The following is a 55,496-nucleotide window of genomic DNA, read 5'->3' on the forward strand; positions in this document are numbered from 1 at the left end:
CCGCCGTGGACCCCCACCCCCGACCCCTCCCCGCAAGGGGGAGGGGAGAGGAGGGCGCTTCGCTTCGGTGCTACATGGTCGCTTGGAGGGGCTGCGGCATGTCTCGCGTAAAGCTCCTCGCCTTGCAGCTCCTCGTCGCGATTGTCGTGCTGGCGGTGTGGCAGTTCTTCACCACAGTGCCGATCGCCGGCAAGCTGCTGCTGCCGCCGTTCTTCTTCTCGACACCGGTGGATGTCGCCAAGCAGGTGATCGCCTGGTTCGCCTCCGGCGTGATCTGGAAGCATCTGTGGATCACGCTGCAGGAGTCGCTGCTCGCCTTCGTGATCGGCTCGCTCGCCGGCGTGCTGGTCGGCTTTTGGTTCGCCCGGCAGCCGCGGGTGGCGGCGGTGTTCGATCCCTATGTGAAGATGGTCAACGCGCTGCCGCGCGTGGTGCTGGCGCCGATCTTCACGCTGTGGCTGGGGCTTGGAATCTGGTCCAAGGTCGCGCTCGGCGTGACGCTGGTGTTCTTCGTGGTGTTCTTCAACGTCTATCAGGGCGTCAAGGAAACCAGCGCGACGCTGGTCGACAACGCGCGGATGCTGGGGATGAGCGAACGGCAGATGATGCGCCACGTGTTCTGGCCGTCGGCGCTGTCCTGGATGTTTTCCTCGCTGCACACTGCGATCGGTTTTGCGGTGGTCGGTGCAGTCGTCGGTGAATATCTCGGCGCCGCCGCCGGGCTCGGCTATCTGATCCAGCAGGCCGAGGGCGCATTCGACGTCGCCGGCGTGTTCGCCGGGATGTTCGTGCTGTCGGTGTTCGTCATCGTCATCGATCTTGCCGTCAGTCTGGTGGAGCGCCGCCTGCTGGTGTGGCGGCCGCAGCCGAGCGGGCAGCCGGCGGACTAGAGCCCGGCGTGGCTTTGGCATATTGTCCTGACCGTTTCGTCCGGGGAGAACAGACGCCATGAAGGCCGGTTTCAAGTCCATTGCCGCTGCGCTCGCCGCGGTCCTGCTCACCGCGGGCGCCGCGTCGGCGCAGAGCAAGGTGACGATCGCGATCGGCGGCGGCGCCTGCCTGTGCTATCTGCCGACGGTGCTGGCCAAGCAACTCGGCGAATACGACAAGGCCGGGCTGAGCGTCGAGCTGGTCGATCTCAAGGGCGGCTCGGATGCGCTCAAGGCCGTGCTCGGCGGCAGCGCCGACGTCGTCTCCGGCTATTTCGACCACACCGTCAATCTCGCCGCCAAGAAGCAGGAGATGCAGAGCTTCGTGGTGTACGACCGCTATCCCGGTCTGGTGCTGGCGGTGTCTCCGGCCCACACCGCGGAGATCAAGTCGATCAAGGATCTCGCCGGCAAGAAGGTCGGCGTCAGCGCCCCAGGCTCGTCGACCGATTTCTTCCTGAAGTATCAGCTGAAGAAGAACGGCATCGATCCGAACAACGTCTCGGTGGTCGGTGTCGGCCTCGGCGCCACGGCGGTGGCGGCGATGCAGCAGGGCCAGATCGACGCTGCGGTGATGCTCGATCCGGCGGTGACGATCCTGCAGGCAGCGCATGCCGACCTGCGCATCCTCAGCGACACCCGCACCGAACACGACACCCGCGAGGTGTTCGGCGGCGACTATCCGGGCGGCGCGCTATACGCCACTACGGCCTGGATCAAGGCGCATCCGAACGAGGCGCTTGCATTGACCAAGGCAATCCTCGGCACGCTGAGCTGGATCCACGCGCATTCGGCCGAGGAGATCGCCGACAAGATGCCGGCCAACATCGTCGGCAAGGACAAGGCGCAGTACGTCGCGGCGCTGAAAAACACGATCCCGATGTACTCGACCACCGGGCTGATGGACCCGAAGGGGGCGGACGCCGTGCTGGCGGTGTTCAGCGTTGGTTCGCCGGACGTGGCGAAGGCCAATATCGACGTCACCAAGACTTACACCAACGCTTTCGTCGAACAGGCGAAGGCGGCCGGCCCCGCAAAATAACGCTGCAATGAGCTCATCGCCGCCCGTTACCATCCACCGCGTCGGCCAGCTCGACCTCTGGGTCAGCGACTACGCGTGGCCGTTCGCACAGGCGCGCCGCGCCGACATCGATGCGCATTTCACACAGCGGCAGGCCGCTCAACCGGAGTTGTGGAACGGTCGCGTGCTGCTGGCGCGACGGCCGCAATTTGATGGCCCGTATTTCAGTGCAGAGTATTTTGAGGTCGACTACGCCAGCTTTCTGTCCTGGCGGGATTGGGAGTTTCCAGACCCCTCCGTGTTCAACGGCTTTGGCATGGGTGTGCTCCGCGCCAGCGACGGCGCGATCCTGCTCGGCGAGATGGGGGCGCACACCGCAAACGCCGGCCGGGTGTACTTTCCCGGCGGCACGCCGGATCCTTCCGACGTCCGCAACCGCCGGCTGGAGATGGCCTCCAGTGTGGCGCGCGAGGTGAAGGAAGAGACCGGGCTGACGCGGTTCGATTACCACGCCGCCGATCACTGGCACTGCGTCGAGGCCGGCGCCTTCGTGGCGATGCTGCGGATTCTGGATGTGGATCAGCCGGGCGAGGCGCTGAAGGCCCGGGTCGAAAAGCACCTGGCAAAAGAGGAACTGCCGGAGTTCAGCCGGATGTACCTGGTGCGTTCGAAGGACGATTTCCTGCCCTCGATGCCGCGCTTCGTCACCGCCTTCCTGACGATGCTGCTGCGCGGCGAGGACTAATGACTTTCCCAACCGTCATGGCCGGGACCGGCCACGACGGTCTTTGGGGTCGCGTCTCAGCTGTGCGCGTGGACGCCGAGGTCGTCGCGCGGGGTGATGCCGAGGCGGTTGAACAGCGCGCGGTCCTTGCTGTCGCCCGGGTTCGGGGTGGTCAGCAGGGTGTCGCCGATGAAGATCGAGTTGGCGCCGGCGAGGAAGCACAGCGCCTGCATCTCGTCGCTCATCGCGGTGCGGCCGGCAGCGAGGCGGACATCCGACTTCGGCATCATGATGCGCGCCAGCGCGATGGTGCGGACGAATTCGAACGGATCGACCGGCGTCGCGGTCTGGGCGATCGGGGTGCCCTCGATCGGGATCAGCATGTTGATCGGCACGCTCTCCGGATGCTGCGGCAGGTTGGCGAGCGTGCGGAGCATTTCGACACGGTCGGTCGGCTTCTCACCGAGGCCGAGAATGCCACCGCAGCACACCTTGATGCCGGCGTCCTGCACCTTCTCCAGCGTGTCGAGGCGGTCGCCGAAGCTGCGGGTCTTCACCACCGAGGCGTAAAACTCTTCGGAGGTGTCGATGTTGTGGTTGTAGTAGTCGAGGCCGGCATCGGCGAGTTGCTTGGCCTGATCGTCGGTCAGCATGCCGAGCGTCATGCAGGCTTCCATGCCGAGCGCCTTGACGCCCTTCACCATCTCGATCACCGGCGCCATGTCGCGCTCCTTCGGTGAACGCCAGGCCGCGCCCATGCAATAGCGCGTCGCACCGGCGTCGCGGGCCGCCTTGGCGGCCTCGATCACCTTGGCCGGCTCCATCAGCTTGGAGGCGGGCAGGGCGGTGTCGTGGTGGGCGGACTGGCTGCAATAGCCGCAATCCTCGGCGCAGCCGCCGGTCTTGACGTTGAGCAGCTGATTGCACTGGACCTGGTTCGGATCGAACGTCTGGCGGTGAATCGTCTGCGCCCGGAACATCAGGTCGGCGAACGGCGCATGATAGATCGCCGCGGCTTCCTCGCGGGTCCAGTCGTGGCGGATGGTGGGGCTGGCGGCGGCAAGCGTGGAATGGGCGATCGAGTTCAACGTCGGTGCTCCGGTCGGGTCGTTCGGCTGGTGCACAGCCATAAGCGGTTTCGGCGGGTGAAGAAACCCACGGCGACGCATCGCCAGCCCGACCATGGTTTAGGTCAGGGTTTCTGACGCTTTATCAGGGCTTTTGCCCACGATTTGGCGTTGCGAAACAGTGGCGAGGTCGTTTACAAGACTATCCGTTCGGTCCATCGGACTCTTGCGTCAACCTAACGCTCTTTTAGCGGTTGTCGCCGACGATAGGACCCTGAAGGTGTCGGGAATGACGATTGGCAGCGGCAGCATTGGAATGGAAGGAACGGCGATCACCGCCGCTTCCGCGATTCCGGCTGTGCTGATTCCGACCGCCGCTTTCGAAGCGCTCGAGACCCTCGCGCTTGGCGGGCTGCTGCTTCTTAGCCGCCCCTGAGGGCCGTCTGGGCAGTTTTGCCTGGGCACTCAGGGGATCGCACGACAGCCAGCCCCTCATGCGCCCGCGCGGCGCCCCGACCAAAGGACATTTTTCATGACCACCACCACCCAGTCCGAACAGGACCGCGTCATCATTTTCGACACCACCTTGCGCGACGGCGAGCAGTGCCCCGGCGCTACCATGACGTTCGAGGAGAAGCTGAACGTCGCCCGGATGCTCGACGACATGGGCGTCGACGTGATCGAGGCCGGCTACCCGTTCGCCTCCGATGGTGACTTCGAGGCGGTGCATGAGATCGCCAAGCGCTCGAAGAACTCGGTGATCTGCGGCTTGTCGCGTGCCGCCCACAAGGACATCGACCGCTGCGCCGAGGCGATCAAGCCGGCCGAGCGCGGCCGTATTCATACCTTCCTGTCCACCTCGCCGGTGCACATGAAGTACAAGCTGCAGATGGAGGCAGCGCAGGTCTACGAGATGGTGATCTCGTCGGTGACCCGCGCCCGCAACCACACAGACGACGTCGAGTGGTCGGCGGAAGATGCCACCCGCACCGAGTTCGACTTCCTGTGCCGCTGCATCGAGGCGGCGATCAAGGCCGGCGCCACCACCATCAACTTGCCGGACACCGTCGGCTACGCGGTGCCTGAGGAATATCGCGAACTGTTCCGCAAGGTGCGCGAGACGGTGCCGAATTCCGACAAGGCGCGGTTCTCGGTCCACTGCCATAACGACCTGGGCATGGCGGTCGCCAATTCGATGGCCGGCGTCGCTGGCGGCGCACGCCAGATCGAATGCACCATCAACGGCATCGGCGAACGCGCCGGTAATGCCGCGTTGGAAGAGGTGGTGATGGCGATGCGGGTGCGGCAGGACAAGTTGCCGTACTGGAACCGGATCGAGTCGACGATGCTGACGCACGCCTCTAAGACGGTGTCGGCCGCGACCTCGTTCCCGGTGCAGTACAACAAGGCGATCGTCGGCCGGAACGCGTTCGCGCACGAGAGCGGCATCCATCAGGATGGCATGATCAAGAACGCCCAGACCTATGAGATCATGACGCCCGAAACGGTGGGCGTGAAGGGCACATCGCTGGTGATGGGCAAGCACTCCGGCCGCGCCGGCTTGATCCACAAGCTGGAAGAGCTGGGCTACAAGCTGTCCCGCAACCAGATCGAGGACGTGTTCGTGCGGTTCAAGGCGTTGGCCGACCGCAAGAAGGACGTCTACGACGAGGACATCGAGGCCTTGGTCGACGAGCAGCTGCTGCACGGCCAGGACCAGATCAAGCTGATGTCGCTGACGGTGATCGCCGGCACCCATGGTCCGCAGCGCGCCACCATGAAGCTGGACGTCGACGGCCAGATCCGGATCGAAGAAGCCGAAGGCAACGGCCCGGTGGACGCGGTGTTCAACTGCATCAAGGCGCTGGTGCCGCACGATGCCAAGTTGGAACTGTATCAGGTGCATGCCGTCACCGAGGGCACCGATGCGCAGGCGGAAGTGTCGGTCCGGCTGAGCCATGAAGGCCGCTCGATGACCGCGCGCGCAGCCGATCCCGACACCTTGGTGGCCTCAGCGAAGGCTTACCTGGGCGCGCTCAACAAGATCGTCGCCAAGCGTCAGCGCAGCGTGCGTGAAGACGCGCCGACGGTGGCGGTCGCCGGCTGATGCGTGAATAAGTCGCACAACCGCGGCTGACAGCTACAACTTCTGGAACGGTTCGAAAGGGCGATGCCGCTGTGCATCGCCCTTTTTCCGCGTTGCAGCAGTTGTTGACGGCGCCCCTGCGAAGGGGCAATAGCCTTTCGTAGTGCTTCTCTGTATTGGTGCGGCTGGTAATCGAACGGGGCGGGGACGCGGGTGCGTTCCTCATAAGGAATCGGGAGAAAACATGCGGAAATCCATTCTAGCACTCGCATCGATCGCCGTGCTCGGGCTCGTCGGCCCGGCCGCCGCGCAGTCGCCGATCGTCATCAAGTTCAGCCATGTGGTGGCGCCCAACACGCCGAAGGGCATGGCCGCCGATAAGTTCAAAGAGCTCGCCGAGAAGTACACCGACGGCAAGGTCAAGGTCGAAGTCTATCCGAACTCGCAGCTGTTCAAGGACAAGGAAGAGCTCGACGCGCTGAAGCTCGGCGCTGTGCAGATGCTCGCGCCCTCGATCTCCAAGTTCGGCCCGGCCGGCGTCAAGGAATTCGAAGTCTTCGATCTACCCTACATCCTGCCGGACATCGCTGCGCTGCGGAAGGTCACCAACGGTCCGGTCGGCGCCAAACTGTTCAAGCTGCTCGACTCCAAGGGCATGACCGGTCTCGCTTACTGGGACAACGGCTTCAAGATCATGAGCGCGAACAAGAAGCTGATCGCGCCGGAAGACTACAAGGGCCTGAAGTTCCGCATCCAGTCTTCGAAGGTGCTCGACGCGCAATTCCGCGCACTCGGCGCGATCCCGCAGGTGCTGGCGTTCTCCGAAGTGTATCAGGCGCTCCAGACCGGCGTCGTCGACGGCCAGGAGAACACGCCGTCGAACATGTACACCCAGAAGATGCACGAAGTGCAGAAGTACACCACCGTCACCAACCACGGCTACATCGGCTACGCGGTGATCGTGAACAAGCAGTTCTGGGACGGCATCCCGGCCGACGTCCGCGCGCAGCTCGACAAGGCGATGAAGGAAGCCACCGAGTTCGGCAACAGCCAGTCGCAGAAGGAAAACGCGGAAGCCCTCGAGGAGATGAAGAAGTCGGGTAAGACCGAGATCATCACTCTGACGCCGGAGCAGAACCTCGCGATGCGCAAGGCGATGGCGCCGGTGTACGACGACGTCGGCGGCCGCGTCGGCAAGGCTCTGATCGAAGAGTTCATCAAGGAAAGCGGCGGCGGCCCGACCAAGTAACATTTGCGAACGGGCGCCCGCGTTTCGACGCGGGCGCCCTCTGCTTTTGCCGGACCGCAGGGGCTGCGGCACTGGAATCAAGCGACGGCCGTCTTCTCGTCCTCACCGCAGCGACCGGCCGATCCACAGGGGGAATCTATGGTCCTGCGCATCCTGGACAGGCTCGAGGAAATTCTGATCGCCACGATGATCGGCGGCGCCACGCTGCTGATCTTCATCGCGGTGATGCATCGCTATTTGGTCGGCATCCCATTCCTCTATCCGATCTTGTTTCCGATCGACCTGTCGTGGGCACAGGAACTGTGCATCTACATGTTCGTGTGGATGGCGAAGTTCGGTGCCGCCTACGGTGTGCGCACCGGCATCCATGTCGGCGTCGACGTGCTGGTCAACGTGATGAGGCCGAACCTGCGCAAGGTGACGATCCTGTTCGGGTTGTTCTGGGGCGCGTTCTTCACCTTCATCATCGGCACGATGGGCGCCAAGTTCGTCTACGGCCTGATCGACACCAACCAGACCTCGCCGGATCTCGAGATCCCGAGCTGGCTCGTCTACCTCTGCATTCCGCTCGGTTCCTATCTGATGTGCTTCCGCTTCCTCCAGGTCGCCTACCACTTCTGGCGCCATGATCATCTGCCGCATCACGACCACGGTCAGGTCGAGGGGATCGACGAACCACATATGCCCGGGTCCGCGGCTGCAGCGGCGGAGGCGGTGCGATGAACACCGCAATCATCTTCGGGCTGCTGATCGCCCTGATGCTGACCGGCATGCCCATTTCGATCGCACTCGGTCTCACGGTGCTGTCGTTCGTCGTGCTGATGACCAACGTGCCGATGGAAGCGGTGTCGTTGAAGCTGTTCACCGGCATCGAGAACTTCGAGATCATGGCGATCCCGTTCTTCATCCTGGCCGGCAATTTCCTGACCCACGGCGGCGTCGCCCGCCGCATGATCAACTTCGCCACCACGATGGTCGGGCACTGGTACGGTGGCCTCGGTTTGGCGGGCGTGATGGCCTGTGCACTGTTCGCGGCCGTCTCCGGTTCCTCGCCCGCAACCGTGATCGCGATCGGCTCGATCATGCTGCCGGCGATGGTGAAGCAGGGCTTCCCGAAGCGGTTCGGCGCCGGCGTCATCACCACTTCGGGCGCGCTCGGCATCCTGATCCCGCCGTCGATCGTGATGGTCGTCTATGCGGTGGCGACCGGTGGCTCGATCGCGCTCGATCCGGACGGCAACCGCGTGTCGTCGGCCTCGGTCGGTCAGCTGTTCATGGCCGGCGTCATTCCCGGCATCATGCTGGCGTCGTTGCTCGGTTTCACGACCTTCTACCGCGCCTGGAAGCACGATTATCCGCGGCTGCCGAAGGCGAGCTGGGGGGAGAGGTTCGACGCCTTCCGCAAATGCATCTGGGGCCTCTTGCTGATCGTGATCGTGCTCGGCGGCATCTATGCCGGCATGTTTACGCCGACCGAAGCGGCGGCGATCAGCGCGGTGTACGCCTTCATCATCGCAGTGTTCGTCTATCGTGACATGCGCCTGCGCGACGTGCCGCGGGTGCTGCTCGGCTCGGCGAATATGAGCGCGATGATCCTCTACATCATCACCAACGCCGTGCTGTTCTCGTTCCTGATGGCCAACGAAAACATCCCGCAACAGATCGCGAGCTGGATGTCGACCGCGGGCGTCAACTGGATCTGGTTCCTGCTGGTCGTCAACATCCTGCTGCTGCTCGCCGGCAACGTGATGGAAGCGACCTCGATCGTGCTGATCATGGCGCCGATCCTGTTCCCGGTAGCAGTGAAGCTCGGCATTCACCCGGTCCATCTCGGTATCCTGATGGTGGTGAACATGGAGGTCGGCATGTGCCACCCGCCGGTCGGCCTCAACCTCTACGTCGCCTCCGGCATCGCCAAAATGGGGATCACCGAACTGACGGTGGCGGTGATGCCGTGGCTGCTCACCATGCTGGCGTTCCTGGGGCTCGTGACTTACGTGCCGGAGATCTCGCTGTGGCTGCCGCGCATGCTCGGCATGTTGTAGTTGGTGTCCGTTCGTTTCGGTCTGCTAACAGCACATTACATCTTGGTAAGACGGCCTCGTCTGTCCAATCGTTAAGTTGAAGCCGCCGGGCAGGGCGCTCATCTTCATGGCTACCTTTTGAAGGAGGTTGCCATGAAGAAGGTTCTGCTCGCCGGCGTCGCCGCGCTGGTGTTCGCCGGTTCGACGGCGGCTTACGCCGAGCATCGCGGCTGGTTCGATCATGGCCGGCACGCATTCAGCGCTCAGGATCGCAGCGCGTTCGCCGATGCCAAGATCGCGGCCGTGAAGGCCGGGCTGCAGCTCACCCCCGATCAGGAAAAGCTGTGGCCGCCGGTCGAGGCCGCGGTGAAGGATCTGGTCAAGCTGCGGATCGACCGCGCCCAGGCGCGGATGAAGGCACGCGACGACGACCGCGAGCCGCGTGATGCCGATCCGGTGGCACGGCTGCGCGACCGCGCCGATTCGATGGCCGCGACCGCGGCTGTGATGAAGAAGATCGCCGACGCCGCCGACCCGCTCTACAAATCGCTCGACGATAGCCAGAAGCGCCGCCTGCGGGTGCTGACCCGGATGGAGGGCGGCGGTTTCGGTTGGCGCCATCATCACGGCTTCATGCACCGCGACCGGGACCGGGACGGCGACGACGATCGCGGCCCGCGCTGGGAGCGCGGCGGCCGCGGCCCGATGATGGACCGCCACGGCCCGATGGACGATGGCGACGGCCCGAGCCGGCTTTGACACGAGCTTCCACAGGACTTCGGCGGGCTGCAGTGCCCGCCGAAGTCCCAGATTCCCGGTCGACATTGCCTTCGACAGCCGCCATGCGTCCTGGGAGGAGCACGAGCCGGCCGTTTGGCGGCTCTCGCCGCAGCGTGCATTCGATCCGACGGGAAGATTGCGCGTCGGTGCGACCGCGCGGCCATCTTAGCCCGCTTCAAACCAGCTGAAACTGCTGCCGTTTTCCCGCCCCGAAGTTTCTCCCCCGCAGACGTGAAAAAAGTCGTCCGCATTGCTGGACATCCCCGGTGGGCTTTGCTAAACGACGCCGTCCCCGCAAGGGACCCAGCCGAAACGGCTGCGGGCGCATAGCTCAGTTGGTAGAGCAGCTGACTCTTAATCAGCGGGTCCTAGGTTCGAGCCCTAGTGCGCCCACCACTCCTAAGCCGCTGATACTCCTCACAAATTCAAAGTCTCCAAAAGAGAACAAACGAGAACATCTGACACCCATCTGACACCGTGCGACATGGTGATCTGACAGGGTTGATTTTGTTCGCGACTTGTTCACGGTGCGGGCATGAAGATATCCATGCTCGAAGCGCAGGGCTACGGCCATATCGAATGCTGGTGCGAAACCTGCCGGGTGACCGTGTGGGTGCCGTTCGCGAAGATCCGCCGGGAGCGCCCGCGGCTCGATCTCGGCGAGATGACGATCGCGGAGCTTGGGAAACGGATGCGCTGCAGCAGGTGCGGGGGACGTCCGGAGAACTGCCGGGAGGTGCGCCAGAGCGACGCGCCGGGATTTCAGCGGAGCTACAACTATCCGAAGTGGTGATGCTGTCTGGTCATCCTGTGATCTCAAGCACCGATTTTGCTCGGAGTCTGGCCGAGTTGGCTTGCTGTGTCAGGCGCAATTGAGACTTTAGTGTCGGAGCCATCGTGTCGACGACCTCTTCCAGGGCTTCTCTCAGAGCAATGATCTCCGCTTTAAGCCCGTCGATCATCATGGCTGCGTCGTCGGCGTGGTTTCGGCACCACATCGGATCGGTACTCATCCTGTCATCCCCTCTTTCCTAACCTGCAGCACCAGCCGGTCGATGCCCTCGTCGGCGCGGGCGGCGTTGCGGGCGCGGTAGTGCTTCACGATGGTCTGCGCCGACTTGTAGCTGTGGCCGGTGATGTCGCAGATCGTCAGCAGATCGCAGCCGGCGCGATCGAGCAACATGACGCAGGTGTCGCGCAGGTCCTGGTCGTGTTTGGCGTCGAGCTCGCCGCGGCGGTTGATGAAGTGCAGCGAAGGGCAGGGCGCGAGCTTCCATGCCGACCGATCGCCGTTGCTGTCGCGGACGGCGATCTGTTCGAACCAGTCCTGCAGCGCGCGGCCGCGGGCCGCAATCGCACGGTTCTTCGCCGTCTCGTCGTCGTCCGGCAGCGGGTGTTTGGCTTCGAGCTTCGCCGCTGTCTGCCGCAGCTCCGCTGCGAGCTGCTGCGCGCGGTTGATCGCCTGCTGCCGGTCCATCCTTGCCAGCCAGCCGAACACCGCGACGTCGCGCGCGGTCGACACCCAATGACGATAGGTGCTGTCGTCGTAGGGCTCGCCGGTTTCCTCGTTGATGACGATCTCCGGCGGCATCTCGCGCAGGCCTAGTTTCAGCTTCAGCTCGGCGACGCGCTTGCGGGCGGCATCGAGTCGCGCGGCGAGCTGCGGCGCCTCCTTGATGTCGACGAGTTCGCCGGTCTTGCTCTGGCGGAAGGCGTGGCGCCCGGTCGGTTCGCTCTCGTCGCGCATCGCCAGCCGGTCGGTCTGCCGCTGGCCGGTGAACAGCGCGAGATACAGGCTGTCGCCGATCGAGGCTTTGCCGATCGCGTCGCCGGCGGCGACCCATGCCATGATCTCGGACATCTCGACCAGCACCACGCGGCCTTCGGGCCGGGCGAAGTCCATCCCGTCGCGCGGATTGGCCGGCAGCCGCCAGTGGGTGCTTTCCTGCCCCCAGGACCACGCGGCCGACAGCGTCGCGATGGTGGCGATCGCCATATGCTGGCCGCGCTCCGTGACCAGATAGTTGAAGAAGGCGCGTAGCTCCGGCTTTCCGATCGACGTCGGCGTCACCTTCGCGATCGTCTCCATATCGCGCGCCGGCGGCGTCTGGCCGAGCAGCGCGGCGGCCTTGATCTTCGCCCGCATCGCTGCCGCATCGGCGCGGCTCTGCGGCTTGTAGAGGATCGCGCTGATGCATTTGAGGTAGGACCGGCGCGACGCCGGCCGGAGTTTCTTGAACTCGTCGCTGCGCTGCCAATCCTCGAGCAAATCGGCCACGGTCTGGCGCGCCCGGGCGGCCGGCTTCGCCTTCGGCTTTTTGCCGGCGCGCGCTTTCAGGATATCGCCATAGGTGCCGCTTTTGCCGTCCGCGCCGTACAGCCAGGTCCGCACCTCCTCGAAGGTGAACCATCGGCCGTCATCGTGTTTCAGGTCGCAGCTCGGAAAGCCAAGCCGGACTTCGCGGACCGACGGCGCAAAGCGCGGCCGGCAGCTCCGGTCCGGCTGCTCGCGCCACTGAATAAACGGCATCTTCTGTAAGGCCATGGCCTAGGCTCCGGTGCGGACGGAGTGAAATCAGACGCGGCGAGGCTCGGACGCTTCGCCGGATGCTGTCAAGGGCGGGTACTCGTCACCGTGGGTGCGTGGCCTGCTCGCAATCCCATTCTCGCTGGATGGCGCTCTCGGCCTCTTCGCGAGTTGCGCCTTGGCAGATCGTCTTGTCGGGATCGTCAACGCTGTAGACGGTAAATCGTCCGGAATCCTCCGTGATGTGGTGCCCCGTGTCCGGCGTCAAATTACACCGCGCGCCGAATGCTCCATTTCTCCGAAGGTAGATGGTTGCCTTGCTCATTTAGCCATCCTCTGCTGTTGAAGGTTAGCCGGGTCTCGTTGCAGCTAAAAGATCCCGCGCCGGGGCGTAGGCGGCGTGCAGGCGTGCCTGATGCTCGGTGTCGACGGTCGGGTCGGGCGGCAGCAGGACGTCGTTGGCGACCGCCTGAGCGGCGCGGGCAGGGTGGTGGCGCGTCAGCCACGCCATCATGCCGGAGCGCTCGTAATTGAGCTTCCCCTTGGTGATCGGGGCGGGCATCCCGTCCCGCTGCCGGTAGGTTTCGTGCCGCTTGTAGAAAGTGGCGAGGGCGACGCCCATGGCGCCGGCGACTTCCTTGGCGGTCATCGGACCTTGTTTCATCATGCGCCTCCGAAAAGCGAGCTGCACCAATCCGCGAAATCGACCAGCTGCGGCCAGACGATCCAAATCCACGTTGCTATCAGGCCCAGCGTGATCAGCCGTTCCCGCCACGTCATTGCCGAAGCTTCGACGACAGCAGCGAGCCGTCGGCGATCCATGCGCGCTTGTGCTGGTAGATCAGCAGGCCGGGAACGGCGTGCGCCTCGGCGATGACGTAGGGCTGGCCGGCGAGCATCACCACCACGGGCCATTCGCCGGGCTGCATCGGCAGCGTGCCGGCGGCGACGGTGTCGCCGGCGGCGTCGATCAGCCGGATCGGCTGGGCGACGATCTTCGGAGAGGTCGTCATCGCCTCTGGCGGATCAAGAACGTTCGGAAGTATCGGCAGCATCGGGGCACCTCCCTGAGAAATCAGCGAGGCGCATGATAGCAGTCATTTACTGATGTGCAAGAAGTCACATGATAGATCGGATCGTTTCACATGAAACCCGACCTCGGGGCATTCCTAGGCGGCTCTGTCCACAGGCCGCAGGCGGTGTCCTAGCACCACGCCTTTGATCTTCACATCCTTTTCGTTGACCAGGACCGGCCCGGCATAGTTCGGATCGAACGAGGCGGCCGCGAGGATCTGGATCGGCCCGGTGATGGAGATGCGGCGCCAGGCGTCGTCGAATTTCTGGCGCTCGAAGTCCCATATTTGAGCCAGCACGGCGTCGCCGTCTCGCGGCTTGGCGAACGGGTCGACCAGCACGACGTCGCCCGGCAGGATGCCGACCGCTTCGAGCGCGCGGCTACGCACTTCCCATGCTTCGCTGCCCGGCTGCGCCGAGCGCAGCGCGTCCAGCGCCGTCATCAGGGCGCTATTCGCATTCTTGGGCTTGTAGGGTTCGGCCTCGGTGGCGAAGCCGCGGATCTCGGTGGCGCCGGAGATCGACGGATCGAGCGGAAATTGCCAGCGCTCGGCGAGCTGCTGCAGCGTCAGCACCGACAGCGTCCGGCTTTGGGCCGACTTGAACCGCGTCAGCGTCGAGGGGTCGATCTGCGCCCCGCGCGCGAGGTTCGTTGCGTCCTTGTCGGTGTGGTCTTCGAGCCGTTCGAGCCATGCGAGCTGGGCCTCGCGGAGGTCCTGACGCTTCTGGCTCTTGGGTTGCTTCGCCACGTGGTTCGTCCTTTCGGGCGGCGGAAATCGTCCCCGAAAGTGGACCTGTGAATTCCCTAATGCGACGTGATGATTTTCCACTTGCGCGTACGCCGCAAATCAGATCGTCATGTGACAGCAGTCACATGAACAGACGGGCCACGGCATGGCAACAGACAAATCCATCCTTGATCGGGCGAAATTGGTCGGTTTTAGCCAGGCGGCGCTGGCGCGGGCGGCCAATGTCCATGAGCAGACGGTGTCTGCTCTCAGTCAGGCGCGCTCGCGCGGCCCGGTGGCGGCGTCGCTGGAAAAGATCGAGGGCGTCGTGGTGGCGCGCGAGATCGAGACGCTGGGCCGCCTGCTCGATCTGCATTTCGACGCGGTGATGCCGAAGATCGAAACGCTGCTGCAGCGCCGCGGCATCGTGGTGAGCCGGAGCGAGCGTCATGCGGCTTGATCGCTCCAACATCTCCGACGGCGTGCGCCTCGCTGGCGCAGACACGGCCCGCGCCAGCGAGGCGCTGATTGCGACCTGCGGCTGGCTGTTCGCCGCGGGTTACGACACCCGCGATATGTCGCTCCTGCTGTTCGTGCCAGAGGCCAATTGCTGTGCTGCCTTGCAGGCGGCGCGCGCGCGGTCGAGATCACGCGCGGCCAATGGCGGCTCCAGCGCGATGTACCGAAGCCAGGCCGCGGCATTGATGGGCGACCCGCCGATCGGCCGAAGCGCTCTCGATGCGCTGGAGCGCACCTCCTCATCCGAGGAGGTTGCCTGATGAAGATCAACTTGATCCTGCCGGATCGCATCCTCGCGCTCGGGCTGTTCGCCGTGATCGTCGCCGTCGAGCTGATCGCCGTCTGGCTGATCACGCGAACCCCGTGAAGTGGAGAGATCGCCATGGGCTTCCGCATCCGCACCATCTCCCCCGAGCAGGCTGAAGACGCGCGTCTTGCGGCCTCTTGGATCGCAGCGGCCGTCATCGTCGGCATCGCTGCTAACTGCCTCGTCATCGCTCGCGCGATGGCGGGGCTTTCTTTTTTCTGACCGGGGCTCCGATGACCGTCACCACCTCCGACACGCCGCACACCCGGCTCGATCCCGACTTCAAGCAGCAGCGCGACAGCGTCACGACGCTCGATCTTGCCGGCTGCAATGTCATGTACATCCACAAGCGGATGAACGAGTTCGAGGCGAAGACGCCCGGCGTTTCGCACCAGATGGAGATGTGGCCGGAGACGGTTCTCGTCGACATGCGCCGCGAAATCGACGCCTGGACCAAGCGCAACCCCACTGCAGTCGTGAAGGGCTTCACCTGCGGCGTCAGCGATGGCGCCTGCAACGTCGCTCTGCACTGGAGGCCGCGCTGATGCCGGTCTCGACGATCGCGGACATGCTCGCATCCGATGACATCTCGGTGCTGTCGCGCGCGATCGACTGCGCGCAGCGGGCGCTGTCGATGCAACCGAACTATGAGGTGCGCCGCATCGGCGGCCTGCTCGACGACGTGCAGCAGGCTTACGCGCGCCCCTGTGAAGCCGAGCGCGTGATCGACGACCACACCCTGCTGTTCGCCAAGGCCGTGCAGCTCGCCGACGCCTCGCTGCATCGGCACGACCGCGACCGCGCGCAGCGCTACGGCCGGGTGATCACCGCGCTTTTGCCCGACATCCAGAACGATCTGCTCCGCGCTTTGCAGATCCGCAACCAGACGAGGCCGACGCCATGACCGAACGCAAGACGTATCAGAACATCGATGTCGACGCGGTGAAGGCACTAAGCGAGCGGTTTGACGCAACGCTGCGGAACCATATCCACGAGACAGGATCGCGCGGCGTACAGGCGCGCTTGCTTCTGGCGGCTGGTGGCGCGTTGCAGGTGCAGGTGGCGGAAGAGATCAACCGCGGCGAGGACGGCAACGTCGTCGCCGACGGGTTCTGCATGGCGATGTCTGACATCCTCTGCAACATGGTCAACAGCTACGAGGGGTGCGCGGTCTCGATCGCGGACAACGTTCTTGAGCGGATCGCCGGCTATATGGAGCTGCGCCTCTCCAGCAAGGCCAAGCCGACCTTCGAAGGGCGCGTGCACGTCATTGGCGGGTCGGCGCAATGACCGCCGCCGTCTTTCTCTTCCCGATCGTGCCGCGGCCAAATTTCGGCGATCCGTCGTGGAGCGAGCAGTTCAGGCGCGAGCACGAGGCGCGGATCGCGATGCGCCAGGGCGCGCCGCATCGCACCCGGCCGATGCTGGTGATCAGCGACGCCCGGCGGGCTCCGCAGATCGACCGCGATAACTATCAGTCCATCCTCGACGGCATCGCGCGGTTCATGAACGAAGGCCGCGCGGCACTCTGCGAGAAGGCCGAGTGATGCACCAGACCTCCTACCTTCTGCCGCCGTCCGATCGCGCGCACGCCGCGCGCGGCTTCATCGCGCCGCGCCAGCTCGACATCGAAGGCGACACGGCGCTGGCGTCCGCCGCCCTGCGTTCGTCAACCAACTCGGCGAGCGGCGCCGCCCCGCGTTCGTCAACTGATAGTAAGGGCGACGCCGCCCTGCGTTCGTCAACCGCATCGATCAAGCGCATTGAGGCGCGGCGCCGCAAGCTGAACATCACCATCCGCGAGCTGTGCACCGCCGCCGGCGTGAGGGTGGAAACCTACGCAGACGCGCGCGCCGGCCGCTACAAAACGCAAGCCTCGACGCTCGAAAAGCTCGCCGACGCGCTGGGCCGCCTTGCCGCGGGCCGCGAGGATGGCGAGCCAATCACGCTCTGCCTCGCAATGATCCGCCTGATCGTTCGCCAGCTCGCCGAACGCACCGGCTGGGACGCGGCGCTGATGCTGTCGCAGGATTTCTCCGAGGAGCGCACGCAAGACCCGGTGTGGAAGCAGGCTGCTCGGCTGCGCCGCTGTGCGCTCTACCTGCTCGCCGAAGGGCTCGGCTTGAAGAAGGCCGCGCTTGCCGCCGCGATCGGCGTCTCGCGGCAGGCGGTGCAGAAGACCGTCGCCGAGATCGAAGCCGAACGCGAGCGCTCGCCCGACTTCGACGCACTGATGCAGACCATGATGGACACGTTGAAGGGGTAGGGCGATGGTCTTTCAGTGGGAAGTATTTGAAGCTAATCGCGGGTTCTGCGTCAGTTTTGGCGACGATGAGAGCTATGCGTTCTTTCGACCAAATCAGTACGGTAAGGTCAAAACTGTCTTCGCCGCCCGCATGAAGTTCGAAAAGGAGACGGCGTTGGCTTTAGCCGTCGCCGAGGTTGTTGATCATTCCGGGACGAGACGTTTTGGAGCGGCGTTGTCCGCTGCGCGCCGCGATCTCTGTTCAAGCATCGCCAACAAGCTGAACATTCTTGGACTGTTCCCGGAGCCGCTGTGACCATCAACCTCCGCACCGGGCAGGGCTGGTCCGATCTCAAGCGCGTGTTGGATGATCGGCCAAGCGACGTGCTGGCGCTGTGCCGGCTCGATCTCGACGTGCCGACCGGATCGAAGTCTCGGACGATCGTCACCGATGACCCGCGCGGGCAGGGGCATGACAATTTCGCGCTGTGGTTCAAGGCGGACGGCCTCTCCTGGAAGAACTACACCACGGGCGAGTGCGGCCGATCGCTGGAGCTGATCGCCTATTGCAACGGCTGGTATCATCTCGACCGCCGGGGTGCGATGGAGGCGGCGCGCTTCGCCTGCGATCGGCTGCGGCTGTCGCGGATCGACCAAAAGCAGTTGGAGCAGGATCGCGACCGCGCCGCGGCGCAGCGCGCGCAAGCCGAAAAGGACGCCGAGGCGGATCAAGCCCGCAAGCGCGCCGCTGCCTTCAACCTGTTTCGGAATGCGCTGCCGATCCTCGGCACGGCGGCGGAAACCTACTGGCGCGAGGCGCGCACGATCGACCTGCGCGCCGCGCCATTCGTCGGGCCGCGCGGCGGAAGCCTGGTGCCGAACTGCCTGCGCTTCGTGCCGCGTCACAAATACGTCCATCGCGACCGCCGCGGCGCCAAGATCGGCGAGAGCTTCCACCCCTGTCAGATCGCCTGCTGTGTCGACGGCAACATGCGGATCGTCGCCGTTCACCAGACCTATCTGGCGCCCGATGGCCGCGGCAAGGCGGTGATCCCGCCCGCGCCCGACGGCACCAAGCAAGCCGCGCGCAAGGTGTTCCCCGAAAGCCTCGGCTGCGTGATCCCGCTGTGGCGCGGCGACGGTCACCTCTCGATCAGCGAAGCCAATGACGCGGGCCTGCTGCAGACCTTCGGGTTTTCGGAAGGCACCGAGGACGGGCTGACCGGCGTGCTGGCGCATCCCGATTGGCGCTGGTGGGCGATGATCTCGCTGTCGAACATGACGGCCGTGGCGCAGCGCCTGCCGGCCTGCTGCGACGCGGTACTGATCCATCGTCAATCGGATTGGGAAAAGCCGGGCGCCGTCGCGCAGTTCGATCGCGGCCTTGCCGCGTTCCGCGCCACAGGCCGCCCGGTGGCGGACTTCGCCGCGTTCGGCGGCAAGGACATCAACGACACGCTGAGAGGAGAGGGCCTATGACGACGACTGTTAAGCTAAGGGCAATGGGAAGACCTGGGAGCGGCAAGTCGCTCATGTTGGACCTGATCGGAGAGCTGATGGCACAGCACGGGGTTGTCGTCTCGGTCGATGGCGGCGCCGAGTGTATCGATCCTCACACCTTGATCTGCGAGCTCCCGGACGAGCTAGCTTCAAAGCTCGAAGAGAAATCGGCGCGCATGTCCGATCAGGAGGCGAACGACGCCCAAGTCATCCGCTCGTTGGCAACTGAACTGGAGAAATCGAAGGCGCGCGAAACTGATCTGACCGCGCGGCTTGATCGGACGAGCCTCGCGCTCGGCATGGCGGCTGAAATTTTCGCACGCGACGGAACGGATGATCTCGCCAGCTTCTTCGGTGCAGCGAAGTACCGCGATTGCAGCGGTACTAGCTGCGCTCGGCCAGAAGCCGAAACCGAAATCCCTTTGTGAGGAACGCACCATGGTTCACATCTTCGACGGTACGCCACAAGCCCCCGCCCCGACGACTGCCGCCGCTGCAGCGCCTCCGGCAACGCCGGATGAGGCGGCCACCAACTTCGCCAAAGAGCAACTACGCGCGGTGATCGAGCGCATCGAGCGGCTGGAAGAGGAGAAAAAGTCGATCTCCGACGACATCCGCGACGTGTACGCCGAGGCCAAGGGCAACGGCTTCGACGTCGCCGCGCTCCGCACCATCGTCCGGATGCGCAAGACCGATGCCAACGAGCGCGCCGAGGCCGAGACCATCCTTGAAACCTACATGCAAGCGCTCGGGATGCTGTGAGCATGCCCCGCGCTACTAATCCAGCGCAGCTAAGCCAAGGGAGAACGCAGATGGATATCAGCTTTCGGCAGTTCAGTGAGACAAATGTTCGGCGTAGCGAGGGCGCTGAAGGTTTCAATCATCCGCTCGATGCGTGGTCGACGTCAGACTGGTTCACCGCCTTCGCGGGAGAGGCTGGCGAGGCTGGAAATATCATCAAGAAGCTCAATCGCTATCGCGATGGCATCACCGGCAACAAGGAGACCCACGCTGAGCTCGTATCGAAGCTCCGCCGCGAGCTCGGGGATGCGTTCATTTATCTCGACCTGCTGTCGCAGTCGCTGGGCTTCTCGATCGGTGACGCAGCGGTCGAAGCGTTCAACGCCAAATCCAAGGAAATTGGCTGTCCGATCCTGATCGGCGAAGGCTGATTTCTTGCCTGACGCTTCGGCCGGGCGCACGCGCCCGGCCACCACTGCATCACATCGGAAGTCCCCGTGCCCGACACCAAAAAAACCGCCGCCGGCAACCGCGCCAACGTCGTCAGCATGGACAAGGCGGCGCGGGAGATCGAGCGCCAGCGCAAGATGCGCCGCGATCCGCCGCCGATGGAGCCACGCGGGCCGAACAAGGTGCACGCCGGGCAATGGACGCCCGACCTATACGGCATGCCGTCCGACCCGGAATGCGAAAGCCCGGTGACGCCGATCGGTTTCGAGGGCTCCTACAAGTACGTGATCGACAGCATGGGGCAGTTTCGCGCCATGAAGGCGGCCGACTTCAACCAGGTCGGCATACAGGATATCTACAGCGACGCGCCGAACTATCCGAAGTGGATGTGCCCGCGCTGGAGCAAGCCTGTCGTCGACAAAAAGGGCATCGTCACCAAGCCAAGCGAAATCGTCTCGTTCGAAGCCGACGACATCAAGGAAATTCTGTTCCAAGCCTGCGCGCGCCAGGGCTTTTTCAGCCCGAACGACAAGATGCGCGGGCGCGGTGCATGGACGCTGCGAAGCGGTGCGCTGGTGTACCACGCCGGCAATGCGATTTGGCGCTGCCACAAGGGCAAATTCTCGACGCTGCCGACCGGGATGCACGAGCAGCACCTGTATCCTCGCCTGTCGGCGCTGCCGGAGCCGTGGACCGAGCCGATCGGGATTGAGGACAACCCAGCCGGCAAGCTGCTGCAGACCTTCCGCAAGTGGCATTGGACCCGGCCGGCAGTCGACCCGGTGCTGCTGCTCGGCTGGATCGGCGTTGCCTTCCTCGGTGGCGCGCTCGATTGGCGCAGCGCCTGCCTGCTGCTCGGCGACCGCGCGACGGGCAAGAGCACGCTGCAGCAGGCGATGCGCGACATCTTCGGCGAGGCGCTGTTTCGCTCGGCCGACACCACGGCCGCCGGCATCTATCAGGCGATGGCGCACGACGCCCGGCCGGTGGCGCTGGACGAGCTGGAGCCCGACGCCGACGCGCGGAAGCTCGACAACGTCGTGCATCTGATGCGGACGTCGTCGAGCGGCGACATCGGCCGGCGCGGCGGACCGACGAAGGGCGAGGCGAGCGAATTCCAGATGCGCTCCGCCTTCCTGTTCTCGGCGATCAACAATCCGCTGCGGTCGGCGCAGGACATGAGCCGCGTCGCGGTGCTGCGGCTGCTGCCGCTCGATCTCAATCAGGAGCGCCCGCCCGCGGTGAATGCCGACACGGCCGGGCCGATGATCCTGTCGCTGATGATGCAGGGATGGGGCGAGAACGGCCAGAACTTCAAGAACGAGCTGCAGCGCTTCCGGGCTGCGCTGGCGCAGGGCGGCCACGCTAACCGCGGCCAGGACACCTATGGCACGCTGCTGGCGTGTGCCGCGATCCTGCTCGGCCCGGAGCTATCCGCCGATCTCGACGTGCCGCTGGGGCCGGACGAAGAACGCGCCTGGGCCGAGCTGCTGCAGGCCGATGAGCTACCAGAAGTCGAGAACGCCAAGCCGAACTGGCGCCAGTGCGTCGACCGCATTCTGACGACGCCAGTCGCGGCATGGCGGAATTCCTCGCGCAACACGATCGGCCGCACCATTCACGAGCTGCGCACGACGGACGAGGAAGGCGCGGCGGTCGACTGTCCGCTTGATGCCGCGACGGCTAAGCGCGATCTCGAAGTCGCCGGCTTCGGCCTGTTCAACACCCGCGAGATCGTCAAGGGCATCTGCCGCAAGCACAGGGTAACGCTCAGCGAGGCGCTGATGCGCTACGGCCTCCCTGATGCCGGGTGGGTGCTGGCTGTGCCGAACACCTCGCCGAAGGTCGCCGATCTGCTCGAAGGCACCGATTGGGCGCGCGGCGCGTGGCAGGACGCTTTGCGGCAATGCCCGGTCCCCGGCGTCATGATCACCAACCCCGAAATCAACCGCCCGACGATCGACGGCACGCAACAGCGCTGCACGCTGATCGTCCTCGACCGCTACCACCAGGCGCCGGAGAAGTGAATTGATCGCAGCGCTGTTTGTCGCCAGAGACGGCTGCTACTTCGGGCTACCTGACGTCGATCCGTGGGATGTCACCCGCGATGCCAGGCTCTACGCTGGTCCGCACCCTATTGTCGCGCATCCGCCGTACGAGCGATGGGGGCGTTACTGGCACGGATCGCCGCGCAAGCCGCACCAGTTCAAGTTAGGTCAAGATGCAGGATGCTTTGCTGCTGCGCTAACGGCTGTGCGGAACTTCGGCGGCGTCATCGAGCACCCGGCATATTCGAACGCATGGCGCTGGTTCGGCCTTGCCGAACCTCCTCACACGGGGGGCTGGATAAAGGCGGACCGCTTTGGTGGTTTCACCTGTCACGTCGAGCAAGGTCATTATGGGCACATGGCGCGCAAGGCGACTTGGCTCTACGTGGTCAAGTGTGAAACGCCGGAAATGATCTGGGGGCCATCGCCGCAGCGACTGCCCGAGATAGGCCTGCGGCGCCACGGCTACGCGAAGGCCAGGCGCTCCGGCGTGATGGCTTATATCTGCGGAAAGAACAAGGCGATTATCCGAGCCGCAACACCGTTGGAATTTCGCGATGTATTGATCGCGATAGCCCGAACAGCTCGAACATGAACCTGCCCGATCTCGCCGGCACGCCCTGGCGCGCCATCATCCTCAGCGAGCGCGAGGGCGTCTGGTGTCTTGTCGACGCGATCGACTATCCGTGGCTGGTCGAGTCGAACTGGAACGTCTGGCACTCCGGCCGGGCGCGCTGGCAGCTCTACGCAAAGCGCAATGTGGGGGTGAGCCGGGCCACGGTGCGGATGCATCGCGAGATCCTGAAACGCGCGGACCCTCGCCCGGAGGCGGAGATCGCCCGGCTCGTCGGCGATCACCGCAACCGCTGCACGCTCGATAACCGCCGCGCCAATCTGCGTTGGACCGACCACGCCACCAACGCCGCCAATAGCGGCGCCTTCGGAAGCGCTCCCTCGGTGGAGTTGGTTACGGCTCAGCTTCTGGCGCAGCTCCGCCGCGAGCAGCCGGCCATCCTCGAGGACGTGCCGTTTTGATCCGGCCGCTTCCCGCTGCGGTTGATGCCTGTTAGCCTTGCCCCGTTTCAGGCTCGGGGGAGTTTCATGCGACGACTTTTGACGACGGCCGCCACGGCCGCGATGCTGGCTGGCTGCGCCGGCCGATCGCCGGCGCCGGTGGCGGTGGTGCAACCGCAGGATCGTTATATGGATTGCCGGCGATGGTCACCGCGCGGTGCGCCTCTCGGTCACCGGGCGCGGGGTGAAAGACACCGAAACGGGCGAGTGTCTAACCCTCTGGATGCGCCAAGCCGCTGATACACAATCGAAAATTGAGATGCCAGACACGCTAGACACCTAGACAGGTGCCAGCATCGCACACATGCGCGCGCACGCGCGCGCGTGTGAGGGGGTGGTGGTGTCTAAGTGTCTATCGTGTCTAGAAATAGAGATTAGTTAGTTTGATCAATTGGTTACTTCATCCAGCCGATTAGACACCGCAGACACTCGCGGCGATCGGCGCCCGGTTGCTGCTGCGCGAACCGAATTAAATAATCCCGGAAATTCAGCAGGATCGGCGGCGATGACGAAAAAGGACGCGATCGGGGGAGTGATTGCGGCGGCGGCGGCCGGCGCGGCGCCGGCCGAGCCCGACCAGCTCGACATGCTGATGCCGCCGACGCGATCGACGCTGACCGCGAAGGAACGCGAGCGCGTCGAGGCGTCGGTCAAGGCCGATCGGCGCGGCCGACCGAAGGGCGCGCAGAACGTCGCGACGCGCCAAATGCTCGAATTCGTGCGGAAGCTCTGCGGAGATCCGCTGGAGCGGCGGTTTCGCTACGCCATGCACACGCCGGAAAGCCTCTCGATCGAGCTGGGATGCACGAAGCTCGAAGCCTTCGACCGGCTCGACAAGATGTGGAGCGAGCTGGCGCGCTACTTCTACGCTCAGCAAGCCTCGGTCGACGGCCAGGGCAACGCGGTGGTGCCGCGGTTGACGATGCTCATTGGCGGTCAGAGTGCGACCGTCACCGGGCCTGACGGGCAGGTCCGGCCGCCTTGGACCTACATCGACCATGCTGCCGACCAAACCGAGCAAAATCAGCAGGTTAGCGCCAGCGCTCCGGCCGTGTCATACGGCTCCGCATCGTCCGAAGGCGAAGATTGAAGCGATTTCAGCGGCTTGGCCTTGCCGGTCCGCTGATCTCAAATCACCGGCCGGTGGGCTTGGGACGCCAGTCTCAGGGTGCGACCGTAGGCCGGTGCAGATCGGGCAGGGTGCGGACCTGACCCGATCCCGGCCGGTGGTGGTGCTCTGGCTGCGCCGCCACCGGCCTACGTTTTCAACACCTACCCCCCCGGGGGGTGGCCGGGTGGCACCCCCCAAAACCAGCCGCGGCGACCGCGTGCCCCCCAAGCGCGTGATTTTTTCGACGCCTCGACCTTCGGCCCTGTCCGCCGTCAGCCGTGCACAGGTGCGCGACCTTGGTTTAGTCGACCGGGGGCGGGGGGATTGCGCGCAATGAGTAGCAGCGACGTATCAGCGCCTGAGCAGATGCTGCGCGGAACGTCGCTGGCCGATGTGCTGGGGTCGGCCAACCCGTATCGAAATCAGATGAGCCACCTGGAAGCCGACGATGAGTTTCGCCGGCAATTCCCGGACGTCGTCGATCATCTGCACAAGCAGGAGAAGACCGGCACGGTAAATCTGATGCGGAGCGCGGGGCCGGTCAGTGACGCCTACATCCTCGCGAGCAACCCCGCGGACCTGATCATCGGTCCGGGTGGCTCCGGCAAAACGATTGCCAGCGGCAAGAAGGCGTTGGTAGAGGCCCAAAGGATCTATCCCGGTGCGGACGGGGTGCGCCGATACGTGCTCGGCACATGGCGACAAAAGTACATCAACGTTTGGAAAGCCACAATCCCGTCGTGGTGGAAGCTTTTCCCCAAGGACATGCCCGGCTCGAAGTGGACGGGCGCGAGCCCGCGCGAAGCCGAGCACGTGCTTGAGTTCGAAGATCCGTTCGGCCGGATCATCCTGACCAATCGGTTCCGCGCGTTCGGGGAGTCGATGGATCCGGACGATCTGCTCGGTAACGAATTCACCGATTGTTACTTCAACGAGTGGCCGACGCTGGCCGAGGAGTTGTGCGCCGGCCTGGTCGACCGTGTCGGCCGCGAACCGCCGCGCGAGGTGATCCGCCGATCGGGGCGGTTCTACGGTGACGGCAATGCTCCCGACGTGCAGCATTTCACGTATCGGGACTTCTACGAGAACAACAAGCCCGGCCATGTGCTGCACCAGCAGCCCTCGGGCCTGTCGCCGAACGCCGAGAACATCGAAGCGATGGGACGCGGCTACTATGAAAACTCGGCGATGATGAACGCACACCGGCCGTGGTGGATCAATCGCATGATCCATGCGCGGCCGGGCTTTACGCGGGCGAACTCGCCGGTTTGGGGCGAGTGGGACGACGAGCGCAATATGTCCAAGGTCACCATCCCGGTGATCAAGGAACTGCCGGTGATCACCGGCACCGACGGCGGCCTGACGCCGACGACGGTGTATTCGCAGGAGCTGCCGAACGGCCAGCTTCGCTGGCTGGCCGAAGTGCCGCTTGAGCGGGGTGGTATGCGCGAGCTGGCGACCGCGATGCTGCGGCTCGAGACCACGCGCTTCGAGGGCTGCTCGTTCGTGTCGGTGTGCGATCCGGCGATGGGGGCCGGCGACGGCACCGAGGACGGCAGCGACCGCGAGCGGCTGGCAAAATATCTCGGCCGCAAGGTGCAGCTCGCGCCGACCAACAACCCGGATGCGCGTCACGAAGCCGTGCGCGCAAAACTGCGGCACACCTGCGAGGGCGGACAGCCGGGGCTGCTGGTCGATCCGTCGTGTAAAACCCTGCGCCGCGGCGCCAACCAGACCTTCCACTTCGTCAAGACAGCCGGCACCGACGATCTCGGCCGCGTCGCCAAGACCTTCGACGGCCACACCTGCGAAGCCGCCGAATACGGCGCCTTGCTGTGCGGATCGGCAGAGGCACGCCGCCGAACCGACGATATCGAGCGCGGGCGCCGGGAGCGGCGCGAGCAGAACCGGACCGCAAAGCGGTACAATCCGCTGAAGCGCCGGGCCTAGTTGACGAACGCAGGGCGATGGGCGCCGTCGCGGCGTGCGGTCGACCCCGAAGCTGATTGCGCGCTCGCTGTTCGCCGGTTGACGTCCCGGCTGGTGCCGTAGCTTCCCGCGGGTCAACCGCAGGGGCACCCCAATGAGCTGGCTATCGTCGCTGTTCCACAAGGCGGAGAGTTGGGTTTCCAACGTCTTCAACCCGAAGCCGCCCCAAGAGCTGATCGACGCCACCAATGCGCAGACCGAGGCGGTGAAGCAGCAGACAGCGCAGGCGAAGGCCGCGGCCGATGCGGCGCTCGCCGCGCAGCAGCAGGCGAACGATCTGGCGAAAGCTGCGGCCGTTCCAGCGCAGGACAGTGAGAGCGCGCGGGCCGCATCGATCGCCGAGCGGAAGAAGCGCATGGCGGGGTCGAGCTTCGGTATCGGTCTGCCGACGCAGCTCGGTGCGCCGCCGGTCGGGTATCGCCTGCTGTCAGGGCAATAGTCGTGGCTTGGGCCGACTACGAGAAGCGCCACGGCGAGCTGCAGAGCGCCCGCGCGATCGAGGAGCCGCGCTGGCGCGATATTTCGCGGCTGATGCAGGAGGACCAGAGTTTCAGCCAGGACGGGCGGGATAGCCGATCCGATGGTGATGATCCGTTCGACAGCACGCCGCTCTATGCGGCCGATGACTTCGTCAACGGCATCTTCACCAAGGCCGTGAACCCGGCGGAGCGCTGGTTCGAATGGTCGACGCCGAACGATCCTGATCTGCAGAAGTGGAAGCCGGCGCGCGATTACCTCTGGAAGTACACGAACCTGATCTATGCGTCGCTCGATCCGACCATCGACAAGTTCTATCTCAACGCGCCCGCGTGGTTCGCCGATCTAGCGATGTGGGGCTCCGGCTTCGAGTGGCAGGAAGAGATGGCCGGAGAGGGCCGGATCATCTCGCCGAACCTGCCGCTGTCTCAGTGCTACAAGGATGTCGACGCCAATGGCGACACCGACACCTTTCACCGGCGGATGCGCCTGACCGGGCGGCAGGCGCGCAGCAAGTGGCGTGACCATCCGGCGTTGGCGACCTGTCGCGAGGACGAGCAAATCACCTTCGTCCACGCGATCATGCCGAACCCGGACTATCGGCCGGGCAATCCGTTCAGCCGGTACATGCGCTACAAGTCGGTCTATGTGTCGCCGGACAAGCGAGATTTCATCGTCGAGGGCGGCTTTCACGAATTCCCGGTGCATGAGATCGAGTGGTCGCCCCGATCGGGGCGCACATGGGCGCGTGGCCCTGCGCGCAACGCGCTGCCGGACATGCGGACCAACGATGAGGTAGCCCGGTCGACGCTCGCCGGCATCCAGTTCGATGCCGAGCCGATGTGGTGGGCCGAAAATGAGGATGTGATGACGCTCGCTGACATCCAGCCGGGCAACGTCCTTTACGGGGAAGGTAGTTCGAACGGCAAGCCGCCGGCGCAGATCCTGGAGCGGGGAAAACAAATGTCCCTGCCGCTGCAGGTGCAGCAGGATCTGCGCAACCAGGTCCGCCGCGCCTTCCGCTTCAGCCTCAGCCAGGTGCTCGCGATGCGCCCGCAGATGACGGCCGAGGAGGTGCAGGCTTACACCAACGATGAGCTGAAATCGCTGGCGCCGAACCTTGTCCGCATCCATCGCGGGCTGGGATCGTACATCCGCCGCCGCGCTCAGATCCTCGACCGCATGGGCGTGGTCGTGCGTCAGATCGGTTTGCCGCCGCCGGAGCTGTTGCGCGCCAATGTCGCCGTCACCTTCGTGTCGCCGTTCGCGAAGGCGCAGAAAGCGGACATCGCCGCCGGCGCGACGTCGTGGGTCTCGACCAAGTTGCAGATGTTCGGGGCCACTCAGGACCCGCGCTGGATCGATGACATCGACATCGACGGTTACTCCGCACTGCTGCACGACGCGCGGTCCGGCGTGCCCTCGATCAAGCTCGATCCGAGGATCGTCGAGCAGAACCGGCAGGCGCGGGCGCAAGCCCAGGCGCAGCAGGCGCAGCTCGTGCAGGCCGAGCAGGCCGCCTCCGTTTACGCCGACGTTTCGCACGCCGATCAGGCGCAGACGCTGGCGAAGGGGAGGGCGCAGCGGTGAACAAGGTCGTGATCAAGTTTGAAAACTGGCCCCGCTGGTTCGCCTCGATCTGGCCGACCGCGAACCGCCGCTGGTTGGTGCTGCAAGGGTATCGGGCGCTTGGAACCACCTTCAAGGACACGCTGGCCGACATCGCGCTGCGCAACAACGTGTTCGCCTCCAACAACGCGCCGAGCGACCGTGACGGGTGGATCGCCGAGGGGCGCCGGCAATGCGCGTTGGAGATCTTCAAGCTCGCGCAGATCGACCATGCCACCCTGTTCGAACGAACCAAAGTTGACCGCACAACTGGAGAGAACCGATGATTTTCGACAAGTATCTGCGCGGCTTCATCCGTGAGGCCGAAGGTGCCGGCGGCGGTGCCGCTGGTGGTGCTGCTGGCGGCGCCGCTGGTGGTGGGCAGCAAGGTGCGCCGGCCGGCGGTGCAGCAGCGGCCGGCGGCGGTGCATCTCCGCAAGGCGGTGCCTCCGTTGCTGGCTCCGGCGGCGATCAAGGCTGGTGGCGCGGCGAGAGCTATTCCGGGCTCGATGCCGACACGACGAAGTTCCTCGACGGCAAGAACTATCCCGACATCAAGACAGCGCTTTCGTCGTTGCGCTCCGCCGACCAGATGGCGCGCGACCGCAACGTTATCAAGAAGCCGGACCCCGCGAATATGCAGCAGTGGGAAGGCTTCGCCGAACTCGGCTGGTCGCCTGACATTGGTAACTACAAACTGACGCCTCCGGCCGCAGGCGAAGGCGAAGTGCACGACGAAAAGGCGTGGGAAGCCTTCCTCCCGGCGGCGCACAAAGCGCGTCTGCTGCCGTGGCAGGCCGAGGCCGTCTATACGGCCATGCACAAGCACGACAACGCGATCATCAACGACTTCAAGGCTGCGGCGCAACAGGCGAACGCCGATCTCGATCGCGCGCTGCGATCCAAGTTCGGCAATCAGTATGACGCGAAAGTCGATCTCGCGAAGCGGGCATTCTCGGCCTTCGCGCCGAGCGAGGCGGTCGCCGGCGAGATGGACAAAGTGCTCGGCTCCGCCGGTATGGTCGATCTGTTCATCAAGATCGGCGAGGCGATGGGCGAAGATCGCCTTGTAACCGGCAAGGGCGGGGACAACGGCTCGCAGTCACCCGCCCAGGCGCGCGCGGAGCGGCTGCGGCTCGAAGGTGACCCCGAATTCATGAAGGTCTTCAAGGACCCCCGTAACCCCCGCCACAAGGAAGTTACGGACCGCCGCAATGCGCTGCTCGCGATCGAGGCAGGTAAGTAGTCGAGGTTGAACCGGACAGGGAGCTAGGACATGGATAACGATACGAACGCCGACGAAGCTGCGAACGTCGAAGCTGCGGCGAAGCAAAAGGCCGCTGATGAAGCGGCCAAGGACGAGGCCGCGGCGAAGCAGAAGGCGGCCGAAGAGGCTGCCAAGAAGCTCGTGGACGACGAAGCCGCGCAGGCCGCGAAGATTGCCGCGGAAGACAGTGGCCGTAGCGCCGTGGACCGCGTCATCCGGCGACTGAATTCAGACTTCTGCCGTGATCTTCCGGAAGGTGCGCGCTCCGGTGATTACGACGCCGATGCCGACCGGGATCAGCGGTTTTCGGAGCCATACGAGGTTCCCAACGGCCGCTACCGTGTCGCAGGGTCTGACTGGGTCTTCGAAATCAAATCGAAGAAGCTCGTCAGCGCCTTCCGGGCCACCGATGCCAATCGCTGGGGCGGCAAGGGTGTCGTCTCGGTCGGTTGACGCCAGGCCAAGGCGGATAGGTTCGCCGCTGAAAGTAGTTCTTGTGTTGTTTTCTCCCCAGACTGGTCGGCCCGGAAACGGGTCGGCTCCTGTCCGGACTGGCCGCACCCTTGGCTTCGCCCCTTCTGGCTCTGCCGAGGCCCGCCTGACCTGAGCGAAAGCCGCTCCGCCGATCGCGGGCGTTAAACGATAGGCAGGCCCGCCGGCCTCAACAGCCGGCCGCACCCTGACGAAGCAACCCCGACATCATCCATCGCTTCGCAGGAGGGTCCCGTGGGACCGATCACTGACGCACATAAATTGGCTTATACCGCGAACGTCCAGCTCGCGGTTCAGCAGAAGTCCTCGAAATTCGACATGGGCTTCACCTATCATCCGGACCTGTCGGGCCGCATCAGCTGTCTGCTCGAACTGATCGGTGAAACCACTGCTGTGGTGGATCTCGGCCGCAAGGCGGACACGCCGGATATCGATAACGGCATCGAGCCTGTCTGGATCACTCCGCGGCAGCTCGCCTGGGGTAAGCTGATCGAGAAGGAAGACGCCGTTAAGGCGTTGACTACCTACGAGAGCCAGTTCGTACAGGCCGGCGCCAAGGCGATGGTCCGCGGCAAGGATGTCATCCTGTCGCAGTCGCTATTCGCTCCGCGCAAGATCGGCCAGGACGGAACGAGTATGGCGGCGTGGAACGGCCGAACGGTCGTCGCCGGCGTCGGCTACTCGTCGACCGACGACACCACGGCCTGCGGGATGAATGTGAAGAAGATCCTGCGCGCTCGCCGGTATATGTGCGGGGATCAGGTCGACATCGGCGACGAGGAGCTGTTCCTGTCGCTGAACGCGCAGCAGATCGAAGAGTTGTTTCGCGATCTGACCTACATCTCCGCCGACTATCGCGATCGGAAGGTGCTCGATCAGCCGGAGCGTGTCGACATCCTCAACACCACCATCCTGCCGGCGAACGACGGCAAGGCGGCTCTCGCCGACTACGATGGCTCGACCTACACCGCTGCGATGTGGGTGAAGTCCGGCATGCACTGGGGTGACTTCGACCCGCTGACCGTCAACGTGCCGAACCGACCGGACAAGATGAACCGCCCCCATCCGCAAATGGAGCAGTGGGTCGGTGCGACGCGGTCGGAAGACGCCAAGGTGGTGAAGATCCTCACCAAGAAATAGCCGGCGTGGCGGCAGCGATGCCGCCGCGGCCCCTTGCAACTGATTTCTCGAACGGGAGGCCATCATGGCAGTCGTTACCAAATATGCGACGGGCGCGCGCGATCCGTCGTCGCTCAAGGCGGTCGACGGCATCTTTGCCGCCGCCGAAGTCCGCGCGATCAACTCCAAGGTGTCGATTGCGTCGGGCGACAGCGCGGCTTCGAAAGTCCTGCTCGGCGAACTGCCGGCGGACGCGATCCTTGATCCGTCGTCGACGATCTATTTCGGCGCGATCACTGGCGCGAGCGACAACGACATCGGCGTCGCCTACGGCAACGGCGGCGCGATGATCGTGGCCGACTGCATCGTCAACGGGCATACCTTCGCGAGCGCCGGTTCGACCACGCTTGCGGCGGCGACGGGCAGCGGTGTGGCGACGCCGGCCAACCAGGTCAAGCGCATCTGGGAGCTGGCCGGGCTTGCCTCCAATCCCGGCGGCAATCTCGCCCTGTGGCTGACGTTGAACGCTGCCGCCACGGCCGCAGCCGATATCAACGCCAACATCCGGTACTTCAAGGGCGCGTAGGCCCTCTCTCGAGCAACTGCGGATCGCGTTCGCGCGGTCCGCTCATTTTTCGGGAAGGTGCGATGACCGCAGCGGTCGGGACCGAGGAATATGCCGCCAATCTGGCGCTGGGACATCTCGGGCTTCCCGAGATCGCTGCCATGTCGGACACCACCACGCGCGCGCGCTGTATGCGGAAGTTCTTCGCTCTGGCGCGCGATGAGCTGCTGCGCGAGAAGCCGTGGAATTTCGCGACGGCGTGGGTGATGCCCGCACTCGACCCGGTGCCGGGCTCCGGCGATCTGAAGCTGCGCTATCCGCTCCCCGACGATTGCCTGCGTGTTCGCTATATCAAAGGCGACAATCGCCGGGAATGGGCGGTCGAAAGCGGACAGGCCAGCGTCGGCGGTGTCGCGGTCGAAGCGATGGTGCTGGTGACTAACATCGCCCAGCCGAGCGTGTGCTACACGCGGCGTGTCGTGGCCGTCCGGCTCTGGGACCCAATCTTTCTGTCTGGCTTCGGGCATCTGCTCGCATCTTACGGTGCCACCCAGCTCGGAAAATCGCAAAGCTGGTCCGATAGCCAGCGGGCGTTGGCGATGGAGCGGATCAGCACCAGCGCCTCGATCGACGCGAAGGAAAATCGATCGTCGCAGTGCAGCCGGCCGGAAACATCGTGGGTGACGGCGCGCCGCGGCGGCGGCCGGTCGTATCGGTGACGTGATGGGCTCAGCCGCGAAAATCGACCGCGTCAGCTTCGCCGGCGGCGAGCTCGGCCCGCAACTTGGGGCGCGCGCCGATCTGGCAAAGTACCAGATCGCCGTCGAGAAGCTGGAAAACTACGTGGTGATGAAGGGCGGCGGCGTCACTCGCGCACCCGGAACGCGCCTGGTGCTGGAGCTGAAGAATGAGGCGCAGCGCGGCGCACTTATCCCGTTCCGGAGATCGTCGACTGATTACTACGCGCTGGTGATCAATGGCGGCGTGTCGCGCTTCGTGAGGGATGGCGGCTTTCTGCAGAACCCGGACACCACTCCTTACGAGATGGTGGTTCCGTGGACCGAAGCCGAGCTGCCGAACCTCCGCGCGGCGCAAGCTGGCGACACGATTTTCGTTGCCAGCGGAACGAAGCAGCCGCAGCAGATCGTCAGGTCCGGTAATTTGAGCTGGTCGTGCTCGGCCTATGTGTCCGATAGCGGACCGGTCGACACCGAGAACTCGGATGCCGGCAAGACTATCCAAGCCAGCGCGGTGACCGGAGGCGGCATCGCGTTGTCCGGATCTGGCTCGCCGTTCTCCGCCGACATGGTCGGCGGCGTGATGCGGCTCGACGATCGCGACTTGTCGCTGACGCCAGGGTGGAGCGCGGCTGAGGACAGCGTTCCGGCTGGAGCGCAGCGGCGCTGGAACGGCAATGTCTATCAGGCGATGGTGACGGCGGCGGCTGGCGTGAACGCGCCCGTGCACACCGAGGGAGATGTGTCTGCTGGGGCTGGAAAGCAGACGTGGCGGTATCTGCATTCTGGCTACGGCATCGTGCGGATCAAGACATTCATCAACGCGAACTCAGTGACGGCCGATGTCGTCAAGCGGGTGCCGGACAGCGTCGTCAGCGGTGCGACGTCGCGCTGGTCCGCACCGGCCTGGACGTCCTCCAAGGGCTGGCCGGAGCTGGTGGCCTACAACTACCCGAGGCTCGGATGGTATCGCCAAAACATCTTCTGGCTGACAGCCGACGACGACGCGCGCAATTTCGATCTTGGTGCTGCCGACGATACGGATGCGATCGCCGGCCGCGTCATCGCCCCCGACGGATCTCTGGTCGAGATCAAGTGGGCGCTGCCTTCAGGGCCGCTGCTGCTCGGAACCTCCGATATCGAGTGGGTGCTGCGCGGTCCAAGCGTGTTCGACGCGCTGACGCCGAAGACGATGAAGCCGTATCCGATCGGCTCGGATGGTTCGGCGCCGCAGGTGGCGGTTGCGGTCGACGGCGGTGTGATGTTCGTCGGCCGGACCCGGAAGCGGCTTCACTACACCAAATTCGACGCCCAGCAGCAGCAGCTCAATTCGAACGAGATCAGTGTCTCGGCGGAGCACATTTTCGCGAAAGGACTGGTCGGGACGTGTTGGCAGCGGGACCCGTTCCGGGTGCTGTGGATGTGGTTCGATGACGGCTCGATCGCGTCGCTGACGTGGATGCCTGAGCAACAGATGTCGGCATTCTGCCGTCATCCCCGCGTCAACATGTTCGTCGAGCACATGTGCTGCGTGCCGTCCGTGTCGTCCGGATCGGATCAGGTCTATTTGATCGTCCGCCGTACCATCAACGGGCAAACGCGCCGGTTCGTCGAGCAGTTCGCCGATTATTTCGCGCCGGTCGACCCGACGCTGCCGACCGCTGCCGGCGCGTGGTTCGTTGACTGCGGCCTGCGGATCACCGGCTCGAAGCTGACGCAAATCACTCAGCTCGGTCACCTCGAAGGCGAGACGGTCGCGGTGCTGGCCGATGGCGCAATGCAGACGCGCAAGGTGGTGACGAACGGCACCATTGTGCTCGATCGGCCGTCTGATGACGTCATCGTCGGACTGCCGATCCGGGGGTACATCCGCGACCTGCCGCGCAATTTCAACACGCAGGCCGGCGGTACGACGGATCTGCAGAAGACGATCCACGAGGCCGCGGTGCAGGTGATGCACACCGGCGGCGGTCGTGTGCGCGTTTACAACTCCGAAGAGGACAACCCCGAGCTGTGGGAGCCGTTGATCGAGACGGGCACGAGCTGGGGCGCCTGGCCCGACTTGTTCAGCGGCAAGAAGCGGCTGACGGTCGAGGGCGATCTGCTGCCGGAGGCGCAACTTGAATTCGAATGCGACGATGCGCTGCCGTCGACGGTGCTTGCGCTATCGCCGATCGTCGACGTGATGGAGTGAGGCCATGTGGTTGGAAGCGCTCGCGGCCGGATCCGGCATTATCGGCAGCCTACTCTCTGGATCGTCCAAAAAGGCTGCATCGGACTTGCAGTCGGCGTCTTACGGCGCGCAGGCTGATCTGGCCCTGGCGAACACCGACATTCTGAACACCCAAGCCGATACGGCGGAGCTTGGCGTCGATTTCGCGGCCAGCCGGCAGCGGCTACAGCTCGGCCAGATCATGGAGCAGGGGCGGCAGACGCTTGCGGCCCAGCGCAGCTATTTCGCCGGCAACCATCTCGACCCGTCGTTCGGGTCGCCGCTGGTGACGCAGGCGGTGACCGCAAGCCGAATTCAGTCGGACGTCGATATGACCGGCGTCAACTTCGAGGTCGAGCGCGCCAACGTCAAATCCAACGTCGCGACGTTGCGCGGGCAGGCTGCCGGCTCGGCCGGGCAGGCGCTGGCCGCCTTGTACGGCAAGGCGGCGGCAGAGGTGGGTGGGAGCTCCGCCGAAACGGCCGGATGGCTCGGCGCCGGAACTGCCCTGCTGAAAGGGTTCTCCGGCATGTCCGGCCTAAGCCTCGGCGGCGGCGACGGCGGCGTGGCGTCCACCATTCAGGTCGGAAGCCAGAGCTTCCCGGCTTACCGCTGACACGGTTGACCACGCGGCGGGCAGTTTAGCTTCGCCGTTATGGCACCTCTTCCGGACTATCAGCAGCGCGTCGAGCTTGGCGGCGGTCCTCGACCGTCAGTCGGAGCCATTCCCCTGCCGGGCATCGCGCCGGCGCCGGACACGTCCGATATCGGGAAGGCCGTGCAGGGCTTCGGCGCCGAACTGCAGGCCGTCGCCGCCAAGGTGCGCGAAGGCGAGCAGCACACCGCCACATCGCAGGCGATGGAAGGCTATCTGACCGGCCTTGCGTCGCTGCAGCAGAAGTACACCGACGATCAGGACTACGCCACGGCCGAAGGGCGGTTCAAGGACGAGCTCGCCGCGCTGCAGCGCGACCAGCTCGGCGGGATTGCCGATCCGAACCTGCGGGCGCGCACCTCGCTGGAAATGACGCGGGCCGGCATCTCGGCCGGCGCCAAGGTGCACGGCGCCCAAGTCGCGCGGCAGGCCGATATCAATCTGGCGGCCGATGACACCCTGTCCGCCACGTCGCTGACCGAGGCGACCACGGCGGCGTCGCCGGTCGAGCGGCAGGCCGCGATCGACCGGCGGCTGGCGAACCTCGAACGGCTGCACGCGGCCGGCTGGATCGACGCGCAAACCGCGGTGAAGCGCACCGAGGCGTTCCGCGGCCAGCTCGACCAGGCCGACGCGATGGCGCTGGTGCAAAACAACCCGGCCGCCGCCAAAGCGGCGCTGGCCGATCCTCAGATGTTTGCCTCGCTCGATCCGGTGCGGCGGACCAGCCTGACGATCGCGGCCGAAGGCCGGATGGATGCGAACACGCAAGCCGCGATCACCAACGCCGCGGCGTTCCATCCGGAAGCGGCGACGCTGTCGGTCGGCCGGGTGATCGCGCCGGACCATGCGTCGCGGATCTTCGACAACGGCATCGTGCCAATCGAGAGCGCGGGCGACGCCAAAGCGGTGTCCGACAAGGGCGCGCTCGGACTGGCGCAGATCATGCCGGCGACGGCGCGCGAGGTTGCCAAGGGCCTCGGGCTGAATGACGTCGCGGCGCTGCCAGATGCCGAGCTGAAAGACCGGCTGCTGACAGATCAGGCGCTCAACCTTCGGCTCGGCCGCACCTACTGGCAGCAGATGGTGACGCGCTATGACGGCAATGTGGCGCTCGCGGCCGTTGCCTACAACGCCGGCCCGGGCCGGGCCGACGCATGGAAGGCGAAGGCGGAAGCGCAGTTCGGCGCCGGCTTCTCGCCGGCGCAGCTCGCATCGGTCGTCGACATCAAGGAAAGCCGGGACTACCTCGGCAAGCTGTACGGCAAATTCGGTGCGCCGATGGATACCGCGTTCTCGTCGCCGGCGGCGGCGCAGCACGCCGCGTCGGCGGTCGGCGCCGTGCTGCAGCAGCAGCAGGCGCGCGAGGCGCATCTCCTCAAGACCCAGGCCAGCGCGGTTGCGACGTCCGATCCGATCGTCGACATCGTCCGCCAAGGCTTCGACGTGGATCCGATGCGGGTCGCGACGTTCCGGTCGGCGCAGTCCGCGGCGGCGGCATCGGGTGACGCGGCGGCGGCCGCGCGGCTGCGCGATCTCGATTTCGCCGAGAAGATGCAGCCGATCATTCGTGACGCCTGGCAGAAGCCGCCGGCGCAGCTCGACGCCGCGATCACGACGCTCGAAGCGCAGATGGCGGCGCCGGGCGGCAACCCGACGCAGCAGGGGCTCGACGCGCTCGGGGCGCTTAAGTCCGTCCGCGACGAACAGATCAAGCGGCGCGACAGCGAGCCGGTCGTGCTCGGCGGCGAAGGCGGCGGGCGATACTACGCGCTGCGGCCGATCCTGCCAGATCGTGCGATCGACGATCAGATGATCGCCGATCTTCGGGCGCGTGACGCCCAGGCGCAGACGGCGCACCGGATCTACGGCGGCAGCGGATCGCCGTTCACGGCCCAGGAGGCCGAGAGCTGGCACCAGAAGTATCTGGAGGCCACGCCGGCCGATCGCGCGGCGATCCTCGGCGGCTTTGCCAAGGGGCTTGCGCCGCAGACCTTCGCGGCGGCGCTGCCGCAGATCGTGGCGGGCACCAATGCAAAGGACGAGCGGCCGGCGCTGACGATCGCCGCGGGGCTGTTCTCGGCGGCGCCTGGCGTCGCGCCGTCGATCCTGCAAGGGATCGAGGCCCAGCGCGCGGACGCCCGCTATCTGCCGTCCAGCGGCGCCACCAAGGTCGCCTACCAGACGTCGAAGGATAGCTACCTGCCGCCGGCGATCTTCAGCGTCGCCGGCCGGGCCGATCCGAAGGGGCCTTATGCGGCGCTGTCGGATGCGATCGACGCCCGCTATGCGTTCCTCTCCGCGCAGGCCAAGGACGTCTCGGGCGCGCCAGACACCAGCCGGCTCAAGCAGGCGGTCGATGACGTCACCGGCGGCGTGCTGCGCCACAACGGCGCGCCGCTGATCGCTCCGAGCCGCGGCATGACGCAGGCTCAATTCGATGCGGTGTTGTGGGGCGTGTCGAACGACGACTTGAAGGACGCGCGGACCGCGTCCGGAAAGGCGATCGACACCGATTTCCTGCGCGGGCAGGCGAAGCTGTCGGCGCGCGCCGATGGTCAATACTATCTGCAGCTCAATCGCGATGATGAACGCCCGCAATATGCGGTGACCGCCAGCGGCGCGCCCTTCGTGCTCGATCTGCGCGGGCGCAAGCCGGCTGTTGAGCCGACGACGTCGGCGCAGCGCTGGTCGGATGCGTTCAGCTCGTCCTGGCCGCGGGTGACGCCGTGAGCCTTGATCTGTTCCCGCAGACGGTTGCGGCGTCGGATCAGTACGTCGCGGCCAACGCTGCGCCGGATGTGCCCGCCGGTTTTTCGGAAGCGCTCGACGTGTCGTGGCGGTCGATGACCGAATGGCAGTCGTCGACCGCCTATGAAAACGCGCGCGATCTAGCGCTCGCCAACTATTACGACGACGTGAAGCGGCGCACCGGCGAGCAGTTGCCGCTGTACGGCATGGGCGGGAACGTCTCGCTCGACGATCTCAACGCCGGCATTGCGAAGCTGCGGGAGCAGCGGCCCGATGACGGGTTCATGCCGCTGACCGAGGCCGACATCGACACCATGGCGCGGCGCCGGATGGCCGCGGCGCACGATGCCGCCGCAAGGTTCGCGGCGCGCGAAACGACTTGGGGCGGCACCGCCGGCACGGTGCTGGGCACGCTGGCGGGTGGTCTGACCGATCCGGTGACGCTTGCCACGCTGCCGCTCGGCGGCGCCGGCACCGCCGGCATTGCGCTGCGCGGGCTCGAATTTGCCGCCATCGCGGGCGGAACGCAGGCGGCCACGTCGGCGCTGAATGCCTCGGCGAAGGAAGCCGCAGTGCCCGGATCGTGGCGCGACATCCCCGGCGAGATCGCGACCGCATCGCTGGTCGGCGGCGTGTTCGGCCTCGGCTTCGGCGCGCTGCAGAAGCTCGTCGGGCTCGGCGCCAAGCCGCTGCCGACATCTGCCCGCGAAGAGATCAACGCGGCGGCGTCGGAAGCGCAGATCGCGGCCGTCAATCCGTTCCCGACTGCCGCCGGCGAGGCTGCTCATCGCGACGGGGTCAGCTCCGCTCTGCAGGCGATTTTGCGTGGTGACCCCGTCGCGGTAGCTCCTTCGTTTCCTTATCGGTTGCCGTCGACGGTCGAGCGTCTGTCTGAGGTGCAGATCGGTGAGATCGCGGCGACCGTCCCAGAGATCGAGGCGCGCGCCAGCCGGGCCATGGCGGCGCTAGAACGGCGCGACACCAAGACAGTCGCGAAAGAGCTGGCGAATGTCGACCGTGCCAGTCTGCTCGACGGTCTGCGCAGCGGAATTGAGGAGATCAAGGCGGAGCGCCAGGCGCTTCAGCAGAGGATTGATGTTGCATCGGACACCGCGGCCAGCGACCGGCTCGCGGCGATTGAGCAAGATCTGCAGGCGCCAGCCTTGACGTCGAAGCGCGCGGCCGAACTTCGGCAAGAGCGCGCGACGATCGAGGAAACGTTGGCGGCGACATCGGAGCAGGACAGGCGCGCACTCGCGTCGCTGCAGCAGGAAGCGAAAGGGCTCGACGTGCTGCTTGCTCGCCGAACCAAGGAAGCTGACAGCCTGCAGAGAATACATGATCGCGCTCAAGCTGCGACTGGAGCCGAACGCAAAGCGATCGAGGCGGATCGGGAGACTGTCACGGCGACCTTGGCGTCACAGACTGAAGTTGTCACCAATGAGCTGCGGAGATCAATTGCGCGGCTGGCGGCGGATGGCTACGGCGTGCGAATTGATCGTGAAGAAGCGCAGCGACTTGCCGAACAAGTCATTGCAAATAAGGCTGATCAAAAAAGCCTGTCGAGCATCACTGAAGCGCTTCTGCAAAAGGCCAACACGGCGTCTGACGAGGCCGCGGCGTTGTCCGGAGAACGTCATTTGAGGCCGCTGACGTTTGAGGAGAGGCCGGTATTCGAGCGCTTCTTTGATATGCCACGCGCCGACGATGCAGGTAGTTCGGTCGCTGCAGCCACGCGAGACCTGGCCCCCGAAGAAGTCGCGAAGCTTGCGGCAGACCCGAAGACGGCCGACGCCGTGCAGCGGAACCTTGACCGCATTCGCGTCGAGCGGCCCGATGCGGAGTACACCACCCAGATCAAGCAGCCGGACGGCAGCTATCAGCTCGTAAGCCGGAAGCTCGAAGACGTGCTTGACGAGATCGATGCCGAGGAAGCGTTAGGCCAAGAGCTGATGGCCTGCGCAACCGGCATGATGGCGGCGGAGTAGTGCGATGAATAAACTCGATCAAATAGCGCTCGATGCTGCGAAGAACATTGAAGCTCTGCGCGACATCGCCAACCCCGTGATGCGAACTGCGCGAATTCAACTAATTGTTCTAGAGGCGATTAAAAAGGCGCGCGGAAGATCATGAGCGTTAAATCATGCCTCGACAAGATGGTAACGCAGAAGCGGATCACGCGCGCGCAGGCGGACGCGGCCGATGCATTGTGGCGCCGATATCAGAACAAGTTCTCGCTCGATATGCCGGCGGCGCAGGCCGATGCCGCGGCGGCGCTGGAGACGGCGCGGACCATGCAGGCGGCGTCGCGCCAGAAAAAGCACCAGGTCGCCATGCAGGTGCAGCGGCAGACCGCGGCCGAGCAGGAGGCGCAGGCGCATCCGTTCGGTCCCGCCGCCGGCGGGATGGCGGTGCTGACGCGGGACATCTACCGGCAAGGCGGAATGAACGTCGACACCCGCGCGCAATGGGCGCGCGAGGTGCTGTTCTCGAAGTTCAATGCGGGGATCGAGGCTTATAAGTCGCAGTTCGCCGGGCTGAAGCAGAACACCGCCGGCGTCCGCAACATGGTGGCCGAGCTGTTCGGCGTCGACAGTGGAGACGTCATCGCCAAGGCGGCTGCGGAGGGATGGCGCAACGCGACCGAGTGGGGCGCCAAGACCGTGCAGGCGGCCGGGAAGATCTTCGAGGAGAACGAGAACTGGCGGCTGCCGCAATTCTGGTCGGCCGATCGTGTCCGGCGCTTCGGCATGGGCGAAGAATTCCAGCGCGATATCCTCAACGCCGTCGACAGCGGCGGCCTGCAGGTGTTCGACAAAGAACGGATGGTTTTTGCCAGCGCGCCGGACCGCATCCGCGCGCTGGTGGACAAGGCGTCGCGCGACATCATCACCGAGGCCGGCGCCGCGCCGGCGTTCTCGAAGGAAACGCGCACCTTCCACTTTGCCGAAGGCCGCGCCGGATTCGACGCCTATATGGCGCTGCAGGAGAAATACGGCGCCGGCCGCGATCTGTTCGCGACGCTGACCGGGCATATCGGCGCGATGGCGCGCGAGATCGGCCTTGCAGACGTGCTCGGCCCGAACCATGCAGCCACGGCCGCGATGCTGGCCAAGAACGCGCGGCAATGGGAGGCGCTCGGCAAGCAAGGCCAAGGCAAGTTTCGCCCGGCCCGGATGCTGGGGCTCGAGAGTGCGGGCGCGATCGACCGCACCTATGCGGTGCTGAGCGGGCGCGCCAACGGCGTCGACAATGCGATGTGGGGCGGCATCCTCGGCTCGGCTCGCTCGCTGCTGGCTGCTTCCTCGCTCGGCTCCGCCGTGGTGCCGGCGACGATCGGCGACAGCGTCACGACGCTGCTCGCCGCGCGTTACAACGGCATGGATGGCGGTGCGGTGCTGGCGCGCGCGGTTCAGACCATCTTTGCGGAAAATGCAAAGATGCAGGAGGACGCGGCGCGGCTGCTGGTGACCGGCCACGCCGTCAGCGATCATGCGGTGTCGACGCTGCGCTACGCCGATCAGATGTTCACGCCGGAGCTGATCAAGAAGACGACGGATTTCGTGATCCGCTCGTCTGGCCTGCAAGCCTGGACCGAGGGCGTCAAAAAAGCCTTCACGATGGAAATGCTCGGCTATATCGCCCGCAACGCCGATCGGTCGATGGCGCAGCTCGACGATCCGCTGCGGGCGTTCCTCGATCGCTACCGGATTTCGACCGCCGAATGGGACAAACTGCGCGCGCTGCCGCCGACCGAGTTTCAGGGCGCCAAGTTCTTCGACAGTTCGCGCGCGGAGACGGACGAGACGGTGCGCAAGCTCTACGAGGGCGTGCTGCAGGAGCGGGCGCTTGCGGTGCTGGAGCCTGACGCGCGCGTGCGCAACATCACCACCATGGGCTCGCAGGGCGGAACCTTCCTCGGCGAAGTCGCCCGCACCGCGACGATGTTCCAGAGCTTCAGCATGACGATGATCGCGACGCATATGCACGCGCTGGCGATCCGCGACGGCGTCGCCGGCAATCGGGCGATGAACAACGCGCTGTTCTACCTGTCTCACATCCTCGCCGGCGCCGCGATCGTGCAGGCCCGGCAGGGGCTGCAGGGCAAGGACCCGATCGACATGAGCAATCCGAAGTTCTGGTGGCAGGCGGCCACGCAGGGCGGCGGTCTCGGCTACTATGGCGATCTGATCGGCGGCACGGTCGCGGCGGCCGACCGCAGCGTCATCGGCAAGTTTTCCGGGCCGGTCGGCGGCCTGGTCGACGACACCGCGAAATTCGCCTCGGCGGTCGCTCAGGGCAAGCCGGGCGCGATCGGCAAGGGTATCGAGCTGGTGAAGCACATCACGCCCGGTTCGAACCTGTGGTTTTCGCGGCTGGCGACCGATCGGCTGATCTTCGACCAGATCCATCGCGCGATTGACCCGACCTACGCCGAAGGCTTCGCCCGGCGTGAACAGCGGATGATCAAGGAATACGGCCAGCGCTATTGGTTCCGGCCGGGCGAGACCGCCCCGGACCGCGCTCCGAACCCGGCGGCCGTGCTCGGGCCGCAGTAGCTCTCCTCGACCTTCTGCCCTGTTCGCCCTTCGGGCCGGTTGACGCGGGCACCTGCGCCCTATGGTCCGATGGCTGACCACACCGGGGCCGTCCATGACCGTCGCGACCGAAGCCTGCTATGCCGAACGCCAGTGGACCGGCGCCGAGACGTCGTTCGCGGCCGGCTTCTCGGCGGACGATCGGGATTTCGTCAAGGTCGCGTGGCTCGATGCCGACGGCCTGCCGGTGCCGCTGACGCGCGGCGTTCACTACGGCGTCGACCTTGCGACCGGCACGAATGCGGTGACCGTGCGGCCGATCGCGCTGCCGTCGGCATCTGCAGATGCGCCGATCGTCCTGACGATCGAGCGTGACAGCATGGCGGTGCAGGGCGTCGATTTTGTCAACCTCGCGAGCTTTGATCCTTCGGTTTTCACGCGCCTGTTCGACCGTCTGACCATGCTGGCGGCGGAGCTTAAGGGTCGGATCAATCGCGCAACTCTCCCTTATTTCGCGTCGAACGACGTGGTGTCCTTCCTGCCGCGCCGTATCAAGGCGCGCGACCCCGTCGACGACAGCGACGTGGCGACGAAGCTGTGGGTTCTGACGATTACCGGCATCATCAATCTGCAGAACTACGTCACGCAATGCGCCGCCTCGGCCGCCGCAGCGCTCGCCTCGTCGGCTGATGCAGGCAGCTTCAAGGCCGGCGCAGAGACGGCGCGAGACAAGGCGCAGGCGTGGGCGGAGACCGCTGAAAATACGCCGGTGCAGGGCGCCAGCTACTCGGCGCTGCATTGGGCGCAGAAGGCGTCGGCTTACGCGGCCGTCGTGATGTCGGCGTTCAACAATCCAGATGACGGCATTTTCGGCACCGCCGAAACCGGAACAATCGACGATGGGGTGTTTTGATGGCGACGCGACGACAGCACATCCGCAACACGCGAGCCGTCCTTGAAGCCGGAACGCCGCTCGAAGGCGAGTACCCGTTCGATCAGACCTTGAAGGCGTTGCGTATCGGCGACGGTGCGACGCAGGGCGGATATCTGCAGAAGCGCTGGGGCTATGCCTATGTGGTTTCGCCGCCGCAGATCGCCGGCGACCAGAACGATTACAGCCCAACCGATCTGGCGATTGCCGAGCTGCTGGATCTGACCTCCGACGCCAAGCGCACGATCACAGGTCTCGCTGGCGGCGCTGCCGGGCGACGTCTGACCATCCGCAATCGCGGGTCGTTCGACATCACGCTTTCGACGACGTCGACCGCATCGCTGGCTTCTAATCGGTTTCTGTTCGAGCGCGACCTGGTGCTGCGGCCGCGAGGCTCTGTCGAGCTGCAATATTCGGTTGCCGATGGTCGCTGGATGCGCGCCGGCGGCAATGAGAAGTTGGCCTACATCACCGAGGAGCTGCTGCTGACCGGCACTATTTCGCCGGCGCAATTGACCGCCAACCAGAACGACTACGCGCCCTCCAACATTGCGTTGGCAACGACGCTGCGGCTGACGAGCGACGCGAGCCGCAACATCACAGGGATCGCTGACGCCCGCGACGGCGTGGTCAAGGTGATCGTCAATGTCGGCACAAACCCGATCGTCCTGAAGGCTGGTGATACGAACTCGCTGGCCGTGAACCGCTTCGACTTCGCATCCGACATCACTCTGCAGGGCAGGCAATCGGCGACCATCCGCTATGATGCGACTGATGGCAGATGGAAGCTGCTTTCGCAAACAGCGGGTAGCGCGGTCAGTGCCGGCGCCGTCACCGCGCAGACCTTGTCGGCCAGTGCGCTTGGGATGTCGATGGTCAACGGGGTGCTCGTAGCAACGGCGTCGGCCGGCACGCTGACGATCGCGATCAAGACGATGGCCGGCGGCGACCCGACGTCTGCCGATCCTGTGCACATCATTTTCCGCAGCGCGACGGCCGCGGATGGAGCGTTAACCGTTCTTTCGTTGACGGCCGCGACGTCGTTGTCCGTATCGTCGGGATCATCGCTCGGCGTCGTGGCGACGTCGACGCCGGTCAAGGTGTGGGTCGTCGGCTTCAATGATGGCGGCACTTTCCGGCTTGGCGTCATCAACTGCCTGAACGGAGTCGACATCTACGCGTTGTCGGCATGGGACACCGCGTCGTCGACCGCGGAGGGTGGCGCCGGGGCGGCCGACAGCGCGCAAACCTTCTACACCGGGGCAGCCGTCACCTCGAAGGCGTTTGTCACGCTCGGCTATCTGACGTGGGAAGCCGGGCTTGCGGCTGTCGGGACGTGGATCAGCCCGGGGCGCGTCCGGCTGTTCGCGGCCGACGTGCCGTTGCCAGGATCTACGGTTTCTTATGCGGCGCAAGTGGCCTCTGGGTTGGCGTACGCCGCAACCCAGATGTCCTATACAACGTCGACGCCGCAGATCACGGAAGGAGACCAGTACCTCGCTAAGACCGTCGTCCCAACATCAGCAGCTCATCTGCTCGATGTCGAGATGGGAATGGCGCTATCGAGTAGCACGGTAAACAACGTCGTGATGGCCCTATTTCAAGACAGCATTACGAATGCGCTGGCCGCATCGGAAGTCGATAACGTTACAGCAAATGCTCCCGTTCGAATGCATATTCGGGCTTGTTTCTTGGCAAAGACCGCGTCCCCAACGACATTGAAGGGGCGTGCTGGGTCGCATTTTGCGTCGACGGTTACGTTCAACGGCCAGTCTTCTGGAGCGAAGCTCGGAGGGACAAGCAACAGTTACTTGATTGTGAGGGAGATCGCGACGTGACGGTGATCAGATGTGTGTACCGAGATGAGGCCCCGCCGTTTCCTGCTACTGATCAGCACCCGGATGCGGTGAGGTCTGGGCCATACACATTGGATGGCGGTGTTGTCGTCTTTGTCGATTATGTCGGCGCTGCGCCCTCCAAATCGGCGGTCCAAGAGTTCTTGTCCGGTGCAGTCGGGGCGCCGCTGACGCCCGCAGAGAAGCTCGCCGCGGCCGGGCTGACTGTCGAAGACCTCGTCAGCTTAGGCGTTGTTATCGTCCCCCGCGGTTGACGGATCGAAACCTGGCGCATCCTCGCGCAACAATTGCAGAGGGTGTCGCTCATGGCTCGGATCAAACTCACGGCGAAAGACTGGCACGCGATCTTCCCGCGTGCGCCGCAGGCGGTGATCGACGCGTTCGCGGCCAAGCAGGCTGTGCTCGACCGCGTCGGCATCACCGCCACCCGTCAGCGCCTCGCTTACTTCTGCGCGAACATCGAGCACGAGTGCGACGGTTTCACCATCGCCAACCTGACCGAGAACATCAACTATACCGCCGACCGGATGGCGGCGGTGTGGCCGAACCGCTTCAACAAGGGGCGCGATGGCAACGGAAAGCTGATCCCCGACCCGAGCAAGGTCGTTGCCAAGTACGGCAGCGAGCCGGGCTGGCAGCGCAAGGCGTTCGACGACATCTATGGCAGCCGCATGGGCAACCGGCCGGGGACGTCGGACGGCTCGACCTATATCGGCCGCGGCGGCCCGCAGTGGACCGGCCGTGATGGCTACGCGGCGCTGCAGCGTCTGACGTCGATCCCGGCGCTCGACAATCCGCCGCTCGCCTCCACCCTCGACCTTCAGCCGGAGATCTGTGCGGCGTTCTGGCAGTGGAAGGGCCTGAACCGGTTCGCTGATGCCGGCGACTTCGCGGGCTGCGTTTACGCCTGGAACGGCGGCACGAACGGCATGGCCGACCGCCGCGCGCGGATGGCCGGCAACGAGCCGATCTTCCAGCGCCTGGCGATCGTCAACGATCAAGCGGGCGTGATTCCGGAGCCTGTGCCGGCGGTCACGCCCGCCAAGGCCGTGGCGGTTGCTTCGGTCGGCTCCAGTGCATCGGCCGTCGCTGTCGGCGTGCAGCAGGGCTGGGGCTGGCAGCAGTGGACCATGCTGTTCATCGCGGTCGCCGGCTGCGGCCTGGTCGCACTGGGCGTCTGGCTCGCCCGCAAACATTCGAAGCCCGCCGCCTGAGCGCGGCCAACAGGAGGCGACTATGTGGATTGCGGTGTCTTGGGTCTTGTCGGTCGTGGTGTTCGCGGTCGGCGTCTATCTGGTGGTTCGGCCGATCCTGCGCGCGACGCCGCGCTTTGCCGAGTTTTACGCTGACGCCGACACCTTCTGGCAGAAGGCCGCGGCGGTCGCCTACAATTCGGTGACCGTGGCGCTGTCCTATGCGCTGTGGGCGATCGGCTTCGTGACGTCGCAGCTCGACGCGCTCGCGCTCCTGCTAGGCGATCCGCAGGTCAAACAGCAGATCAACGACGCGCTCGGCGGCAATCCGAAGCTGCTCGGCTACGCAATGATCGCGATCGGCGTGCTGACCTTCTGGGCGCGGATGCGCTCGATCGTGCGGGGCTGACATGCTGGCGCTTGTCACCGCGCTGGCGCCGCTGATCATCGGTAAGGCGGCGGACGCCTTCACTGCGTACGCCAACAAACAGATCACGCTGGCCGAGCTGAACGCGCGTGTCGAGCAGGCGTTGATCGAGGCGTTCGCCGAGGTGATGAAAGCGCAGTCCGATGCGCTGGCGAAGACCTTCGCCAGCTTCACCGATCTCGCCAAGAATTCCCGCATGGTGCGCGTCGTCTGGTCGGCCGTGGTGCTGTCTCAGCTCGGCGTGCTGCTGTGGGCTCAAGTCGGCATCTCGGCCTATATCCGGGCCTTCGGCGGCTCCTGGCCGTCGTCCGGCGCGACGATCGACTGGGCCTATCTGCTGGTTGCCGGCCTGTGCGGGCTCGGCCCCGTGGTGCTGAACAGCGGCCCGGGTAAGGTCAATCTGACGGGGCTCAAGCCGCCTGGGAAGTGAACGATGACTGTCGATGCGCCTCCTGCCGTTTCACTGCAACTCGAAATCATCTCGACCCTCGGAGAGTTGCGGCAGCAGCTCGGCGGCGTTCAGGCGCAGTGCATCCACATCGCCAAATCGCTGGAGACAGCGGATGAACGGCGGCGGGAAATGTACGCTCGATTGAACAAGATCGACGGCATCGAGCGCGAGTTGCAGCGCATCGTCCCGTTGGTCGAGACGCACGAGCAGAAGCACCAGCGCTCGATCGGAGCGCTCTGGCTGGTCCGGGGAGGGTGGACAGTCGGCGGTGGCGCGGTCGGCGCCGCCATCATCAAGCTGGTGTCCTACTTCAGCGGCGGAGGGCTCCCGCCGCAGCATTAGGGCATCTGACAAACGGAAAAACTCGGCTAAAAACGGCGCAGAGAAACGTTATAAGTTATTGAAAAGTCTCATGTAGTGGTTAACTCTTAATCAGCGGGTCCTAGGTTCGAGCCCTAGTGCGCCCACCACTTCAACCTCATCATATGTTGAATGGTGTTAAAACACGACCGACGTGCAGATGCACGACGGCTTTGTGTTTCCTGACCAAACCTATGCAGGCGCGCGAGCGTCTTGGCTTCATCTCCGTGCGTCGCAATTCGCGCTGATCCTGCTGTTTAGCAACGCGTACGATTGATCCTCACAGCGGCCACATCGTCTGTCTTGGTCCGCGAACAAACGATCGCGACTCTCGTTCGCCAAAACTCACACATTGCAGATCAAATTCTTGCCAGTGCGGTGATCAGCAAGCTGCTCGACGTTGCGCGATCCGCAAATTAGTTCCGTTCCAGAAGGTGCGCGCCTCTCGATCTCAGCGTTGATTTGAGACCAATGATCAACGTGTGGACATCTTGCGAGTAAGGAACCAGCAGTGGTCATTCGAGCGAGGGCGCTTCGGTGTCCTGGTTGGCGTTCTGCGCGACGATGCGCTGCATCATTGCGACGAACTGGGTTCGCTCGCGTGCTGACAGGCCATGCAGCGTCGCTTCATGGGCGGAGCGGGCGGCGCCTTCGATCTTAGCCAGGAGATGAGCGCCGGCTTTGGTGAGGCGGCACAAGCGGGCGCGGCGGTCTTCGGCGTTGACCGGCCGCTCGACCAGATGGCGCGCTTCGAGGCGTTTGAGTGCGCCGGTGGTCGTGGTGCGGTCGAGCGCAATGTCTGCCGCGAGCGTTGTTTGATCGGCGGTTTTGCGAGCCGCGAGCGCAGACAGCAGGCTGTATTGCAGCGGTGTGACTTCAAATTCAGCACATGCCTGCTGAAACAGCGCCACATGGATCTGGTGCAAGCGCCGGATCAGAAAGCCGGGACGCTGGGCCAAGGGCCAAGGTTCGTGCGTCGCCTCGACCGCGCGGAAATGCTTCTGCCGCAAGCGTTTCTCTCCATCTCTGCAAGCTGAACGGCCGGCGCCGCACAGCGAAAATCAGTAACGCGATTCTCTACGTCCTTGGTCTCTTAGACTTTGGCATAAGCCTTGCTAGATGCAAATGCGAAGCATGCTTCGTAATTTTGGTCAGGTTCGTGGAGAGCAGTTCGATGTCGGTGAGTGCCAGCTTTGATCTTCTGTTGCGCGGCGGGCGCGTGATCTGCCCGGCGTCCGGCATCGATGGCGTGATGGATGTCGCGGTGAGGGGCGGCAAGATCGCCGCCGTGCAGAAGGACATTCTGCCGTCGAGCGCCAAGGAGGTGGTGGACGTCGCCGGTCAGCTGGTGCTGCCTGGGCTGATCGATACGCACGCGCACATCTATCAGTATGTATCCGGCCGCTTCGGGATGAATCCGGACATGGTTGGCGTGCGGTCGGGCGTCACGGCGCTGATCGATCAGGGCGGTCCGTCCTGCATGACGCTGCCGGGCTTCCGCCACTTCATCGCCGAGCCGGCGAAGTCGCGGGTCTATGCGTTCCTGTCGGCGTATCTGGTCGGCGGCCTGGAAGGTCATTACTACCCGCAGCTGTATAGCCCGGACGGTGTCGACATCGACGCCACCGTGAAGGCGGCGCGCGCCAATCCGGACATCGTGCGCGGCATCAAGGCCCATGCGGAAATTGGCGGCTTCGCGCGCTGGGGCATTCGCGTGATCGAGATGGCGGCGGAGATCGGCCGCCGCGCCGAGCTGCCGGTGTATGTGCATTTCGGTCAGCTTTGGGGGCTGCCGGAGAGCGGCGCCAATGGCGAGGACGCCGATACGATCCTGACGCGCGTCATTCCGCTGCTGAAGGAAGGCGACGTGCTGGCGCATCCGTTCACGCGCCACCCTGGCGGCTTCATCAATCGCGAAGGCGTGGTGCATCCTGTGATCCAGGCGGCGCTCGATCGCGGTCTGAAGGTCGATGTCGGCCACGGCAGCCACTTCTCCTATCGGCTCGCCAAGAAGGCGATCGCGGCCGGCATTGTGCCGACCACGCTCGGCGCCGACATCCACGGCTACAACACCCATGTGCCGGCGCCGGCTGGCACGCCCGATCAGCACGAGGACGAGGAGAACCATCCGTTCGCCGGGCAGGCCAAGTTCAGCCTGGTGCAGGCGATGAGTTCGATGATGGCGCTCGGCCTTTCGCTCGAACAGGTGGTGCCGATGGTCACCGCCAATCCCGCCAAGATGATCGCGCGTTCGGACGAGATCGGCGCTCTCAAGGTCGGCATGGATGCGGACGTGTCGGTGCTGACGCAGCGCGCCGGCCGCTTCGTGCTGCGCGACAACGAGAATACCGAAGTGATCGCGGACAGCCTGCTGCAGCCGGCGTTCTGCCTGCGCGCCGGCGTCCGCTACGACGCCGACGCCGCAATCTTGCCCGAAGCCGTTGCAGCCTGAGGAGGGATCGGCAGTGCACGGACGGATCGACCAGCATCAGGCAAGCGGGCAGGGGGTCGGCGCACGCCTGCCGCGCAAGGAGGACGACCGCCTGATGCGCGGTCGTGGGCAGTACGTGGCCGACATCCGGCTTGCCGGGATGCAGGACGTCGCCTTCGTGCGTAGTCCGCTGGCGCATGCCCGGATCCGCGGCATTCATGTGCCGGAAGCGTATAGCGACCGTGTGTTCACCGCCGCGGATCTCGTCGGCGTCAATCCGATACGTGCGGTGTCGGGACTGCCGGGCTTCAAGATCTCGGAGCAGCCGGTGCTGGCAACCGACAAGGTCCGGCAGGTCGGCGAACTGATCGCGATGTGTGTCGCGCCGACGCGTGCCGAGGCCGAGGATATCGCCGCCGCCGTGGTGCTCGATCTCGAAGAGTTGCCAGCGGTGCATGACATGCGGCAGGCGCGCGCGCCGGATGCGCCGCTCGTGCATGAGCATTGGGGCGACAACGTCTTCCTCGAAACCAATTTCGAAGTCGATATCTCGGCGGCGCTCGACGCTCCGATCAAGGTGTCGCGCGAGATCACCACGGCGCGGCAGTGCATGGCGCCGCTGGAAGGCCGCGGAGTGGTCGCCAGCTTCGATCACCGGCTCGATCAGCTCGTCGTTACGACCTCTGCGCAGATGCCGCATATCAACCGCAACGGCCTCGCCGAATGCCTCGGCATGGATCAGGGCCGCATCCGTGTGATCTCGCCGGATGTCGGCGGCGGCTTTGGCCACAAGGGCATTCTGCTGCCCGAGGAAGTCTGTCTGTCGTGGCTGACGATGCGGCTCGGCCATCCGGTGCGCTGGATCGAGGATCGTCGCGAACATCTCACCGCCAGCGCCAACTGCCGCGAGCATCACTACAAGATCACGCTCTATGCCGATCGCGACGGCAAACTGCGCGGGATCGATTGCGAAGCGACGGTCGATTCCGGCGCATACTCGTCCTATCCGTTCTCCGCATGCCTCGAGGCCGCGCAGGTCGCCAGCATTCTGCCCGGCCCATACGTGATGCCGGCCTATCGCTGCCGCACCTTTTCGGTCGCGACCAACAAATGCCCGATCCTGCCGTATCGCGGCGTCGCGCGCACCGGCGTGTGCTTCGCGCTGGAATTGATGCTCGACCTCGTCGCGGCTGAAACAGGGTTGGAGCCGAGCGAAGTGCGGCTGCGCAATCTGGTGCAGCCCGAGCAGATGCCGTTCGACAACATCACCAACAAGCATTTCGACAGCGGCGACTATCCAGAAGCGATGCGGCGGGCTCTGGAGGCCATCGATGTCGAGGCCCTGCGCGCGCGGCAGCGCCGCGGCGAGCCGGACGGCCGCCGCATCGGGCTCGGCGTGTCGATCTATTGCGAGCAGGCTGCGCACGGCACGTCGGTGTATTCCGGCTGGGGCATCCCGATGGTGCCGGGCCATGAGCAGGCAACGGCGCGGCTGACTCCGGATGGCGGGCTCGAGCTGCGCGTCGGCGTGCATTCGCACGGCCAGAGCATGGAAACCACGCTGGCGCAGGTCGCCCACGAGATGCTCGGCATCGATGTCGGCAAGGTGCGGATCATCCTCGGCGATACGGCAATGACGCCGTATTCGACCGGCACATGGGGCTCGCGCTGCGCCGTGATGGCCGGCGGCGCAGTGGCGACCGCCTGCGGCGATCTCGGCGACCGGATCAAACGGATCGGCGCCAAGCTGCTGCAGCAGGACGTCGCCGACGTCGAACTGATCGACGCCGAAGTTCGCGGCCCGAACGGCAGCGTCACGCTGCGTGAGATCGCCCACACCTGGTATCGCCGCCCGCAGGATCTGCCGAAGGATGTCGATCCCGGAGGGCTCGACGTCACCTCCGGCTACAAGCCGCAGCGCGATAGCGGCACCTTCAGCTACGCCGCGCATGCGGCGGTCGTCGCGGTGGATCCCGATCTCGGCGCGGTCGAAATTCTCGACTACGTGATCGTCGAAGACGGCGGCGTGCTGATCAATCCGATGGTGGTCGACGGCCAGATTTTTGGCGGCCTCGCCCAGGGCATTGGCACCGCGCTCTATGAAGAGATGCCGTTCGACGGGGCGGGACAGCCGCTGGCGACGACATTCGCCGACTATCTGCTGCCGGGGCCGACGGAGGTGCCGGCGCCGCGGCTCGATCACATGGAGACGCCGGCGCCCTATACGCGGTTCGGCGTCAAGGGCATCGGCGAGGGCGGTGCGATTGCGCCGCCGGCCGCGATCGCCAACGCCGTCAACGACGCGCTGCGTCCCTATGGCGCTGAACTGATGCGCTCTCCGATCACGCCGCATCGTGTGGTCGAAGCGGTGATCGCGGCGCAGGAAACGGGGAGGGCGGCCGCATGAAGCCCGCGCCGTTCGATTACGACCGCCCGCGCGATCTCACCTCTGCATTGGCGTTGCTTGCCAGCAACGCCGGCGCCAAGGTGATGGCCGGCGGCCAATCGCTGGGGCCGATGCTGAACCTGCGGCTGGCGCAGCCTGAGCAGATCGTCGACATCACCGCGATCGACGAGCTGAAGCAGGCCGAGATCAGCGGCGACGAGCTTGTGCTCGGCGCCTGCGTCACCCACGCCGATATCGAAGACGGCCGCGTGCCGGACATCAGCGCCGGCGCGATGCGGAGCGTCGCGGCCAATATCGCCTATCGCGCGGTGCGCAATCGCGGCACGATCGGTGGTTCGCTGAGCCATGCCGACCCGGCTGCCGACTGGGTGTCGGTGCTGATCGCACTCGGCGCACGCGTGACGCTGCGCAGCGCATCCGCAAGCCGACAGGTGTCATTGTCCGAATTCATCGTCGGCGCGCTGCAGAGCTGCTTGCAGCCCGGCGAGCTGGTCGCCGCGATCCACATTCCGAAGCGGCCGCCAACCGCGCAGTGGGCCTACCTCAAGACCTGCCGCAAGACCGGTGAATTCGCCCACGGCCAATGCGCGGTGTTGATCGATCCCGACGCGGGGAGCGCGCGGATCGTGATCGGTGCGCTCGATGCCGCGCCGATCATGATCGCAGAGCCTGCGGAGCTGTTCGGCGGCCGCATCGGCGCCGACTACAAGACGCGGTTCGATCTCCGCGTAGCCGACCGATTGCTGAGCGACGCCGGCGTCACCGACGCGGTGCATCGCCACATTCATCTCACCGTGCTGAAGCGCGCCCTGCAGGAGGCCGCATGAGCACGCTTGCCCTGACTATCAACCGCCGCGCCGTCGATCTGCGCCCTGAGCCCCGCACAAGCTTGGCCGATGTCGTGCGCGATCATCTCGATCTCACCGGTACTCATCTCGGTTGCGAGCACGGCGTCTGCGGCGCCTGCACCGTGCTGATCGACGGCGTTCCGGCGAGGTCGTGCATCACCTTCGCAGCCGCTTGCGAGGGCGCTGCTGTCACTACCATCGAAGGACTCGACGAAGACGAGATCGCGACCGAGCTGCGCGCCGCCTTCACGCGCGAGCACGCGCTGCAATGCGGCTACTGCACCCCCGGCATGTTGGTGTCGGCACGCGATCTGGTGCTGCGGTTGCCCGATGCCGACGAGCAGGCCATCCGCATCGGCATGAGCGGCAATCTCTGCCGTTGCACCGGCTACGTCGGCATCGTCCGTGCGGTGATGTCGGTGATTGCAGCCCGCCGTGCGCGCGGCATTCAGCCCGTCGTCGGTGGGGGCCGTACGACACTGGGGCCGGCCGGATCGGGACATGGCACGGCCAAAGACGATCTCGAGGTGGCATCGACGTTTGCGGCGGCGAGCGTCACGGCGTCTCTGGCGACTGCTGCGATTGCGGACTTCACGCCGGCCGCCACGATCGAGCAGGCGTTCGAGGTGCAGCATGCGCCCGCGAACGTCGCTGCGCTGTTCGCAGATGTCGCCGCGGTCGCTGCCTGCCTGCCCGGCGTCGCTCTGACCAACGCCGCCGATCCCAATCGCATCGAAGGCGAGATCCGCGTGCAGGTCGGGCCGATCGCGGCGCAATTCGCGGGCGTCGCCCGGATCGAGCGTGCCGACGACGGCCTCTCAGGCCGGATCATCGGCACCGGCAATGATCGCCGCAGCCGGTCGTCGACCCAGGGTGAAATCCGCTACCGGCTGACGCCGCGGGATGAGGGACGCGCGACGCGGGTCGACCTGACGATCGGCTACACGCTCACCGGTCTGCTGGCGCAGGTCGGACGCAGCGGCCTGGTGCGCGATCTCGCCCGACGTCTGGTCGATCAGTTCGCAGCCAATCTCGAACGCAAGCTGTCCGGTGAGACCGTCGGTCCTGCTCAAGCTGCTCAACATCTCAACGGGCTGGCGCTGCTGCTCGGCCTGATAAGGGCGCGGCTGCCGCGCTGGCTGGGAGGGACGACCCGCCGGTAGCGGTGGGCGAAGGCGACTTGCGACGGGCGCCGGGGGCGGCGTCCGATCAACCAAACAAAACGATCACGGAGAAACGAGGATGATGCGAACCCTGCGGACTGCTTCTCTCATCGCGGCGGCCACTGCGCTCCTGATGGGAACGGCCTCGGCCGAGACGATCAAGATCGGCGTCAACGAACCGCTGACCGGTGCCTTCGCGGCGTCCGGCACTTACGTCGTCAACGGCGCGAAGATTGCGGCGGACGAGATCAACGCCAAGGGCGGCGTGCTCGGCAAGCAGATCGAGCTGGTGATCGAGGACAACAAGAGCAACCCGACCGAGGCGGCTGCGGTCGCCGAGAAGCTGATCACCCGCGACAAGACGCCGGTGATGATGGGCGCCTGGGGCTCCAGCCTGACGCTGGCGGTGATGCCCAAGCTGATGGAATACGAAGTGCCGATGGTGGTCGAGACCTCGTCGTCCGGCAAGATCACCACCACGGGTAATCCCTACATCTTCCGCATTTCGCCGCCGTCGGCGATCGAGGCCGCCGCGTTCGCCAAGATCATCGACAAGCTCGGCCTAAAGAAGGTCGACTTCCTGGTCATCAACAACGATTGGGGCCGCGGCGCCGCCGAGGACTTCGGCAAGATGATGAAGGAGAAGGGCATCGGCGTCGGCCTGGTCGAGACCATGGACCAGGGCGCCCAGGACATGAGCGCGCAGCTCTCCAAGCTGAAGGGCTCGGACTCCGAGACCATCATCGTCACCGCGGCGGTCGATCAGCTCACGCTGCTGTTCAAGCAGGCCGCCGCGCTCGGCCTGAAGAAGCGGA

General features: G+C 65.1%; 61 protein-coding genes and 1 tRNA gene (1 of these 62 running past the window's edge). 54 read left to right on the forward strand and 8 right to left on the reverse strand.

Annotated elements, in window-relative coordinates; genetic code table 11:
- Positions 1-98 precede the first annotated feature (98 nt).
- The 3 genes from VRZ08_RS05350 to VRZ08_RS05360 are packed head-to-tail and all read left to right on the forward strand — an operon-like array spanning position 99 to position 2,695.
- Complete coding sequence (locus tag VRZ08_RS05350; protein ID WP_414531841.1) at positions 99-890, forward strand: ABC transporter permease; 792 nt, start codon at positions 99-101, stop codon at positions 888-890.
- Between the two features lie 58 nt (positions 891-948).
- On the forward strand, positions 949-1,971 hold the full coding sequence (locus VRZ08_RS05355; RefSeq protein WP_414531842.1) for an ABC transporter substrate-binding protein: 1,023 nt from the start codon (positions 949-951) through the stop codon (positions 1,969-1,971).
- Between the two features lie 7 nt (positions 1,972-1,978).
- Positions 1,979-2,695 (forward strand): NUDIX hydrolase, encoded by a 717-nt coding sequence (locus VRZ08_RS05360; protein ID WP_263991399.1) that lies wholly within the window; start codon positions 1,979-1,981, stop codon positions 2,693-2,695.
- 56 nt (positions 2,696-2,751) lie between these two features.
- Here VRZ08_RS05360 and bioB read toward each other — a convergent pair whose 3' ends face one another.
- Positions 2,752-3,762, reverse strand: coding sequence for a biotin synthase BioB (gene bioB / locus VRZ08_RS05365; protein ID WP_107343993.1), 1,011 nt, complete (start codon positions 3,760-3,762; stop codon positions 2,752-2,754).
- A 259-nt stretch (positions 3,763-4,021) separates the two neighbouring features.
- Here bioB and VRZ08_RS05370 point away from each other — a divergent pair, with 259 nt between their 5' ends.
- The 8 genes from VRZ08_RS05370 to VRZ08_RS05405 all read left to right on the forward strand — a co-directional run bounded on the left by VRZ08_RS05370 (position 4,022) and on the right by VRZ08_RS05405 (position 10,673).
- Positions 4,022-4,177 (forward strand): hypothetical protein, encoded by a 156-nt coding sequence (locus VRZ08_RS05370; protein WP_414531843.1) that lies wholly within the window; start codon positions 4,022-4,024, stop codon positions 4,175-4,177.
- 96 nt (positions 4,178-4,273) lie between these two features.
- On the forward strand, positions 4,274-5,848 hold the full coding sequence (locus tag VRZ08_RS05375; RefSeq protein ID WP_164638267.1) for a 2-isopropylmalate synthase: 1,575 nt from the start codon (positions 4,274-4,276) through the stop codon (positions 5,846-5,848).
- 223 nt (positions 5,849-6,071) lie between these two features.
- Positions 6,072-7,076: a TRAP transporter substrate-binding protein gene (locus VRZ08_RS05380; protein ID WP_271102542.1), complete on the forward strand. Its 1,005-nt coding sequence runs from the start codon at positions 6,072-6,074 to the stop codon at positions 7,074-7,076.
- Between the two features lie 138 nt (positions 7,077-7,214).
- Entirely contained in the window at positions 7,215-7,799 is a 585-nt protein-coding gene (locus VRZ08_RS05385; protein WP_414531844.1) for a TRAP transporter small permease, read from the forward strand.
- Positions 7,796-9,121, forward strand: a complete 1,326-nt coding sequence (locus VRZ08_RS05390) for a TRAP transporter large permease (protein ID WP_414531845.1) — start codon at positions 7,796-7,798, stop codon at positions 9,119-9,121. Before VRZ08_RS05385 ends, VRZ08_RS05390 begins: the two co-directional genes overlap by 4 nt.
- Before the next feature lie 132 nt (positions 9,122-9,253).
- Positions 9,254-9,859: a Spy/CpxP family protein refolding chaperone gene (locus VRZ08_RS05395; protein WP_414531846.1), complete on the forward strand. Its 606-nt coding sequence runs from the start codon at positions 9,254-9,256 to the stop codon at positions 9,857-9,859.
- A 341-nt stretch (positions 9,860-10,200) separates the two neighbouring features.
- Positions 10,201-10,276, forward strand: a tRNA-Lys gene (locus VRZ08_RS05400).
- Between the two features lie 139 nt (positions 10,277-10,415).
- A complete protein-coding gene (locus tag VRZ08_RS05405) occupies positions 10,416-10,673 on the forward strand; it encodes a hypothetical protein (RefSeq protein ID WP_414531847.1) in 258 nt (85 codons plus the stop codon).
- A 10-nt stretch (positions 10,674-10,683) separates the two neighbouring features.
- Here the strand turns inward: VRZ08_RS05405 and VRZ08_RS05410 are convergent, their stop codons facing one another.
- From VRZ08_RS05410 to VRZ08_RS05435, 6 genes are all read right to left on the reverse strand, one after another.
- Positions 10,684-10,893 (reverse strand): hypothetical protein, encoded by a 210-nt coding sequence (locus VRZ08_RS05410; RefSeq protein WP_230761697.1) that lies wholly within the window; start codon positions 10,891-10,893, stop codon positions 10,684-10,686.
- Positions 10,890-12,425 carry a hypothetical protein gene (locus VRZ08_RS05415; protein ID WP_414531848.1) on the reverse strand — a complete coding sequence of 512 codons (1,536 nt, stop codon included), beginning with the start codon at positions 12,423-12,425 and terminating at the stop codon, positions 10,890-10,892. Before VRZ08_RS05415 ends, VRZ08_RS05410 begins: the two co-directional genes overlap by 4 nt.
- A gap of 85 nt (positions 12,426-12,510) precedes the next feature.
- On the reverse strand, positions 12,511-12,732 hold the full coding sequence (locus VRZ08_RS05420) for a hypothetical protein (protein WP_414531849.1): 222 nt from the start codon (positions 12,730-12,732) through the stop codon (positions 12,511-12,513).
- A gap of 24 nt (positions 12,733-12,756) precedes the next feature.
- On the reverse strand, positions 12,757-13,071 hold the full coding sequence (locus VRZ08_RS05425; RefSeq protein ID WP_414531850.1) for a hypothetical protein: 315 nt from the start codon (positions 13,069-13,071) through the stop codon (positions 12,757-12,759).
- Positions 13,072-13,183: 112 nt separating this feature from the next.
- Positions 13,184-13,462: a hypothetical protein gene (locus VRZ08_RS05430; RefSeq protein ID WP_414531851.1), complete on the reverse strand. Its 279-nt coding sequence runs from the start codon at positions 13,460-13,462 to the stop codon at positions 13,184-13,186.
- 114 nt (positions 13,463-13,576) lie between these two features.
- A complete protein-coding gene (locus tag VRZ08_RS05435; protein ID WP_414531852.1) occupies positions 13,577-14,230 on the reverse strand; it encodes a LexA family protein in 654 nt (217 codons plus the stop codon).
- Between the two features lie 238 nt (positions 14,231-14,468).
- Here VRZ08_RS05435 and VRZ08_RS05440 point away from each other — a divergent pair, with 238 nt between their 5' ends.
- From VRZ08_RS05440 to VRZ08_RS05625, 38 genes are all read left to right on the forward strand, one after another.
- The gene (locus VRZ08_RS05440) at positions 14,469-14,669 is read left to right on the forward strand and encodes a hypothetical protein (RefSeq protein ID WP_414531853.1); all 201 of its coding nucleotides are present in this window, start codon (positions 14,469-14,471) and stop codon (positions 14,667-14,669) included.
- On the forward strand, positions 14,659-14,988 hold the full coding sequence (locus tag VRZ08_RS05445; protein WP_414531854.1) for a hypothetical protein: 330 nt from the start codon (positions 14,659-14,661) through the stop codon (positions 14,986-14,988). The genes VRZ08_RS05440 and VRZ08_RS05445 overlap by 11 nt, the downstream gene beginning before the upstream one ends.
- A gap of 122 nt (positions 14,989-15,110) precedes the next feature.
- Positions 15,111-15,257 (forward strand): hypothetical protein, encoded by a 147-nt coding sequence (locus tag VRZ08_RS05450; protein WP_414531855.1) that lies wholly within the window; start codon positions 15,111-15,113, stop codon positions 15,255-15,257.
- An 11-nt stretch (positions 15,258-15,268) separates the two neighbouring features.
- Entirely contained in the window at positions 15,269-15,580 is a 312-nt protein-coding gene (locus tag VRZ08_RS05455) for a hypothetical protein (protein ID WP_414531856.1), read from the forward strand.
- A 23-nt stretch (positions 15,581-15,603) separates the two neighbouring features.
- Positions 15,604-15,939 (forward strand): hypothetical protein, encoded by a 336-nt coding sequence (locus tag VRZ08_RS05460; protein ID WP_414531857.1) that lies wholly within the window; start codon positions 15,604-15,606, stop codon positions 15,937-15,939.
- Complete coding sequence (locus VRZ08_RS05465) at positions 15,936-16,325, forward strand: hypothetical protein (protein WP_414531858.1); 390 nt, start codon at positions 15,936-15,938, stop codon at positions 16,323-16,325. The genes VRZ08_RS05460 and VRZ08_RS05465 overlap by 4 nt, the downstream gene beginning before the upstream one ends.
- A complete protein-coding gene (locus VRZ08_RS05470) occupies positions 16,322-16,582 on the forward strand; it encodes a hypothetical protein (RefSeq protein WP_230761686.1) in 261 nt (86 codons plus the stop codon). The genes VRZ08_RS05465 and VRZ08_RS05470 overlap by 4 nt, the downstream gene beginning before the upstream one ends.
- Positions 16,582-17,301: a helix-turn-helix domain-containing protein gene (locus VRZ08_RS05475; protein ID WP_414531859.1), complete on the forward strand. Its 720-nt coding sequence runs from the start codon at positions 16,582-16,584 to the stop codon at positions 17,299-17,301. Before VRZ08_RS05470 ends, VRZ08_RS05475 begins: the two co-directional genes overlap by 1 nt.
- 4 nt (positions 17,302-17,305) lie before the next feature.
- On the forward strand, positions 17,306-17,596 hold the full coding sequence (locus VRZ08_RS05480; RefSeq protein WP_414531860.1) for a hypothetical protein: 291 nt from the start codon (positions 17,306-17,308) through the stop codon (positions 17,594-17,596).
- Entirely contained in the window at positions 17,593-18,759 is a 1,167-nt protein-coding gene (locus VRZ08_RS05485; protein WP_414531861.1) for a hypothetical protein, read from the forward strand. The genes VRZ08_RS05480 and VRZ08_RS05485 overlap by 4 nt, the downstream gene beginning before the upstream one ends.
- Positions 18,756-19,208 carry a hypothetical protein gene (locus VRZ08_RS05490; RefSeq protein WP_414531862.1) on the forward strand — a complete coding sequence of 151 codons (453 nt, stop codon included), beginning with the start codon at positions 18,756-18,758 and terminating at the stop codon, positions 19,206-19,208. The genes VRZ08_RS05485 and VRZ08_RS05490 overlap by 4 nt, the downstream gene beginning before the upstream one ends.
- 10 nt (positions 19,209-19,218) lie before the next feature.
- On the forward strand, positions 19,219-19,542 hold the full coding sequence (locus tag VRZ08_RS05495) for a DUF2312 domain-containing protein (RefSeq protein WP_414531863.1): 324 nt from the start codon (positions 19,219-19,221) through the stop codon (positions 19,540-19,542).
- A 50-nt stretch (positions 19,543-19,592) separates the two neighbouring features.
- The gene (locus VRZ08_RS05500; protein WP_414531864.1) at positions 19,593-19,952 is read left to right on the forward strand and encodes a MazG-like family protein; all 360 of its coding nucleotides are present in this window, start codon (positions 19,593-19,595) and stop codon (positions 19,950-19,952) included.
- Positions 19,953-20,018: 66 nt separating this feature from the next.
- Positions 20,019-21,998 (forward strand): hypothetical protein, encoded by a 1,980-nt coding sequence (locus VRZ08_RS05505; protein WP_414531865.1) that lies wholly within the window; start codon positions 20,019-20,021, stop codon positions 21,996-21,998.
- A 1-nt stretch (position 21,999) separates the two neighbouring features.
- Positions 22,000-22,614: a hypothetical protein gene (locus VRZ08_RS05510; protein WP_414531866.1), complete on the forward strand. Its 615-nt coding sequence runs from the start codon at positions 22,000-22,002 to the stop codon at positions 22,612-22,614.
- Positions 22,611-23,054 carry an HNH endonuclease gene (locus VRZ08_RS05515; protein ID WP_414531867.1) on the forward strand — a complete coding sequence of 148 codons (444 nt, stop codon included), beginning with the start codon at positions 22,611-22,613 and terminating at the stop codon, positions 23,052-23,054. Before VRZ08_RS05510 ends, VRZ08_RS05515 begins: the two co-directional genes overlap by 4 nt.
- Positions 23,055-23,598: 544 nt before the next feature.
- Complete coding sequence (locus VRZ08_RS05520; protein WP_414531868.1) at positions 23,599-24,183, forward strand: hypothetical protein; 585 nt, start codon at positions 23,599-23,601, stop codon at positions 24,181-24,183.
- Between the two features lie 354 nt (positions 24,184-24,537).
- Positions 24,538-26,154, forward strand: a complete 1,617-nt coding sequence (locus VRZ08_RS05525) for a hypothetical protein (protein WP_414531869.1) — start codon at positions 24,538-24,540, stop codon at positions 26,152-26,154.
- A gap of 133 nt (positions 26,155-26,287) precedes the next feature.
- A complete protein-coding gene (locus VRZ08_RS05530) occupies positions 26,288-26,632 on the forward strand; it encodes a hypothetical protein (protein ID WP_414531870.1) in 345 nt (114 codons plus the stop codon).
- A 2-nt stretch (positions 26,633-26,634) separates the two neighbouring features.
- Complete coding sequence (locus VRZ08_RS05535) at positions 26,635-28,260, forward strand: portal protein (protein ID WP_414531871.1); 1,626 nt, start codon at positions 26,635-26,637, stop codon at positions 28,258-28,260.
- A complete protein-coding gene (locus VRZ08_RS05540; RefSeq protein WP_414531872.1) occupies positions 28,257-28,565 on the forward strand; it encodes a hypothetical protein in 309 nt (102 codons plus the stop codon). The genes VRZ08_RS05535 and VRZ08_RS05540 overlap by 4 nt, the downstream gene beginning before the upstream one ends.
- A complete protein-coding gene (locus tag VRZ08_RS05545) occupies positions 28,562-29,524 on the forward strand; it encodes a hypothetical protein (RefSeq protein WP_414531873.1) in 963 nt (320 codons plus the stop codon). The genes VRZ08_RS05540 and VRZ08_RS05545 overlap by 4 nt, the downstream gene beginning before the upstream one ends.
- Before the next feature lie 30 nt (positions 29,525-29,554).
- Complete coding sequence (locus VRZ08_RS05550) at positions 29,555-29,998, forward strand: hypothetical protein (protein WP_414531874.1); 444 nt, start codon at positions 29,555-29,557, stop codon at positions 29,996-29,998.
- Between the two features lie 273 nt (positions 29,999-30,271).
- The gene (locus VRZ08_RS05555; protein ID WP_414531875.1) at positions 30,272-31,177 is read left to right on the forward strand and encodes a phage capsid protein; all 906 of its coding nucleotides are present in this window, start codon (positions 30,272-30,274) and stop codon (positions 31,175-31,177) included.
- 64 nt (positions 31,178-31,241) lie between these two features.
- Positions 31,242-31,742 (forward strand): hypothetical protein, encoded by a 501-nt coding sequence (locus VRZ08_RS05560; protein ID WP_230761667.1) that lies wholly within the window; start codon positions 31,242-31,244, stop codon positions 31,740-31,742.
- A gap of 62 nt (positions 31,743-31,804) precedes the next feature.
- Positions 31,805-32,440, forward strand: a complete 636-nt coding sequence (locus VRZ08_RS05565; RefSeq protein ID WP_414531876.1) for a hypothetical protein — start codon at positions 31,805-31,807, stop codon at positions 32,438-32,440.
- Between the two features lie 4 nt (positions 32,441-32,444).
- The gene (locus tag VRZ08_RS05570) at positions 32,445-34,652 is read left to right on the forward strand and encodes a hypothetical protein (protein WP_414531877.1); all 2,208 of its coding nucleotides are present in this window, start codon (positions 32,445-32,447) and stop codon (positions 34,650-34,652) included.
- 4 nt (positions 34,653-34,656) lie between these two features.
- Positions 34,657-35,286: a hypothetical protein gene (locus VRZ08_RS05575; RefSeq protein WP_414531878.1), complete on the forward strand. Its 630-nt coding sequence runs from the start codon at positions 34,657-34,659 to the stop codon at positions 35,284-35,286.
- A 39-nt stretch (positions 35,287-35,325) separates the two neighbouring features.
- On the forward strand, positions 35,326-38,058 hold the full coding sequence (locus VRZ08_RS05580; RefSeq protein WP_414531879.1) for a lytic transglycosylase domain-containing protein: 2,733 nt from the start codon (positions 35,326-35,328) through the stop codon (positions 38,056-38,058).
- Complete coding sequence (locus tag VRZ08_RS05585) at positions 38,055-40,064, forward strand: hypothetical protein (protein ID WP_414531880.1); 2,010 nt, start codon at positions 38,055-38,057, stop codon at positions 40,062-40,064. Before VRZ08_RS05580 ends, VRZ08_RS05585 begins: the two co-directional genes overlap by 4 nt.
- A gap of 4 nt (positions 40,065-40,068) precedes the next feature.
- Complete coding sequence (locus VRZ08_RS05590) at positions 40,069-40,209, forward strand: hypothetical protein (RefSeq protein WP_414531881.1); 141 nt, start codon at positions 40,069-40,071, stop codon at positions 40,207-40,209.
- A complete protein-coding gene (locus VRZ08_RS05595; protein ID WP_414531882.1) occupies positions 40,206-42,635 on the forward strand; it encodes a hypothetical protein in 2,430 nt (809 codons plus the stop codon). The genes VRZ08_RS05590 and VRZ08_RS05595 overlap by 4 nt, the downstream gene beginning before the upstream one ends.
- 94 nt (positions 42,636-42,729) lie before the next feature.
- Positions 42,730-43,527, forward strand: coding sequence for a hypothetical protein (locus VRZ08_RS05600; protein ID WP_414531883.1), 798 nt, complete (start codon positions 42,730-42,732; stop codon positions 43,525-43,527).
- Entirely contained in the window at positions 43,527-45,383 is a 1,857-nt protein-coding gene (locus VRZ08_RS05605; protein ID WP_414531884.1) for a hypothetical protein, read from the forward strand. The genes VRZ08_RS05600 and VRZ08_RS05605 overlap by 1 nt, the downstream gene beginning before the upstream one ends.
- Positions 45,384-45,706: 323 nt before the next feature.
- Positions 45,707-46,615, forward strand: a complete 909-nt coding sequence (locus VRZ08_RS05610; protein ID WP_414531885.1) for a glycoside hydrolase family 19 protein — start codon at positions 45,707-45,709, stop codon at positions 46,613-46,615.
- Positions 46,616-46,649: 34 nt separating this feature from the next.
- Entirely contained in the window at positions 46,650-47,003 is a 354-nt protein-coding gene (locus tag VRZ08_RS05615) for a hypothetical protein (protein WP_414531886.1), read from the forward strand.
- A gap of 1 nt (position 47,004) precedes the next feature.
- Positions 47,005-47,451 (forward strand): hypothetical protein, encoded by a 447-nt coding sequence (locus VRZ08_RS05620; RefSeq protein WP_414531887.1) that lies wholly within the window; start codon positions 47,005-47,007, stop codon positions 47,449-47,451.
- Between the two features lie 3 nt (positions 47,452-47,454).
- Positions 47,455-47,814, forward strand: coding sequence for a hypothetical protein (locus tag VRZ08_RS05625; protein ID WP_414531888.1), 360 nt, complete (start codon positions 47,455-47,457; stop codon positions 47,812-47,814).
- A gap of 533 nt (positions 47,815-48,347) precedes the next feature.
- Here the strand turns inward: VRZ08_RS05625 and VRZ08_RS05630 are convergent.
- Positions 48,348-48,743, reverse strand: coding sequence for a MarR family winged helix-turn-helix transcriptional regulator (locus VRZ08_RS05630; protein ID WP_349626992.1), 396 nt, complete (start codon positions 48,741-48,743; stop codon positions 48,348-48,350).
- Between the two features lie 263 nt (positions 48,744-49,006).
- On the opposite strand from VRZ08_RS05630, the gene VRZ08_RS05635 reads away from it, so the two are divergent.
- The 5 genes from VRZ08_RS05635 to VRZ08_RS05655 form a co-directional block, all read left to right on the forward strand.
- Positions 49,007-50,284: an amidohydrolase/deacetylase family metallohydrolase gene (locus VRZ08_RS05635; RefSeq protein WP_414531889.1), complete on the forward strand. Its 1,278-nt coding sequence runs from the start codon at positions 49,007-49,009 to the stop codon at positions 50,282-50,284.
- A gap of 94 nt (positions 50,285-50,378) precedes the next feature.
- The gene (locus VRZ08_RS05640) at positions 50,379-52,670 is read left to right on the forward strand and encodes a xanthine dehydrogenase family protein molybdopterin-binding subunit (protein WP_414532179.1); all 2,292 of its coding nucleotides are present in this window, start codon (positions 50,379-50,381) and stop codon (positions 52,668-52,670) included.
- Positions 52,667-53,497: an FAD binding domain-containing protein gene (locus VRZ08_RS05645; RefSeq protein WP_414531890.1), complete on the forward strand. Its 831-nt coding sequence runs from the start codon at positions 52,667-52,669 to the stop codon at positions 53,495-53,497. The genes VRZ08_RS05640 and VRZ08_RS05645 overlap by 4 nt, the downstream gene beginning before the upstream one ends.
- Positions 53,494-54,681, forward strand: coding sequence for a xanthine dehydrogenase family Fe-S subunit (locus VRZ08_RS05650; protein ID WP_414531891.1), 1,188 nt, complete (start codon positions 53,494-53,496; stop codon positions 54,679-54,681). The genes VRZ08_RS05645 and VRZ08_RS05650 overlap by 4 nt, the downstream gene beginning before the upstream one ends.
- Positions 54,682-54,760: 79 nt before the next feature.
- Positions 54,761-55,496, forward strand: the 5' portion of a protein-coding gene (locus tag VRZ08_RS05655; RefSeq protein WP_414531892.1) for an ABC transporter substrate-binding protein. It continues 419 nt past the right edge of the window; 736 of the gene's 1,155 nt are visible here — the first part of the coding sequence; its start codon is at positions 54,761-54,763; its stop codon lies off the right edge, out of view.

This window comes from Rhodopseudomonas sp. G2_2311, from assembly GCF_047501505.1.
In the GTDB taxonomy this organism is placed as follows: Bacteria; Pseudomonadota; Alphaproteobacteria; order Rhizobiales; family Xanthobacteraceae; genus Rhodopseudomonas; species Rhodopseudomonas palustris_H.

What these genes read in the sequence shown, in the direction of transcription:
- VRZ08_RS05350 (WP_414531841.1), top strand. Translation starts at nt 99, where the DNA reads ATGTCTCGCGTAAAGCTCCTCGCCTTGCAGCTCCTCGTCGCGATTGTC.
- VRZ08_RS05355 (WP_414531842.1), top strand. Translation starts at nt 949, where the DNA reads ATGAAGGCCGGTTTCAAGTCCATTGCCGCTGCGCTCGCCGCGGTCCTG.
- VRZ08_RS05360 (WP_263991399.1), top strand. Translation starts at nt 1,979, where the DNA reads ATGAGCTCATCGCCGCCCGTTACCATCCACCGCGTCGGCCAGCTCGAC.
- VRZ08_RS05375 (WP_164638267.1), top strand. Translation starts at nt 4,274, where the DNA reads ATGACCACCACCACCCAGTCCGAACAGGACCGCGTCATCATTTTCGAC.
- VRZ08_RS05380 (WP_271102542.1), top strand. Translation starts at nt 6,072, where the DNA reads ATGCGGAAATCCATTCTAGCACTCGCATCGATCGCCGTGCTCGGGCTC.
- VRZ08_RS05385 (WP_414531844.1), top strand. Translation starts at nt 7,215, where the DNA reads ATGGTCCTGCGCATCCTGGACAGGCTCGAGGAAATTCTGATCGCCACG.
- VRZ08_RS05390 (WP_414531845.1), top strand. Translation starts at nt 7,796, where the DNA reads ATGAACACCGCAATCATCTTCGGGCTGCTGATCGCCCTGATGCTGACC.
- VRZ08_RS05395 (WP_414531846.1), top strand. Translation starts at nt 9,254, where the DNA reads ATGAAGAAGGTTCTGCTCGCCGGCGTCGCCGCGCTGGTGTTCGCCGGT.
- VRZ08_RS05405 (WP_414531847.1), top strand. Translation starts at nt 10,416, where the DNA reads ATGAAGATATCCATGCTCGAAGCGCAGGGCTACGGCCATATCGAATGC.
- VRZ08_RS05410 (WP_230761697.1), bottom strand. Translation starts at nt 10,893, where the DNA reads ATGAGTACCGATCCGATGTGGTGCCGAAACCACGCCGACGACGCAGCC.
- VRZ08_RS05415 (WP_414531848.1), bottom strand. Translation starts at nt 12,425, where the DNA reads ATGGCCTTACAGAAGATGCCGTTTATTCAGTGGCGCGAGCAGCCGGAC.
- VRZ08_RS05420 (WP_414531849.1), bottom strand. Translation starts at nt 12,732, where the DNA reads ATGAGCAAGGCAACCATCTACCTTCGGAGAAATGGAGCATTCGGCGCG.
- VRZ08_RS05425 (WP_414531850.1), bottom strand. Translation starts at nt 13,071, where the DNA reads ATGAAACAAGGTCCGATGACCGCCAAGGAAGTCGCCGGCGCCATGGGC.
- VRZ08_RS05430 (WP_414531851.1), bottom strand. Translation starts at nt 13,462, where the DNA reads ATGCTGCCGATACTTCCGAACGTTCTTGATCCGCCAGAGGCGATGACG.
- VRZ08_RS05445 (WP_414531854.1), top strand. Translation starts at nt 14,659, where the DNA reads ATGCGGCTTGATCGCTCCAACATCTCCGACGGCGTGCGCCTCGCTGGC.
- VRZ08_RS05450 (WP_414531855.1), top strand. Translation starts at nt 15,111, where the DNA reads ATGGGCTTCCGCATCCGCACCATCTCCCCCGAGCAGGCTGAAGACGCG.
- VRZ08_RS05455 (WP_414531856.1), top strand. Translation starts at nt 15,269, where the DNA reads ATGACCGTCACCACCTCCGACACGCCGCACACCCGGCTCGATCCCGAC.
- VRZ08_RS05460 (WP_414531857.1), top strand. Translation starts at nt 15,604, where the DNA reads ATGCTCGCATCCGATGACATCTCGGTGCTGTCGCGCGCGATCGACTGC.
- VRZ08_RS05465 (WP_414531858.1), top strand. Translation starts at nt 15,936, where the DNA reads ATGACCGAACGCAAGACGTATCAGAACATCGATGTCGACGCGGTGAAG.
- VRZ08_RS05470 (WP_230761686.1), top strand. Translation starts at nt 16,322, where the DNA reads ATGACCGCCGCCGTCTTTCTCTTCCCGATCGTGCCGCGGCCAAATTTC.
- VRZ08_RS05475 (WP_414531859.1), top strand. Translation starts at nt 16,582, where the DNA reads ATGCACCAGACCTCCTACCTTCTGCCGCCGTCCGATCGCGCGCACGCC.
- VRZ08_RS05480 (WP_414531860.1), top strand. Translation starts at nt 17,306, where the DNA reads ATGGTCTTTCAGTGGGAAGTATTTGAAGCTAATCGCGGGTTCTGCGTC.
- VRZ08_RS05490 (WP_414531862.1), top strand. Translation starts at nt 18,756, where the DNA reads ATGACGACGACTGTTAAGCTAAGGGCAATGGGAAGACCTGGGAGCGGC.
- VRZ08_RS05495 (WP_414531863.1), top strand. Translation starts at nt 19,219, where the DNA reads ATGGTTCACATCTTCGACGGTACGCCACAAGCCCCCGCCCCGACGACT.
- VRZ08_RS05500 (WP_414531864.1), top strand. Translation starts at nt 19,593, where the DNA reads ATGGATATCAGCTTTCGGCAGTTCAGTGAGACAAATGTTCGGCGTAGC.
- VRZ08_RS05515 (WP_414531867.1), top strand. Translation starts at nt 22,611, where the DNA reads ATGAACCTGCCCGATCTCGCCGGCACGCCCTGGCGCGCCATCATCCTC.
- VRZ08_RS05520 (WP_414531868.1), top strand. Translation starts at nt 23,599, where the DNA reads ATGACGAAAAAGGACGCGATCGGGGGAGTGATTGCGGCGGCGGCGGCC.
- VRZ08_RS05525 (WP_414531869.1), top strand. Translation starts at nt 24,538, where the DNA reads ATGAGTAGCAGCGACGTATCAGCGCCTGAGCAGATGCTGCGCGGAACG.
- VRZ08_RS05530 (WP_414531870.1), top strand. Translation starts at nt 26,288, where the DNA reads ATGAGCTGGCTATCGTCGCTGTTCCACAAGGCGGAGAGTTGGGTTTCC.
- VRZ08_RS05545 (WP_414531873.1), top strand. Translation starts at nt 28,562, where the DNA reads ATGATTTTCGACAAGTATCTGCGCGGCTTCATCCGTGAGGCCGAAGGT.
- VRZ08_RS05550 (WP_414531874.1), top strand. Translation starts at nt 29,555, where the DNA reads ATGGATAACGATACGAACGCCGACGAAGCTGCGAACGTCGAAGCTGCG.
- VRZ08_RS05560 (WP_230761667.1), top strand. Translation starts at nt 31,242, where the DNA reads ATGGCAGTCGTTACCAAATATGCGACGGGCGCGCGCGATCCGTCGTCG.
- VRZ08_RS05565 (WP_414531876.1), top strand. Translation starts at nt 31,805, where the DNA reads ATGACCGCAGCGGTCGGGACCGAGGAATATGCCGCCAATCTGGCGCTG.
- VRZ08_RS05570 (WP_414531877.1), top strand. Translation starts at nt 32,445, where the DNA reads ATGGGCTCAGCCGCGAAAATCGACCGCGTCAGCTTCGCCGGCGGCGAG.
- VRZ08_RS05575 (WP_414531878.1), top strand. Translation starts at nt 34,657, where the DNA reads ATGTGGTTGGAAGCGCTCGCGGCCGGATCCGGCATTATCGGCAGCCTA.
- VRZ08_RS05580 (WP_414531879.1), top strand. Translation starts at nt 35,326, where the DNA reads ATGGCACCTCTTCCGGACTATCAGCAGCGCGTCGAGCTTGGCGGCGGT.
- VRZ08_RS05590 (WP_414531881.1), top strand. Translation starts at nt 40,069, where the DNA reads ATGAATAAACTCGATCAAATAGCGCTCGATGCTGCGAAGAACATTGAA.
- VRZ08_RS05595 (WP_414531882.1), top strand. Translation starts at nt 40,206, where the DNA reads ATGAGCGTTAAATCATGCCTCGACAAGATGGTAACGCAGAAGCGGATC.
- VRZ08_RS05600 (WP_414531883.1), top strand. Translation starts at nt 42,730, where the DNA reads ATGACCGTCGCGACCGAAGCCTGCTATGCCGAACGCCAGTGGACCGGC.
- VRZ08_RS05605 (WP_414531884.1), top strand. Translation starts at nt 43,527, where the DNA reads ATGGCGACGCGACGACAGCACATCCGCAACACGCGAGCCGTCCTTGAA.
- VRZ08_RS05610 (WP_414531885.1), top strand. Translation starts at nt 45,707, where the DNA reads ATGGCTCGGATCAAACTCACGGCGAAAGACTGGCACGCGATCTTCCCG.
- VRZ08_RS05620 (WP_414531887.1), top strand. Translation starts at nt 47,005, where the DNA reads ATGCTGGCGCTTGTCACCGCGCTGGCGCCGCTGATCATCGGTAAGGCG.
- VRZ08_RS05625 (WP_414531888.1), top strand. Translation starts at nt 47,455, where the DNA reads ATGACTGTCGATGCGCCTCCTGCCGTTTCACTGCAACTCGAAATCATC.
- VRZ08_RS05635 (WP_414531889.1), top strand. Translation starts at nt 49,007, where the DNA reads ATGTCGGTGAGTGCCAGCTTTGATCTTCTGTTGCGCGGCGGGCGCGTG.
- VRZ08_RS05640 (WP_414532179.1), top strand. Translation starts at nt 50,379, where the DNA reads ATGCGCGGTCGTGGGCAGTACGTGGCCGACATCCGGCTTGCCGGGATG.
- VRZ08_RS05645 (WP_414531890.1), top strand. Translation starts at nt 52,667, where the DNA reads ATGAAGCCCGCGCCGTTCGATTACGACCGCCCGCGCGATCTCACCTCT.
- VRZ08_RS05650 (WP_414531891.1), top strand. Translation starts at nt 53,494, where the DNA reads ATGAGCACGCTTGCCCTGACTATCAACCGCCGCGCCGTCGATCTGCGC.